Here is a 57,671-nt window from a genome sequence, read left to right as displayed (position 1 = left end):
GTCAGCGTGGTGACCAGAACCCGCTCGTTCTTCTTGGTGCGTTCCCGGATCTCATGTATCAGGTCGTCGATCTGCCCCTTGGTGGGTTTGACAACCACCTGCGGATCGACCAGGCCGGTCGGGCGGATGACCTGCTCGACGAACTCACCGTTCGACTGCCCCAACTCGTATTTCCCGGGCGTTGCCGACAAGTACACCGTCTGACCGATGCGATCGGTGAACTCGCTCCAGGTCAGCGGACGGTTGTCGACGGCCGACGGCAACCGGAACCCGAAATCGACCAGGTTGCGCTTGCGCGACATGTCGCCCTCGTACATGGCGCCGATCTGCGGCACCGTCACATGCGACTCGTCGATGACCATCAAGAAGTCTTCCGGGAAGTAGTCGATCAGCGTGGCGGGCGCAGTACCGGCACCGCGGCCGTCGATATGCCGTGAATAGTTCTCGATTCCGGAGCAGAACCCGACCTGCCGCATCATTTCGACGTCGTAGTTGGTCCGCATCCGCAGCCGCTGGGCCTCGAGCAGTTTGCCCTTGCCCTCCAGCTCGGCGAGCCGCTCTTCCAGTTCGGCCTCGATGGAGACGATGGCCCGCTCCATCCGGTCGGGACCGGCCACATAGTGGGTGGCCGGGAAGATGCGCAGCCCCTTGACCTGCCGGACGACATCTCCGGTCAGCGGATGCAGGTAGTACAGCGCCTCGATCTCATCGCCGAAGAACTCGATGCGGATCGCCAGTTCCTCGTACGAGGGGATGATCTCGACGGTGTCGCCGCGCACCCGGAAACTGCCTCGGGTGAAGCTGACATCGTTGCGGCTGTACTGGACGTCGACGAGCAATCGCAGCAGCGCGTCACGGTCGACCTCCTGTCCGACGTCGAGTTGGACCGAACGATCGAGGTAGGACTGCGGTGTACCGAGACCGTAGATGCACGACACAGATGCCACCACGACCACGTCGCGGCGCGACAGCAAGTTGGACGTCGCCGAATGGCGAAGTCGCTCGACGTCGTCGTTGATCGACGAGTCTTTCTCGATGTAGGTATCTGTCTGCGCGATGTACGCCTCTGGCTGGTAGTAGTCGTAGTACGACACGAAATACTCGACGGCGTTGTTGGGCAACATGTCACGTAGCTCGTTGGCCAACTGGGCGGCGAGGGTCTTGTTCGGCGCCATCACCAGGGTCGGCCGCTGGACCTTCTCGATCAGCCACGCGGTGGTCGCCGATTTACCGGTACCGGTGGCACCGAGCAGCACGATGTCTTTCTCACCCTTGGCCAGGCGCTGCTCCAGCTGCTTGATCGCCGCCGGCTGATCGCCGGCCGGCGAGTGGTCGCTGACCACCTCAAAGGTGGCCGCCGAACGTTCGATCTCCCCGACCGGGCGGAATTCCGAGTGCGCAATGATCGGATGTTCTGCTGCAAAGGCCATGTCATCAGAGTAAACGCGACCTCCGACACGGCGCGTACGCCGACAGTGAACATCGCACTGGGCTAGGTTGACGCGATGGACGCGATTCATCCGCCCAAACACGAGACATTCGACGTACCCGGGCGCACGAACACCGATCCGAAAGGGTTCATCCGCCAGGTAGATGTCTACCGGGCCACTGAATTCGGCCTCTACATGGACCGGCCCGCCGACCATCGAAAGTTCAGCCGACTCCAGTCCTGGCTACTCCCCGACTTCGGACTCCGGGCCACCATCTTCCACTTTCGTCCCGGGTTCGAACGTGACCAACGCCTCTACCTCGACATCGGGGAGTTCACGCGTCCCGACGCACAGGGGTGCTGGCATTCCGAGGATTGGTACCTCGACCTGATCGAGCGCTCGGGACGTATCGAGCTCGAAGACGTCGACGAACTGTTCGACGCCCATGCCGCCGGGCTGCTCCCCCGCGAGCACGCCGAGGCAGCCGTCCACATCGCAGCCCGCACGATGACCGGGGCCGCCACACATGGTGACGACGTCGAGGCCTGGCTCGCGGCGCAGGGCGTAGCACTGGTGTGGGAGTGAGCCCTCAGTCGAGCGTGACCGTCACACCAGTCTGATCGTCACAGCCCGCCCGGGATCGGCGTTGGCGTGCACTCCGGGACTGCTCACCGGGAATCCGCCGTCCGAGAGCGGGTCGATGAGATCTGCTGCCGACGCCCCTGCAGCCAGCGCTACGTCGAAGTCGATGACGTCGACGGCCGCGGATCCGACCTCTGAGGTGGGGCCCACATGCTTGATGTCGACGATCTTGTCGGCGCCGAGCAACCGCAGCCGATCCGCCAGCCGGGTCGCATCGACCTGCCACTGCTCTCGGTAGGCCACCTCCGCCGTCGGTTGTGGCGCACACACACGGGTGCGGACCCCACGCTCGTACGGCACGAGCCGTTCGTCCCAGAGCGTGGCCGCGAGTGCTGCGAGGTCGTCCGGGGTACCGCTGTTGTCGAGCCAGACATCTGCGACCGCACGCCGATCCTCGACGCTCGCCTGCGACCGGATCCGGGCGCGGGCATCCTCTTCCGGCATGCCGCGCTGTCCCGTCAGGCGAGCGAGCCGGACGTCTTCCTCGGCGTGCACGATGACCACGAGATGGAAGAACGGCGCGGTCCGGTTCTCCACCAGCAGCGGGATGTCCTGGAGCACGATCGCATCCGCAGGCGCCGCCTCGAGCAGTTCTGCCGCGCGGGCACCAACCAGCGGATGTGTGATGCCGTTGAGCTTCTTGCGTTGCTCGTCATCGACAAAGGCCTTGGCCGCCAATGCCGCCCGGTCGAGGGCACCGTCGGGGAGCAGGATGTCTGCTCCGAACGCCTCGACAAGCTTCGCGAGACCGTCGGATCCCGGCGCCACGACTTCCCGGGCGATCAGGTCAGCATCGATGAGATACGCACCGCGCTCTGTCAGCGTGCGTGCCACCGTGGATTTTCCGGCGCCGATACCGCCGGTCAGGCCTACTCGAATCACCGACCCAGTGTTGCAGATCGACCCGTTGTCTTCCCGCATCCACCCGCTTTTGCACCAGTCCGCTTTTGCACCAGTCCGCCGAGATGTGGACGGGACGGAACGAAAGCGGGTGGACGATCAAGCCATTGGGTCAACCCGTGACACCGGTCAGCTCGTTCGGAGCCGCGGCGAACTCGTTCTTGGCGGTGATGTCGCCGCTGTCGAGGTCCACCGCGACGATCTTGTTGTTCGCCGGATCGGTGACGTAGGCGGTCGACTCCATGACAAACAGCGTCGGACGCGGAAGCTGCCACTCGATGGGCTCAGCCCAGTCCTCGATGACCTCGATCCGTTTGGTCGTGGTGCCCGAAGCGGGGTCGATCACGTGGATGTCGCCATCGGTGCCCAGGACCAGCGCCTGCCCCTGCGGTCCGCGGGCCAGTGATCGGAAGCTGTAGCTGGTACCCAATTCGACGAGTCGGAGTTCAGCGGTCTGAGTGTTGGTCAGACTGATCCGGGTCGGACGTTCGAGCTCGGCATTCTTGTCCACCTTGTAGTCACCGAGTACCACCGGCGACGCTTCGGTGCCTGCCTGATTGCCGATCCGCCCGTAGACGTCCGGGCTGGCGATCTTCTGGATGTTGTTGCCCTGCACCACCAGGAGACCGTCCTGGCATCCGAATGCGAGCGCTTCGCCGGCGGCGATGGCCTCACCATGGACACCGGGACATTGATCGTTGCCTGCGAGCACCGCGTTGTCGGGTCCGAGAATCTGGATGCCACTGCGGGATTCTTCGGTACCCACTGTTGTCACCAGGGTGCCATCGGCGCGCGCCACGGCGACACCGTGATGCGCCGGTACCTGATGGCGTTCCGTCTGAGCCTTGCCACGCGACAGTTCGGCGGGTGCAACCACATCGATCCCACCGGTGCCGTCAGAGAACAGCGTGACCCGATCATGATGTGCCACAACGTGTCCTGGCTCCCCCCCGCCGAAAGTCAGCTCCGTCATCGCCGGTTGCGCCGTGTAGTGGTGGCCGTGATCACCGTGTTGGCGTGTCCACGTGCCCATGTCGAGGACACCGAATCCTTCGGGCCGGGACACGAATACGTGGCGCCCATCGCCGGCCGGATTCAGCCGGATGAATCCCTCGGTCGCGATGTCTCCGACCGGCTCGAGATCGTCTGCATCGACGATCACGATGCCGTCATCGTGAGTGAATGCCAGCCGCTTGGTGGCCGAGGTCTGTTCAACGGGATCAGAACCGGCAGCTGCGCTCCCCGAGGGTTTCTCGGCAGTGGTTGAGGTGGTGGTGCCGTCGTCGGTTCCACAGGCGACAAGTAGACCCCCGACACAGAGAACGGTGATCAATTGGACGGCGCGAGTATTTTTCACACCCGAATCGTCCGCCTTAATGACAATGATTGTCAAAAAGCAATGTTTGCATAGCTCATTGGCGCAACCGCGTCCTGCAGATGCGATCGGGAGGTACCGTCGCACTACCCCACACGGAGCGTCCCACCTGTCGGGATCGGCGCGTGCTGGATTCCCGAGCGGCCCATGTGGTCCCCCGAAGCTCTACCGAACATCCCTGTCGCCCAGATGGATCCGGTGTCCTCGGCGCGATCGGCACACCGGAATCGAGCACACATGTTGTCACCGAATCTGTTGAACACCAAGGACTATCACCGTCGAACCCGGCGGTCGGGACAATCCGTCGCAGTCACCTTGATGCTCACGACCGCACTGGTTGGCACCGCCTGCTCATCTGATGCAGACACATCATCGACCACGAGCAGTTCAACGTCGAACAGTGCGCTGGTATCCCTCGACACCGCCGCCATGGACGCAGTGGTCGACGAACTCGCCACCGGGTTCCATGAAATCGGGATGCTGGTGCTGATCCGGACGCCCCAGGGTGACTACACGAACGCGTGGGGCACACTCGGAATCGACTCCACCGACGAACCCACCGTCGACACCAGGGTTCGCGTCGGCTCGAACACAAAGACCTGGACCGGTACCGCCATCATGCAGATGGTCCAGGAAGGCAAGATCTCGGTCGACGATCCGGTTTCCGAATACCGGCCAGATGTCCCGAACGGGGAGAACATCACCGTCGGCCAATTACTCGACATGCGAAGCGGGCTCTACAACTACACCGCGACACTCGAACTGAACACGGCCCTCGACGACGACACCCAACGGGTGTGGACGCCTGAGGAGCTGCTGGCTCTCGCCTTCGCCAACCCGCCGTATTCGGCTCCCGGCACCGAGTACCACTACTCCAACACGAACACTGTCCTGCTCGGTCTGATCGCCGAGGAACTCGACGGCAAACCGCTCGCACAGGTCTTCCAGGACCGGTTCTTCTCGGAACTCGGCATGACGGGCACGTCATTTCCCGCCAACACCGACACCTCCATCCCGGCTCCGTATGTCAGCGGATACTCGTACAGCGGGAACCTCGAAACCCTGGGCGAAGGCAAGGAGTCTCTTCCGCCCGAGCGCCTGGCAGCGATCGAGGCGGGCACGGTCCAACCGAGGGTCACCACCAAGGACAATCCCTCGTGGACGTGGGCCGCGGGACAGGGCATCTCGACCGCCAACGACCTGGCGATCTGGGTGGAGGCCCTGGGCAGTGGCCGGTTGCTCGATGCGAAAACCCAGCAGCTGAGGATGGACAGCATCGAACCCTCTGATCCCGACGACCCGGCGAGTTCCGGATACGGCTACGGCATCGCACAGATGGGACCGCTGCTCGGGCACATCGGCGAGATGCCCGGCTACAACTCGTTCATGGGCTACGACCCGGTCAACGACGTGACGATGGTGGTCTGGGGCAACCTGGCCCCCACCGCCGACGGGCTGCCGCCGGCCGCGATGGTCGCAAAGTCACTGGTCCCGTACGTGTACGCCGGGCCTGCCGACGACACCGGCGAGGACATCGACGATGCCGCGGAAGACACCGGCGGCGGCTGAACCAAAACAAACCGCCCCCGACCGAAAGGCCGGGGGCGGTTTGAGTTACAGCTCTATCAGGCGTTGCCCGAAAGCTTTTCGCGCAGAGCAGCGAGCTGCTCGTCGCTGGCCAGCGAGCCACCGCTCTTCGGAGCGGACGACGAGGACGACGATGCCGTTGTGGTCGCAGCGTCGTCACCATCCTTGTCAGCCGAATCCGACGAGTAATCAGTCGGAGCGTTGGCAGCGGCCTCGGCGGCAGCGGCGAACTTCTCCATCTGAGTGGTGTGCATCTTGTGGCGGCGTTCTGCCTCGGCGTAGCGCGACTCCCACACTTCCCGCTGCTTGTCGAATCCGTCGAGCCATTCGTTGGTCTCGGGATCGAAGCCCTCGGGGAAGATGTAGTTGCCCTGCTCGTCGTAGCTGTCGGCCATGCCGTACTTCGAGGGGTCGAACTCTTCGGTGTAGTCCTCGTTGGCCTGCTTGAGGCTCAGCGAGATCCGGCGACGCTCGAGGTCGATATCAATGACCTTGACCATCGCGTCGTCACCAACGGCGACAACCTGATCCGGCACCTCGACGTGGCGCTCGGCCAGCTCCGAGATGTGAACGAGGCCTTCGATGCCCTCTTCGACCCGCACGAATGCACCGAACGGAACCAGCTTGGTGACCTTGCCGGGCACGATCTGGCCGATGGCGTGGGTGCGAGCGAACTGGCGCCACGGATCTTCCTGGGTCGCCTTGAGCGACAGCGATACGCGCTCGCGGTCCAGATCGACGTCGAGAACCTCGACGGTGACCTCGTCGCCGACTGCGACAACCTCGGACGGGTGATCGATGTGCTTCCAAGACAGCTCGGAGACGTGAACCAGGCCGTCGACGCCGCCGAGATCGACGAATGCGCCGAAGTTGACGATCGAGGACACAACGCCCTTGCGGACCTGGCCCTTCTGCAACTGGTGCAGGAACTCGCTGCGCACCTCGGACTGGGTCTGCTCGAGCCATGCACGGCGCGAGAGGACGACGTTGTTCCGGTTCTTGTCGAGCTCGATGATCTTGGCTTCGATCTCCTTGCCGATGTACGGCTGCAGATCGCGCACGCGACGCATCTCCACCAGCGATGCGGGGAGGAATCCACGCAGACCGATGTCCAGGATCAGGCCGCCCTTGACGACCTCGATGACGGTGCCCTTGACGGCCTCGTCCTTTTCCTTGAGCTCTTCAATGGTGCCCCACGCACGCTCGTACTGAGCGCGCTTCTTGGACAGGATCAACCGACCCTCTTTGTCCTCCTTGGTGAGGACCAGTGCTTCCACCACGTCACCGACGCTGACAACCTCGCTGGGGTCGACGTCGTGCTTGATGGACAATTCGCGGGACGGGATCACTCCCTCGGTTTTGTAACCGATGTCGAGCAGCACTTCGTCACGGTCAACCTTGACGATGGTGCCCTCGACGATGTCACCATCATTGAAGTACTTGATAGTTGCATCGATGGCAGCAAGAAAATCCTCAGCCGAGCCAATATCGTTAATGGCTACTTGCGGCGAGGTAATGGTCGTGGACGGCATATGTTAGATGGCTCCGGACAGGTTGGGTTGTAGGGACAGATAATGCAGATATTGCTGGAACGACACGGATCACTGCAAAGTGATCGGCATGTAGAACCACACGAGCTCAGGCACGCGCGTGGTTGAGGATACGCCAGGCCCGGTGGGCTGGGCAAATACCGGCGAGTCGCACCCGTTGTTGCGCGGCTCCGTGGACTCGCAGACGAGCGCCGCGGCGAATCGTCGCTGGTGGGACGCCGACGCCGACGAATATCACGTCAGCCACGGCGAATTCCTTGGAGCGGGCAGCGAGGCCGGCGACTTTGTCTGGTGCCCCGAAGGGCTCCGCGAAGAAGACGTTCACCTACTAGGCGACGTTACCGGAAAAACCGTTCTCGAGATCGGCTGCGGGTCGGCGCCGTGCAGCCGATGGCTCACCGGGCAGGGCGCCCATGCGGTGGGCCTCGACCTGTCGCGGGAAATGCTGCGGCGGGGTCAGATGGCGATGGCGCGCGGCGGTCCACAGCCGCCGCTGGTCCAGGCAGGCGCCGAACAGCTCCCATTCCGCGACGAGGTGTTCGACACGGTGTGCTCGGCATTCGGGGCCGTGCCCTTTGTTGCGGACTCCGCGGGGGTGATGGCCGAGGTGGCGCGGGTGCTCAAGCCCGGTGGGAAGTGGGTCTTCTCGGTGAACCATCCGATGCGGTGGATGTTCCCGGATGATCCGGGGCCTGCCGGACTGACCGTGATGCTCTCCTACTTCGACCGCACTCCGTATGTGGAGACCGAGGACGACGGGACTGTGTCGTACGTCGAACATCACCGCACCGTCGGCGATCGGATCCGGGAGATCCGGGCGGCCGGCTTGATTCTCGACGACCTCATCGAGCCGGAATGGCCGGAGGGCTTCGACCGGGAGTGGGGTCAATGGAGTCCGCTTCGCGGTCAACATTTTCCGGGCACCGCCATCTTCTGTTGCAGAAAGCCCTGACCGAAGTCCGCGGTGTCAGATCGAGCGCAGTACGACCTCGGTGAACTCGGTGGTGGTGGCGGAACCGCCGAGATCACGGGTGGCGACCCCTTGCGACAACGCTGATCCGACTGCTGCCCGAATACGGGTGGCGGCGTCGGCAAGGTTGTTGTCACCGGATCGGGCCGCCTGCCAATCCAGCATCATCGCGGCCGACCCGATGATGCCCACCGGATTCGCGATGCCGCGCCCGGCGATGTCGGGCGCGGCGCCGTGGGCGGCCTGGGCCATCCCCTTGGTCGCCGAGGTGTTGATCGACGCGGCCAGGCCCAGTGAACCTGCGAGTTCGGCGGCGAGGTCCGACAAGATGTCGCCGAAGAGATTTTCGGTGACCACCACGTCGAACTCGTGCCCGCGCCGCACCAGGTGCGCGGCCATGGCGTCGACGTGCTGTTCGGTGATCTGTACCTGCGGGTACCGCTCCCCGACCTGCAGGCAGACGTCGCGGAACAGTCCGGTCGTCATCGTCAGCACGTTGGCCTTGTGCACGATCGTCACCTGTTTGCGCCGCGTCATCGCAAGCTCGAACGCGGACACCGCAATTCGTTCGGTCGCCGCGCGGGTGACCACGCCGACCGAGAGGGCGACGTCGGGTGTCGGCATGAACTCCCCTGTCCCACGCGCCATGTTGCGGTCGGCGTAGAGCCCCTCGCTGTTTTCGCGCACGATGATCAGATCCATCTGTGGACTCACCGCCGGAACCCCCGGATAAGCCACTGCGGGACGAATGTTGGCGTAGAGATCGAAGCGCTTTCGGATCACCGCACCCGGTGTCAGACCGGTGCGATGCTCGGCCGGATAGCCCGCCGAATCGTGGGGTCCGAGGATCCACATGTCCAGGTCATCCAGCGCGGACAGCGTCTGTTCGGGGATTGCCTCACCCGCGGACTCGATCGCCGCGCGGCCGATGTCCAGGGGTACCCATTCGACCGCACGGTCGAGATTTGTCAGTGCGGCTTCGGTGATGCGCGCGGCCGCCGGGACGACTTCGGGACCGATCCCGTCACCATTGATCAGTCCGATCCGGTAGCACTGCATCATGGCGACAATGCTTCCAGATGGCGGAGCTGCAACACTGAGGGACATGCCTGACGAAGCATGGGTGACAAGATCGGCATCGGCCAAAAGTTCGGGAGCGACCAACAGTTCGCACTGGGGTGTCTTCACCGCTTCCGTCGACGGCGACGTTATGCATGTCGAGCCGGACTCCGCCGACCCCGATCCCTCGCCGCTCCTGGGGAACATCCCCGCGTCGCTCGACACCGGCGCCCGGATCCTGCATCCGTATGTTCGCCGCCAATGGCTGAACAACGGACCCGGCGCCGACGGTGCTCGCGGCGACGACGAGTTCGTCGAGGTGACGTGGGATCACGCGCTCGACCTGGCGGCTCGCGAGTTGGAACGCGTGCGCGACACCTTCGGTAACCGCGCAATCTTCGGTGGCTCGTACGGGTGGGCCAGTGCGGGCCGGTTTCACCACGCGCAGAGTCAGATACATCGCTTCCTGAACTGCCTCGGCGGTTACACCCGATCGGTACACAGCTATAGCCACGGTGCATCGAGCGTGCTGCTCCCGCACATCGTCGGGAGCGAGGCGCCGCTGTACAACCCGACCACGTGGCAGGTGATGAGCCGGCACACCGAGCTCTTTGTGTGTTTCGGGGGCATCCCAGCCAAGAACTTCCAGATCAACGGCGGCGGCATCAGCAAACACATCGTGCGCGGCGCCATCGATGCCGCACACGACAACGGTGCGCAGTTCGTGTTGATCGGTCCACTGGCCGACGACCTGGCGCTGACGGAGCACGACGAGTGGATCGCCATCACTCCGGCCGGTGACACCGCACTGATGCTGGCGCTGTGCTGGGTACTGCTCGACGAAAACCTCTGCGACCGGGACTTTCTCGGCCGCTACTGCGTGGGCTTCGAGCGGTTCGCCGACTATCTGCGCGGCGGACCCGACGGTGTTGTCAAGGACACACGGTGGGCGGCAGAGCTCTGCGGCATGGATCCCGAATCGATCGCCGACCTGGCTCGGCGGATGGCATCCAAACGCACGATGGTGACCACATCGTGGTCGTTGCAGCGAGCGACCTACGGCGAGCAACCTTTGTGGGCTTCCATCGCGCTGGCCGCGTTCCTCGGTCAAATCGGTCTTCCCGGAGGCGGTTTCGGACACGGTTACGGTTCGACCGGTGGCATGGGTGCGGCCAAACTCCCCTATTCACTGCCGACGTTCTTCCAGGGCGCCAACCCGGTGAACGAGTTCATCCCGGTGGCGCGCATTGCGGATTTGCTGCTCCACCCCGGCGAGAGCTACGAGTTCAACGGGCAGACCAAGGTCTATCCCGACACCAAATTGGTCTACTGGGCCGGCGGCAATCCGTTCCACCACCACCAGGACCTGGTCCGGCTCCGGCGCGCCTTCCAAAACCCGGAGACCGTCATCGTGCACGAACCCTTCTGGACGGCAACCGCACGCCACGCTGACATCGTGTTCCCCGTGACCACCACGCTCGAGCGCAACGACATCGGCTGCGGACGGTACGACCAGACCATGATCGCCATGCGGCAGGTGACCCAACCTGTTGGCGAGTCGATGAGCGACTTCGACGTCCTTGCCCAGCTCAGCAAACGCCTCGGCGTCTTCGATGCCTTCACCGAGAATCTCGATGAACCCGGTTGGCTCGAGAAGATGTACGAGGATTGGCGCCGCGCCACACCCGAAGAACACACCCCGCAGGAGAACTTCGCCGAATTCTGGGAGAAGGGCAGACTCGAGCTTTCTGGCGCAGACACCGAACACACTCTCTACCAAGAGTTTCGCAGCGATCCCACCGCACATCCGCTGCCAACCCCGAGCGGCCGGATCGAGATCTTCTCTGACACCATCGCGGGATTCGGCTACGACGACTGCCCGCCGCACCCGGCCTGGCTCGCCCCACCAGAGGCCGACGGACTCGGCTCCGGCGCGTACCCGATCTGCCTGATCGCGAACAATCCGAAAACGCGACTGCACAGCCAACTCGATCACGGCGCCTACAGCGCCGCGTCGAAAGTGCAAGGCCGAGAGCCGATCCGCATCCATCCCGACGACGCCGCCTCGCGTTCCATCGCCGATGGCGATCTGGTTCTGGTCCGCAGTCAGACCGCTCAGATGCTGGCAGGCGCGGTCCTCGACGACCGGGTCACACCCAACATCGCGCAACTGTCCACCGGCGCCTGGTTCGACTACAGCGCCCCCGACATCGCCGACTGCGTCCACGGCAATCCGAATGTCCTCACCCGCGACGTCGGCACGTCCCGGTTGTCACAGGGATCGACCGGACAACTCGTCCGAGTCGAGATCGAGGTCTATCGCGGCGATGTTCCGACGGTCACCGCCCATGACCAGAAGCAATGGAGTCGGCGCTGAATGGCGCACTCGATCGAGCTCATCTTCGATGAGGCCACCAACACCGTCATCGGACAGCAGTGGCAGAAGATCACCGATGCCGGACTGCCCAGCCAAGGCAACATCCGGTCGACATCCAATCGACCGCACGTCACCCTGGTCGCGGCCGACTCGATCGACGCCGCCGTGGACGATGAGCTCGGCGCGATACCCGATGTTGTCGGGATGCCCGTCAATGTCGGAGCCCTCCTGCTGTTTTGGGGTCGCCGCGGTACCGCCGCCCGCTTGGCGGTCCCATCCGAAAGCCTCTTGGGTGTACATGCCCGGGTATATGCCACGACCCGACCACATATCGGCGGACGGCTGCTGCCCCATATCCAGCCGGGCGGCTGGACCCCACACATCACGCTCGCCCGCCGGCTGCTGCCAGGTCAGCTCGGACACATCGTGCGGGCCATCAGTGACCACCCGGAGATGTTCACCGCACACGTCGCAGGCCTGCGACGCTGGAACGGCGACACCCGTGAAGAGTTCCGGCTGATCTGACGCACACCGACCACGGGATCTGAGGTCACACGGCGACAAGTCGCTCGATCGCATTCAACGGCAACGGCAACCATGCCGGGCGGTGACGCGCCTCGTACACCGCTTCATAGACGGCCTTGTCGAGTTCGTAGGCCCGGAGCAACGCGGAGTGGGCTCGGGGGTCTTCACCGGTCACGGCGGCGTACCCGTCGCAGAATGCCGCCGAGTTGCGTTCCACCCATTCCCAGGCACGGAACTCGAGTTGCCCGGTGCGCCCCGGGGTGGCCTCGCCCAGGAGATGGTGCCCGGCATAGTCGAACGACCGGAGCATGCCTGCCACATCGCGCAACGGACTGTCGGGCAATCGGCGTTCGGCCACCGATTTGAGCGGTTCGCCTTCAAAATCGATCAGCAACCATGTCAACGGTGTTCGCAGAACCTGACCGAGATGCAGATCGCCGTGGATTCGCTGCACAGGTGTCGGGCCCGCGTCGGCGGCCTGGTCGAATACCGCCGACACCGGCTCGCGCAGGGCTGCCAGTTGAGGAATCGATTCAGCCGCGGCGCTCAATCGTGCCCGCATCTCACTGATCACCGAGCCGTTGCCATTGCGCTCGCTCACGCCGAGGCTCCGGGCCAGATCCGCATGCACGTGTGCCAGTGCCGCGCCGAGTCGCTCGGCATCGGCGGCGAAGTCGCTTCCCAGCTCAGCTGCATGCAGGTCGGCCTCGCTGAACAGATCACGCACACTGATCAGCGCCATGCTCCACCCGTCGGCGGCGTTGTCGACGAACTCCTGCGCCATGGCCAACGTCGTTGGATCACCATCGATGTCTGCTTCGATCCAGCCGCGTAGCTCGGCCACATGCTTGCACCCGACTTCACTCAGGGCGCGATGTAGTTCCACGTCAGGATTGATCCCGACCTCGAGTTGCCGGAATATCTTGAACAGCAGGGACTCACCGAATACGACCGACGTGTTGGACTGCTCGGCATTCATGACCCGACCAGGCGCCTGCGAGTCGACAACACGACCGGGCAAGGCCTCGAATCGCAAAGGCCCGATGCGCTCATCGGTGGCCAGCGCAGTGAGGAGGCGCCCGGTCAGGTCTGGATCCTGCAACCCGTCATAGGCGCTCGCCTCCTCCGGCACCGGATCAGTCACCGCCCACGTCAGCAGCGGTTCCGACAGGTGCGTGCGATATCCGAGCGGGATTTGGTATCGCAGGTCGGGGCCAGAACTGAATTCGACAGAGACCAACACGTATTCGGCCGCGTAGCCGTCGTCGGCAGCCAACGGAACCCGCATGATCACCCGCACCGCCACTATTCGGCGGTCTTTCGCCGAGAACCACCGCTGCTGTGGGAGCCATTGCGTCAATCCGGTGGCCAACTCCTGGTCATCGGGCAAGTTCACCGTCATGTTTGGACCGCCGCCTCTGCTTCGCTGCTGAGTGGATATCCCTGGGCGACACCGGCATCAGCCGGGTCCGGTTGCAACGCAAACCAATAGAAGCCGTGGCCAGGGAGCGTCACCATGTAGGACGCGGAATCGATCTTCGGAAACGGTATCGACCCTGTCAGCTCCACCGGGATCCGGCCGTCGAACATCGACAGGTCCATGATCACGGCCTGCGGGAAGCGGGACAGGTTGTTGACGCAGAGGATGACGTCGCTGGATCGACGCTCTTCGGCTGACGGCGCCAATTCCCGCAGGTAGGTGAGCACCGACGGATTGCTGTTGCCGAGTTCGGTGAAGGTCCCCAGCCCAAAGGCCGGATGTTGCTTGCGCACTTCGATCATGCGCCGTGTCCAGTGCAGCAGCGTGTTGGTCGAATACATCTGCGCTTCGACATTCAGCGCCTGGAATCCATAAGTAGGATCCATGATGACCGGCAGATACATCCTCGCCGGATCGGTCCGCGAGAAGCCGGCATTGCGATCGGGTGTCCACTGCATGGGGGTACGCACCGAGTCCCGGTCGCCGAGCCAGATGTTGTCGCCCATGCCGATCTCGTCCCCGTAGTAGAGCATCGGAGATCCCGGCAGACTCAACAACAATGCGGTGAACAGTTCCAGCTGGTTTCGGTCGTTGTCGAGCAACGGCGCGAGTCTGCGCCGAATCCCGATGTTGGCCTTCATCCGTGGGTCTTTGGCGTACTCGGCGTACATGTAGTCACGCTCTTCGTCGGTGACCATCTCCAGCGTCAACTCATCGTGATTGCGCAGGAAGATCGCCCACTGGGCCGACTTCGGAATCGGCGGTGTCTGTTCGAGGATCTCCGAGATCGGGAATCGGTTCTGCCTGCGAACCGCCATGAAAATTCGTGGCATCAGCGGGAAGTGGAACGCCATATGGCATTCGTCGCCGACTTCCGATTCGCCGAAGTACTCGACCACATCGGCCGGCCACTGATTTGCCTCGGCCAGAAGGACTCGTCCGGGGTATTCGTCATCGACAACCTTGCGGCAGCGTTTGAGGAACTGGTGCGTCTCACTGAGATTTTCGCAGTTGGTCTCGTCCCGCTCGAACAGGTACGGCACCGCGTCGAGCCGAAACCCGTCGATCCCGAGGTCGAGCCAGAACCGCAAAACATCGATCATCGCTTCGGCGACTTCGGGATTGTCGTAATTGAGGTCGGGCTGGTGGGAGAAGAAACGGTGCCAATAGTATTGCCCGCGAACCGGATCCCACGTCCAGTTGGAGATCTCGGTGTCGACGAAGATGACGCGCGCGTCCGGATATCTCGCATCGTCGTCGGCCCAGACGTAGTAGTCGCCGTACGGGCCCTCCGGATCGGAGCGTGATTCCTGGAACCACAGGTGGCTGTCGGACGTATGGTTCATCACCAGGTCGGTGATGATGCGGATCCCGCGACGGTGCGCCTGGTCGAGCAACTCGACAAAGTCGTCGACCGTTCCGAACTCGGGTAGGACGGTCCGGAAATCCCGGATGTCGTAACCGCCATCGCGCAACGGCGAATCGTAGAACGGCGGCAACCACAGGCAATCGACACCCAGCCATGCCAGATAGTCGAGCTTGTCGGTCAAACCGCGTAGATCTCCGACTCCGTCGTTGTTCGAGTCGTTGAAGGCACGAACGAGCACCTCGTAGAACACGGCCTTCTTGAACCACTCATTGTCTACACGCAGCGGCTTCGCGTGATCGAAGTCATCTGACTGCGCCTCGACCAGATGTCCGTCGGCTGTGTGCTCAGCCTCGGACAGGTCCAGTGGCGGTCGCGATGAGTCCGGCTGATTCTCCAGGGGCATACACACCTCGGTTGTCTCACTCGGCGATGTTCCGTTTCCAACCCTACGGGCTGCTGCCGGAGTTGGCCCGGTCTGCGGCCATCGCGGATCGCGTTCATCCACACAAGCGATCGTCATCCGCAGTGCGCGGGTGGAACCAATGGCTGCCGGCTACCTGCGAAAGAGCTTGTTCCCCAACCACACCAGCGGATCGTATTGGCGGTCGACGACACGTTCTTTCATAGGGATCAGCGCATTGTCAGTGATCTTGATGTGTTCGGGACACACATCGGTGCAACATTTGGTGATGTTGCACAGTCCCAAACCGTGTTCGGACTGGGCTGAATCTCGCCGCTCGGCCACATCGAGTGGATGCATGTCGAGTTCGGCGATACGCATCAGATAGCGCGGACCGGCGAAGTTCTCCTTGTTCTCCTCATGGTCGCGGACAACGTGGCAGACGTCCTGGCAGAGGAAACACTCGATGCACTTGCGGAACTCCTGCGACCGTTGCACATCGACCTGTTTCATCCGGTACTCCCCCGCCTCGAGGCCTTCGGGCGGCGTGAATGACTGGATCTCACGGGCTTTCGCGTAGTTGAACGAGACATCTGTGACCAGGTCGCGGATCACCGGAAAAGTGCGCAGCGGCGTGACCGTGATGACCTCGTCTTCGGTGAATGTCGACATCCTGGTCATACACAACAGTTTCGGACGGCCGTTGACCTCCGCCGAACACGAACCACACTTACCGGCCTTACAGTTCCAGCGCACAGCCAGGTCCGGGGTCTGGGTGGCCTGAAGCCGGTGGATGATGTCGAGCACCACCTCACCTTCGTTGGCGAGCACGGTGTAGTCCTGCAGGTCGCCGTCCGCAGTGTCACCACGCCACACCCGGAACTTCGCGTCATAGCCCATGTCAGTTCTCCTAGTTGCCGCCGGCGTCAGGGTGACCGGCGATTTCGCCGGCGGTGTAGTACTTCTCGATCTCGGGGAAATCGAAGAGTTCCAACAGCTCCGGACGCATCGGGGTCTGCTCCTCCTTGACCACCGCCACCTCCGGGACCGGCGAATCGTCACTGAGGTCGGCGGTGCAGACCAGCAGTGTGTTGCGCCAGTTCGGGTCCATCGCGGGATGATCGTCGCGGGTGTGGCCACCACGGCTTTCGGTGCGCAGGAGTGCCGCCTTGGCGACACATTCACAGACCAGCAGCATGTTTCGCAGGTCGACCGCCAGATGCCAGCCCGGATTGAACTGGCGGTGCCCTTCCACCTGCATGCCGGACAGTCGGCCCCGGATGTTGTCGAGGACCTCGATCGCCTCTTGCACCTCCGCCTCTTTCCGGATGATGCCGACGAGGTCGTTCATGGACTGCTGCAGGTCGGTGTGCAATGTGTAGGGATTCTCTGGCTTGCCCTCGGCAGGCGGATCGAAAGGCGCCAATGCAAACGCCGCCGCCCGGTCGATATCCGCGGCCGCGACCGTGGGTCGCGTCTGCAGCGATTCGATATACGACGCCGCACCGAGCCCGGCACGCCGTCCGAACACCAACAGATCGGATAAGGAATTGCCACCCAAACGATTTGAGCCGTGCATGCCGCCCGAACACTCACCGGCCGCAAACAGGCCCGGTACGCGTGCGGCCCCGGTATCCGGATCGACTTCGATCCCACCCATCACGTAGTGACAGGTCGGACCCACCTCCATGGGTTCGGCCGTGATGTCGACATCGGCGAGTTCTTTGAACTGGTGGTGCATCGACGGCAGCCGGCGGATGATCTCGTCTGCCGGCATCCGGGAAGCGATGTCGAGGTAGACGCCGCCGTGTTCGGTGCCGCGGCCTGCCTTGACCTCTTCGTTGATCGCGCGGGCGACCTCGTCACGCGGCAGCAGGTCGGGTGTCCGGCGTGCACTGTCGTTGTCGGCGAGCCACTTGTCGGCCTCTTCTTCCGTTTCGGCGTACTGCCCCTTGAACACCGGCGGGATGTAGTCGAACATGAACCGTTTGCCGTCGGCGTTCTTCAGGACGCCACCGTCGCCGCGGACTCCTTCCGTCACGAGGATGCCCTTGACGCTGGGTGGCCAGACCATGCCGGTCGGATGGAACTGGATGAACTCCATGTTGATCAGGCTGGCCCCGGCCCGCAGCGCGAGTGCATGTCCGTCGCCGGTGTACTCCCACGAATTGGACGTCACCTTGAAGGACTTACCGATACCGCCGGTCGCCAGCACCACTGCCGGAGCTTCGAACAGCACAAAGCGGCCGGATTCACGCCAGTATCCGAACGCTCCCGCAATGGCATCGCCGTCCTTGAGCAGTTCGGTGATGGTGCACTCTGCGAACACCTTGATACGCGCCTCGTAGTCGCCGGTGGCCGCGTAGTCCTCTTGTTGCAGCGAGACGATCTTCTGTTGCATCGTCCGGATCAGTTCGAGGCCGGTCCGGTCGCCGACGTGCGCCAGTCTCGGATAGGTGTGACCACCGAAGTTGCGCTGGGCAATTCGGCCATCAGCGGTCCTATCGAACAGCGCGCCATAGGTTTCCAGCTCCCAGACCCGATCCGGCGCCTCTCTGGCGTGCAGTTCCGCCATGCGCCAGTTGTTCAGGAACTTGCCGCCGCGCATGGTGTCTTTGAAGTGGGTCTGCCAGTTGTCCTTCGAGTTGGCGTTGCCCATCGATGCGGCACAACCACCTTCGGCCATGACGGTGTGGGCCTTGCCGAACAACGACTTGCACACCACCGCGACGGAGTAACCCTTCTCCCGGGCCTCGATGACTGCCCGCAGGCCGGCACCACCGGCCCCGATCACAACAACGTCGTATTGGTGGCGTTCGGTTTCGGTCATCTAGCAATGGCTCCCAGCGTGAAATCGATTGCGCAACAGTCGTTGCGCACACGGCAACGGATCAGTTCACAAAGCGCAGGTCGGAGATGGTGTCACTGGCCACGAGCATGATGTAGAAATCGGTGAGCACGAGCGTGCCGAGCGTGATCCAGGCGTACTGCATGTGGCGGGTGTTGAGCTTCGACACCTGGGTCCAGATCCAGTATCGGATCGGATGTGCCGAGAAGTGCTTGAGACGCCCGCCGGTGACGTGCCGACACGAATGACACGACACCGTGTACGTCCACAGCAGGATCACGTTGCCCACCAGGATGATGTTGCCCAGACCGAAGCCGAAACCACCACCCTTGCCGTGGAACGCGGTGACCGCGTCGTAGGTGTTGATCACCGAAACGATCAGTGCCACATAGAAAAAGTAGCGATGGGCGTTCTGGACGATCAGCGGAAAGCGGGTCTCCCCGGTGTACCGACCGTGCGGCTCCGCCACCGCACACGCCGGTGGAGAGGCCCAGAACGACCGGTAGTAGGCCTTGCGGTAGTAGTAACAGGTCACCCGGAAGCCGAGCAGAAACGGCAGGACCACAAAACCGAGTGGAATCCACATCGGGAGTTCCGGAAACGGGGTTCCGAAATGACTTGATCCCGGGACACACGATTCGCTCAGACATGGCGAATAGAACGGTGAGAGGTAGTGGTAGTCCGCGACCCAGTAGGCGCTGCGGACAAATGAACGCACGGTCGCGTAGATGATGAACGCCGATAGACCGATCACGGTCAGCAGTGGCGACAGCCACCATCGATCCACTCGAAGAGTTCGCGCCAGGATGCGCGCCCGTCCGGGAGAAAGAATCCCGGTTGCTTCCCGCTCAGTCGCGGGGGCGCTCACTTCGTTCGCTCACGCGAGTGGAAGCCCAGCCCTTCGTCTTGCGCTCCGAGCCACGCGGACTCGTCTGATTTGCTGTCCGGCACGTAGACCACGTCGTCCTTGCCCACCGGTGATCTACGCACCGGCGGTGGAGACTGTTCGAAGTCGTGCAGGTCGATCTCGAGGCGGTCGAGATCATTGGTCATCCGGCGGACTGCATCAACATCCCCGTAGTGCAGTTTCAGTGTGACGATGTGATGCCGCAGCGCGCCGATGCTGCGATGGAGTTCGTTCATTTCGGCGGTTGCCATGGCATTCCCTCCAAGACCCTTGTGATACGCACCACAGTACTGGCAGGACCGATTCAGTCAACGGTTTTGACCGAACGTGTCGGACATCGAATCCGCCTTGGCTCGCAGAACTTCGCTCTCCCTTCGGTTTCCGGCCATCCCTGCCGCCTTCCTCAACTCCCCCTCAGCTTCGGAGTACCGTTCCAAACGCGACAAGAGTTCACCGCGGACCGCGGGCAGTAAATGCGACCGGGCCAGAGCACCGTCCGCCACCAGATCGTCGATGATCTCCAGCGCCGGACCGGGCCCGGATGCCATCGATACCGCAACCGCCCGATTGAGGTCCACCACCGGCGACGGCGCCAACCTCCCCAGCGCCTCGTACAGAATCACGATGCGGTGCCAGTCGGTGTCCTGCGCGGTCGCCGCGGTGGCATGACATTGCGCCAGCGCAGCCTGCAGGCCGTAGGGTCCGCGGCCACGTCCGCAGGCGTCGGCACGCGCGAGTGCCGCAGTGCCGCGGCCTATCTGGGCTCGATCCCACGTATTGCGGTCCTGGTCCGACAGCAGGATCGGCGTCCCGTCGGCGGCGATGCGCGCACCGAATCGTGAGGCCTGGAACTCCATCAGGGCCACCAGCGAATGCACCTCCGGTTCGCCGGGTACCAGTTCCGCCAGGATGCGGCCGAGTCGCAGCGCTTCCGTGCAGAGCTCGCTGCGGATCCAGCGATCACCGGAGGAGGCCGAATAGCCCTCGTTGAACACGAGGTAGATCACGCTGAGCACCGCGGACAGTCGCTTCGGATAGTCCTCGCGGGGCGGCACCTCGAACGGCACGTTCGCGGCCTTGAGCGTTTTCTTCGCGCGCACGATGCGCTGCTGGATCGTGGCGGTCGAGGTCAGGAACGCCTGAGCGATCTCGGTCGGGGTGAGACCACCGACGACGCGCAGCGTGAGCGCGATCTGGCCTTCCCTGGCCAGGACCGGGTGGGACGAGACGAATATCAACCGCAAGACGTCATCGTCGATGTTGTCCGGATCCCAGCCGAGTTCGGTGTCGGGTCGGGTGTCCAAGTCGCGGGCGATCGCGACATATTTCGCGTCCAACCGCTCTTGGCGCCGCCAGCCGTCGACGGCACGGCGTTTCGCGACGGTCGTGAGCCAGGCGCCCGGATTGCGCGGGACACCTGACTCCGGCCACTTCGATAGCGCTTCTACCAGTGCTTCTTGCGCCAGGTCTTCTGCCAGACCGACGTCACCGACCATGCGGCTGAGGGTCGCGACGATCTTCGCGGCCTCCATCCGCCACACCGCATCAACGGTGCGGCCGATCGCGTCGGGATGGCTCACCGGCGGCTCAGCTCGACTTCTGATCCAGTTCTTCGCGCCATTGCTCTTCCTTCTGGATCCATTCGTTGTCCGCCGGGAAGTCCTCGGGTCCGTGGACGCGCCGCACCTCGAGCTTGCTGCCCTTACCCAGCGGGCACTGTGCGGCCCACTGTGCGGCCTCTTCCTTGCTGGAGACCTCGATGATCCAGAAACCGCTGAACAGCTCCTTTGCCTCGGCGTATGGTCCGTCGGTCACCACGGGCGGATCGGAGTTGAAGTCGACAACAATGCCTTCGGATGCGTCCGCGAGGCCTTCGCCGGACAGCAGCACACCGGCCTTGACCAGCTTCTCGTTGTACGCGCCCATCGCCGCGATGATCTCCTCGAAGGGGACCTCTTTGCTCGCGTCGATCGCTTCCTGCGTGTCGCGCATGATCATCATGTATCGCATTGTCTTCTCCTCATTCAGTGGATGTTCTGAGGTTCGTTGCCCTCACCCATGCGTCGAACAAGCATCGACCCGATCGACACACTCACCGAAAGACTTTTTGACTCAGTGCGCGGCCTCGTCCCATGAGCGGCCATAACCGATCGACACATCCAACGGCACGGACAACTCGATCGCGCCACCCATCTTCGCCCGGACCAGTTCTTCGAGCTTGTCCTGCTCACCGGCCGCAACCTCGAAGACGAGTTCGTCGTGGACCTGCAGGAGCATCCGCGAGGTGAGGTTCTGCTCGGCGAGCGCCTTCTGCACATCGATCATCGCGACCTTGATGATGTCGGCAGCGGTGCCCTGGATTGGTGCGTTCAGCGCAGCGCGCTCGGCCACGTCGCGGCGTTGCCGGTTGTCGCTGTTGAGGTCGGGCAGGTACCGCCGCCGGCCGAACAGGGTGGACGTGTACTCGTTGCGGCGGGCCTCTTCGACGGTCTCGTGCAGGTAGTCCCGCACGCCACCGAAGCGCGTGAAGTACGCCTCCATCTGGTCTTTGGCCTCGCCGGTGCTGATCTTGAGCTGTTGCGACAGACCGAACGCACTCAGTCCGTATGCCAGGCCGTAACTCATCGCCTTGACCCGCCGCCGCATGTCGGGGGTGACCTCCTCGATCGGCACACCGAACGCCCGGGACCCGACAAAGCTGTGCAGGTCCTCCCCGGTGTTGAAGGCCTCGATCAGGCCCTCGTCACCGGACAGGTGCGCCATGATCCGCATCTCGATCTGGCTGTAGTCGGCAGTCATCAGACTCTCGTAACCGTTGCCCACCACAAAGCCCTGGCGGATCTGACGGCCGGCGTCGGTGCGCACCGGGATGTTCTGCAGGTTCGGATCGGTCGACGACAACCGACCCGTCGCGGCCACGGTTTGATTGAAGGTGGTGTGGATCCGTCCGTCATCGGCGACCGTCTTGAGCAGTCCGTCGACGGTGACCTTGAGCCTGGTGGCGTCGCGATGAGCCAACAGGTGCTCGAGGAACGGGTGGCCCGTCTTCTCGAACAGCCCGGCCAGTGCGTCGGCGTCCGTGGTGTAACCGGTTTTGGTCTTCTTGGTCTTGGGCATCTCCAGCTCGTCGAACAGCACCACCTGTAGCTGCTTCGGCGATCCCAGGTTGATCTGCTTACCGATCACCTCATAGGCCAGATCGGCCGATTGCCGCACGCGCGCAGCAAAACCCGACTCCAGCTCTTCCAGGTGCGCGGTGTCGATGGCGATGCCGGCAGCCTCGAGTTCGGCCAGCACGAACAGCAGCGGCAGCTCCATGTCGGTGAGCAACGACGCCGAGTCGATCTTCGCCAGTTCTTCGTCGAACCGGTCGGCCAGCTCTGCGACCGCCTGCGCCTGCAGCATCGCTTGATCGGCAGCCGCCTGCGCACCGGAGTCCTCGTCGAGCAAAGACATCTGACCGTTGTCGGCCACGGCCTCGGCGACGAGTTCGCGCTTCAGATAACGCAGCGCGAGGTCGTCGAGGTTGAACGAGCGTTGTCCCGGACGCACCAGATAAGCGGCCAGCGAAGTGTCACTGGTGACACCACCGAGCTGCCATCCACGGCCGCGCAGTGCATGAAACGCCCACTTCGCCTCGTGAATTGCCTTGGGTACGTTGGCATCTGCCAGCCACTCGGCGACAATCTTCTCGTCGTCGGGTCCGATCTCTGCGGGGTCGAAGTAGGCCGATTCACCGTCCGCGGCGGCAATCGCGATACCGGTGACATCCGACCCGAACACCTGACGGGGCCCGAGCACCGTCAACCCGGTGCGCGCGCCACCGGGAGCAGCGTGCGCGGCAAGCCAGGCAGCGACCTCGCCGGCACCCAACAGGCTGCCGCGCAGGTCGAAGCCGGACTCGGCCTCCGGCTCCGCAGAAGACAGTGTGGTGAAAAGGCGATCACGCAAGACGCGGAACTCGAGGTCGTCGAAGAGCTGATGGATCTTGTCGCGATCCCACGGCGCCAGCATCAGGTCGTCCGGCCCGATGGGCAGGTCCATGTCGCGAACCAGCTCTGTCAGTTGCCGGTTCATCTGGACATTGGCCAGGTGCGTCCGAAACGATTCGCCGACTTTGCCTTTGATCTTGTCCGCGTTGTCGACCAGCGCCGACAGTGAGCCGTATTCACGGATCCATTTGGTGGCCGTCTTCTCCCCGACACCGGGAATTCCGGGCAGGTTGTCGGACGGATCGCCGCGCAGTGCCGCGAAGTCCGGGTACTGGGCGGGGGTGAGTCCGTACTTGGTCTCCACCTCTCCCGGCGTGAAACGCGTCAGCTCGGACACACCCCGCTTGGGGTAGAGCACGGTGACGTTGTCGCTGACGAGCTGGAGCGCGTCGCGGTCTCCGGTGACCACCAGCACGCGGTACCCGAGAGCCTCGGCCCGCGTGGTCAGGGTGGCGATGATGTCGTCGGCTTCGTAGCCCTCCTGGGCGAAGACCGGAATCCCCATGGCGCCCAAGACATCTTTGGTCAGATCGACCTGGCCACGGAACTCGTCGGGCGCGGCACTGCGCTGCGCCTTGTATGCGGGGAACACCTCGGCACGGAATGTCTGCCGGGACACATCGAACGCGGCCGCGATATGCGACGGCGCCTCATCGCGCAACAGGTTGATGAGCATCGAGGTGAATCCGTACACCGCGTTGGTGGTCTGACCCGACGCTGTTTTGAAGTTCTCTGCCGGTAACGCGAAGAAAGCGCGGAACGCCAGTGAATGACCGTCGAGCAACATCAAGGTCGGGCGATCACCCGATTCGGTTGCGGACTTCGCCGTTGCACGGCCGGGCTGACTGATCTGGGCAGGACTCACGGGTCCAAGTGTATGGAGCGGCCCCGACACGCCTTGCCATACGGGCCAGAAACTCATGAATTTGCACTGTTTTTCGAGGTCACGAACTCAGTTACTCAACGGTAACCGCGAGGAAACTTCTAAAGCCTGCCGAGTGCGATCGCTGGCTATAGAGTCCGCAAAGATGACTTTCCGCCGCCCGGCCAACGGCCGGGTGCCGACCATTTTCGGGAGGACACACGCGTGATGCCCCATCCTGCTCAACGGGTAAGGGTCTTTGGAGCCAGATGGGGTGCAGGAGCTTTGCTTGCCCTGCTGATCTCACTCATGTTCGCCGGGCTGATGGGCTCCGGCCTGGCCTCGGCTGCTCCAGAGGCCCCCGCCGACGACGACACCGTGCGAGTGTTCGGAACCCTGCGCAACGGCTCTGAACCCGTTGCCGGTGTCCAAGTCGATGCGAAGGACCAGGCCGGCGCGACGGTCGAGTCCACCATCTCCGCCGCAACCGGTGTGTGGGAGGTGTTCGTGCCGCCGGGCAATTACACCGTCGTCATCGAGAAGACGACGATCCCGAGCGGGGTCGAGGTCCAGCGGGACACCGTGCCGGTCACGGTCACCCCGGGCTCGCCGCGACCGGTGATCTTCCTGTTCGGTGAGAAGCGGACGAGCACCGAGATCTCCGCGGCCGAGGAACTCACCCGACTCACCATCGACGGTCTGCGATTCGGTCTGATCATCGCCATCTGTGGCGTGGGGTTGAGCTTGATCTTCGGCACCACCGGCCTGACCAACTTCGCCCATGGCGAACTCGTCACCCTCGGCGCGGTGGTGGCCTGGTTCTTCAACGTGAAGTTGCACATCCAGCTCATCCCGGCGACCATCCTCGCGATCATCGTCGGCATCGGGATCGGCATGCTGAACGAGCTGGCCATCTGGAGACCACTGCGTCGACGGCGCTCGGGTTTGATCGCGATGCTGGTGGTCTCCATCGGTCTGGCATTGATCATGCGATACCTCATCCTGATCTTCTTCTCCGACCGCGCCGAACCTCTCGACGACTATCAGGTCCAGAAACAGATCGGGTCGGGCGCTTTCGCGATCACCCCGGTCAACCTGTGGTGCATCATCATCAGCCTGGTTGTCCTCCTGCTGGTGGCGGTCATGCTGCAGAAGACCCGGATCGGCAAGGCAATGCGAGCCGTCGCGGACAACAAGGATCTGGCCGCGTCCTCGGGTATCAACGTCGACCGCGTGATCCTGTTCGTGTGGTCGTTGGCCGGCGCCCTGGCCACGCTCGGTGGTGTCCTGTTCGCGATGTCCGAACTCGGTGGACGTGTCCAATGGGAGATGGGATTCAAGCTGTTGCTGCTCATGTTTGCGGGCATCACCCTCGGTGGCCTCGGCACGGCCTACGGCGCGCTCCTGGGCTGTGTGATCGTCGGTCTGCTGGTGCAGCTCTCGACGTACTGGATCGACCCCGACCTCAAATACATCGGAGGCCTTTTGGTCCTCATCGTCATTCTCACCATCAGACCCCAGGGCATTCTCGGGTCCAAAGCGAGGATCGGCTGAGACATGGATATCATTTCGGCACTTCAGATCTCGGTTGCCCAATTGGTCGGCCCGTCGGCGATTTTCTACGCGCTCCTGGCCATCGGCCTCAACCTGCACTTCGGTTATGCCGGACTGCTCAACTTCGGTCAGATCGGCTTTGCCCTGCTCGGCGCCTACGGCGTCGGCATCATGGCCGAGAACTACGACCAGCCCCTGTGGATCGGTGCGCTCGTGGGCATCATCGCCTCCGGCGTCCTGGCCCTGGTCCTCGGCTTCCCCACCCTGCGCCTGCGGGCGGACTATCTGGCGATCGTCACCATCGCGGCATCGGAGATCTTGCGATTGATCTTCCGCTCCACCGCGTCCAATGACCTGACCCACTCCACCAACGGCATCTTCGGCTATGCCGGGGGGTTCTTCGAGTACAGCCCGTTCGAGAACGGCAAGCAGTACTCGTTCTTCGGGGTGAAGTTCCAGGGCACCGACCTGTGGGCGATGGTGGTCGGCTGGTCAATCGTGTTGCTGCTCTGCCTGCTGGTGTGGCTTCTGGTCCGCAGTCCGTGGGGCCGCGTGCTCAAAGCGGTTCGCGAGGACGAGGACGCCGCACGTTCGCTCGGCAAGAACGCCTACCTTTACAAGATGCAGGCACTCATCCTCGGTGGCTGCATCGGCGGCATCGCCGGCGTCTACAACGCGATACAGACGCAATCGATCAACCCGGACTTCTACTCCACCGCGCAGACGTTCTTCGCCTACGGCGCCCTCATACTCGGCGGTGCCGCAACGGTATTCGGCCCGGTGGTCGGTGCGATGCTGTTCTGGTTCCTGCTCGCGATCCCCGATGCCCTGCTCCGGCAGGTCACCACCGGCCCTGACGCCTGGTTCGATCTGACCCAGCAGCAGGTCGGTGCCATCCGCTACGTCTTGTTGGGATTGGCCATAGCGCTGATGATGGTCTTCAGACCGCAAGGAATCCTGGGTAACAAGCGGGAGGTGCAACTCGATGCCTGATGGACGCCATCTGAAATCCGACCCGCCCGGCGATGAGCCGACAGGCGAGGCGACCACCCTGACAGCGGACGCCGCTCCGGCCACGCTCGCCGAACTCAAGACGTTCTCGGCAGCCGAACGCGCGGCGATCTTCGAGTCGGTTTCACCTGAGCCGGGCTCAGCCAAACCCGATCCGATCATCACGGTCGACGGGATCACCCGCACGTTCGGTGGTCTCAAGGCCGTGGACGTCGAACATCTGGAGATCCAACGCGGGTGCATCACCGGCCTGATCGGCCCCAACGGTGCCGGTAAGACCACGTTCTTCAACCTGATCACCGGATTCGACAAACCCGATACGGGCACGTGGGCACTCAACGGTCGGGAAATGGGAACGGTTGTGCCGCACCGGGTTGCCCGCAACGGCATGGTCCGCACCTTCCAGCTGACCAAGGCGCTGTCGAAGTTGTCGGTGCTCGACAACGTCCGGCTCGGTGCCCGCCATCAAAAAGGTGAGCACATGTTCGCCGCGCTGGCACCGTGGTTGTGGCGTAAGCAGGAAGCCGAAACCACCGAGCGTGCATACGAATTGCTCAAACGGTTCAAACTGGATACGAAGGCCGACGACTACGCTGGCTCATTGTCCGGTGGCCAGCGCAAGCTGCTGGAGATGGCCCGTGCGCTGATGACCAACCCTGAAGTGATCATGCTCGACGAGCCGATGGCCGGCGTCAATCCGGCTCTCACCCAGAGCCTGCTGGAACACATCAAGTCACTGCGCGACGAGGGCATGAGTGTGGTCTTCGTCGAACACGACATGGACGTCATCCGCAACATCAGCGACTGGGTGGTGGTGATGGCGCAGGGCAAGGTCATCGCGGAGTCACTCCCCGGTCGACTCGGCGACAATTCGGCGGTGGTGGACGCCTACCTCGGCGGCCATCACGATCAGGCCCTGGAGTTCGACGACGAGGGCAACCCCGTCGGCGAGACCGCGGTTCTGGCCGAAGAGGTGCAGGCGGCGATCGAGGAAACCTTGCAGGCCGGCGGCGATCTTTCCGAACCGGTCATCGCCGAACCCGAGAAGAAGTCCGATGACTCGGACCGAAAGGACACACCATGAGCGGGCCGGACATGTCGAAATCCGGTGGGACACCGCCGGATCGCGCGCTGACCCAGGCCGAGCTCGCCGCGACCCCCGAGGTACATCGCAAGGACGCGGAGAACGCATTGCTCCGGGCCGACGACATCACCGCGGGCTATCTGCCGGGCATCAACATCCTGGAAGGCTGCAACTTCTATCTCGACGACGGTGAGATCGTCGGCATTATCGGCCCCAACGGTGCGGGCAAATCCACCCTCCTCAAGTCGCTGTTCGGTCTCATTCCGGTGCGGGTCGGCTCGGTGACCCTGCGCGGCGACGACATCACGTCCGCCAAAGCGCATGTGCTGGTGACCAAGGGCGTCGGCTACGTACCGCAAACTTTGAACGTGTTCTCGGCGCTGACCATCGAAGAGAACCTCGAGATGGGAATCTATCTGCGTCCCAAGAAGTTCAACGAGCGGTTCGACTTCGTCTCGGAGTTGTTCCCACTACTCGCCGAACGGCGCAAGGTGAAGGCCGGCGCGTTGTCCGGTGGCGAACGTCAGATGGTGGCCATGGGCCGTGCACTGATGATGGAGCCGTCGGTGCTGCTGCTGGACGAACCGTCGGCGGGGTTGTCGCCGATGTTCCAGGACGAGGTGTTCATCCGGATCAAGAAGATCAACGCCACCGGGGTGTCGGTGGTTCTGGTGGAACAGAATGCCCGTCGCTGCCTGCAGATCTGCGACCGCGGATACGTGCTCGATCAGGGCCGCAACGCCTACACCGATACGGGCACCAACCTCGCCAACGATCCGAAGATCATCGAGCTGTACCTGGGAACACTGGCAGGCAGCTCCGAGAAGAAGTAGTTCTCCCAAGAACGACAAAGAAAGGGGCCCAGGTCTTTCGACCTGGGCCCCTTTCCTATTGGGTTGTGTGACTGTCGCTACTGGCGATCAGTCGTCGGAGACGACCTTGAAGTCGGCAACCGGAGTGATCAGCTTGTTGTCGGCGTCGAACTCGAGAACACCGTACGAACCGATCGACGGTTCACCGGCGGTCACGAATGCCAATTCTCCTGTGACACCGTCATAGTCGATGTCGGTACCGGCCTGGACCAGCGCCAGGCACTGTTCGTAGGTCGTGCACTTGGTGCCGTCCTTGGTCACGTTGTTGATCTCCGAAGCGATCGACTGACCGTTGGTCGACTTCGCGATCTCTGCCGCCAGGGCCGAGATCACCACTGCGTCATAGCTTTCACCGGCGTAGTTGAAGTCGATCAGACCGGGATCGACGGCCAGGAGTCGGCCTTCGAAGTCCGGGCCGACCTCGGTCAGCGGTGTGGTGCCCTTCATCCCCGCGAGGATGCCGGCGCCTACCGACTCACCCAGCGCGTTGCCCATGTTGCCGTCGACACCGAAGACCAGCTTGTCCTTCGGTCCGATTCCAACCTCGTTCATACGGGTGAGGATCTTGGCGCTCTCCTCGAATCCGATGACGGCGATGCCGTCGGGATTGAAGTTCTTCACCTGGTCGACCTCAGCGTTGAACGACTGGGCGTTCGGGTCGTAAATGATCTTCTGGATCTGGTCGGACGGAATGCCGGCAGCTTCCAGGTCAGCGACAGTGTTGGAGGCGAGGCCGGTTCCGTACGGGTCGTTCATCGCCAGGATCGAGACGCGCTGCACGCCACCTTCGGCGATGACCTGGGACAGGGCCTGGGCCTGCAGTGTGTCGGCCGGGGCCGTACGGAAGTACATGCCCTTGTCGGCGTAGCAGGTGAACTCGTCCGATGTGTTGGCCGGCGAGAACAAGACGGCGCCTGCGCTGGCGACCTTGTCAATAACCTTCAGCGACACCGACGATGACGCCGCACCGACGATCACCTGGGTGCCTGCCGCGAGCTGACGGTCGACGGTGGCGCTTGCGGTGTCGGTGGTGGTGTCACCGGAGTCGCCGTTGACCTCTTCGACGGGCTTGTCGAGGACGCCGCCTGCAGCGTTGACGTCTTGGATGGCAAGTGCGACGCCCGCGAACTCAGGCGGTCCCAGGAATGCCAGGGAGCCGGTCGCAGGAAGCAGTGTGCCGATCTTCAAGGGGGCTGTGCTCACCGGTCCAGGCGAGGCCTGGGGGACGTTGTCGCCACAATCAGTGGTTGTGGTGGTCTCCGATCCGCTCGACGACGCCGCATCTGACGAGTCATCATCGCTACTACATCCGGCCAACGCCATGGCTGTTACAGCCAGCGCCACCGTTCCCCTCAAGAGATATCTATGAGCCATCAATATTCTCCTCGCGGTGCATCCACAAAGCGCGGCGCGCCATTGACGACGCATACGACCGACGCTTGCTGGGGTAAAGCTAGCGCCAACGTGTTGCCCGCGAGTAACGTTCGTGAAACTACAGCCTCTGGGAGCGCGCCGTGATCATTTCGAGACCTCGGCCAGTTTGCTTTGGCTTCAGCCACGCGAAAGACGTTCTCTACGAGATCAGCTCGGCTTGGTCCCCAGCGTTTCGATGACCACTTCGGCAACCGCCTTCATGGTTGTCCGGCGATCCATTGCCGCGCGCTGAATCCATTTGAAGGCTTCGGGCTCGCTGAAGGCGTGCGACTGCATCAAGATGCCCTTCGCCTTCTCCACCAGCTTGCGGATCTCGAGCCGCTCGGTCAGATCAGCGACGTCGCGCTCCAGGACATGGAGCTCGTTGTAGCGGCTGACCGCCACCTCGATCGTCGGCACCAGGTCAGCTTTCGTGAACGGCTTGACCAGGTATGCCATCGCCCCGGCATCGCGCGCCTTCTCGACGAACTCACGCTGACTGAACGCCGTCAGCATCACTACCGCCGCCAACCGCTTGCTGGCGATCTCCGCGGCGGCGTCGATGCCGTCGCGCACGGGCATCTTCACATCCATGATCACCAGATCCGGACGGAGCTCCTCGGTGAGGTCGACGGCCACCTGACCGTTCGGGGCCTCCCCCACGACGTCGTAACCCTCTTCCCGGAGCATCTCGATCAGATCCATCCGGATCAGAGAGTCATCTTCGGCAACCAGAACCCGGCACGTCGAGGTAACCGGCTCCCCGCCCTTGGCTGCAATCGCGTCCGTTGTCGCCATCAGTCCACCTCCACATTGAAAAATTGCCTGGTCACCACGCGCGGACCAGCAGCAATACACGCTACTTCCCCCACCACGATGTGACGCAACAGTACCGGTTTGGTTGGCGTGAGGCCTGTCCTCTAAAGTGACTTCTGCGACGAGCCCCCGTAGCCCAATTGGCAGAGGCAACGGATTCAAAACCCGTCCAGTGTCAGTTCGAGTCTGACCGGGGGCACCATATTCGCGCAGGTCAGAGGTAGTTTCACTCCTCTTCACGGTCGCTCGATTCAATCCCGGTACGCAGACGGTACGCAGCAGATTCAGCTGCAGCGTCCATTGCCTTAGAAATTTCATCCAGATCATCCGGCATCAGGTGTCCGTAACGATCTAGTGTCATGGTCGCTGTCTTGTGCCCGAGCAGCGTCTGAAGCACCTTCACGTTCGCCCCGGCACTGATCGCCAGCGAGGCGCAAGTGTGCCGAAGCTGGTGCGGGGTGATCGTCGGGAACCCAGGCGAGGCTTTCACACACCGCTTCACCGCGGGGTCGAAGACCCACCTCAATGCGCCGATGGTCAACCATTTGGTCGAGCTGGTCGGGGGCCATACCAACCTGTCGGCCGATCGATTGCCGATCTGCTCACGCAACGGCTCGAGTGCCACCGTCGGCACCGGGACGGTGCGAGACGAATGATTCTTGGTCGTACCCTCCACGTAGCCCTGTCCGCTTACGTGCGTCGCCGACCGTCGGACTCGGATTCTCCCCTTATCGAGGTCGACGTCACCAACACGAAGCGCTATCGCCTCCCCGAACCGCAGACCGCAGTAACCGAGAACCAACACCAGCGACTTGAACTGCCGGCACTCCTCCGCCAGCTGAAGGAGCTGCACGTGGTTGAGATAGACATGCTCCGCTTCCCCTCTGCGCGGGAGTTCAACGTCATCGGCCGGGTTCCTCATCAGCAGGCCACTCTTGACCGCATATTTCAGCACGGCCGAGAGTGTGTGGTACGCCTGGATCACCCTCGACGGGGACAATCCCCTGTCAACGAATCTAGAGCTTCCACCAACGCCACTCAGGCTACTGACCCAGGTCTGGATGGACGCGAAATCGATGTCAACCAGTCGCTCATCCTCCCACCGAGGTAGCACCACGGTGTCGAGCAAGCTTCGGTAGCCAGCAAACGTTTTCGGCTTCAGCCCAGCCTTACTCAGCATCCAACGTTCCGCTACGGTCTCGAACCGTTCCTTGCTCTTGCCGGGTTCAACCCACGTCCCGGCGACCATGGCGGCCGTATTGCTATCAAGCCAGCCCTGAGCGTCAGCCTTCGTTCGAAAGGCCCTTGTGTACTCGGCGCCGGATGGGTCGACATACACAGCGCGCCAACGCATACCGCGGCCATACCTCGACGTACGGGTCTTCTTGTCCTTCGTGAGCCAAAGGTCCGCTACACCTGCTCGACGGCCTCGACGTTGTCCTGAACGTGGGCGCCTAACGCCTTGATCGCTGGGCGCTAACCTCTCCGGCGGCGTTCCATCGCTCACTGGCATTCCTCACGCTCACAACGTCTTCACTCGCCGCCGCTGTCGCCAAGATCCTTGGCCGAGCCGGATTCCGGCGCCAGGCCACGCAGGAGGTTGGCCAGATACGGGACGCTCCAGTCCCAGTCGAGCTCTGTGAAGTCAACCGGCTTCGCGTCGTAGGTCTTCTCAGATCCTGGCAACGTAGCAGTGTGGGCAAGGAACTCGCCGTCATCATCGGACGACGGATCACGTATTTCCCACAGCTTGTATTGAGTGGCAACATTTTTCGCCGCATACAGGTAGTCCGCAACTGCGGAGCGCGCGTCAAAGTACCGCTGGGTCGCTTGCTGCATCGCACCGTAGTAGCTGACGTTCGGCTGGTCGATCTCGACCTGCAAGATGTCGAACTGCAGATACTCCGCGATCACTACAGCTTCCGACAGCCGCGGCTCACGCTGACCGCTCTCCATACGCGTGATGCCAGCCTGGTCGATCGAGACGCCCAGTTCCGTCAACTTTTGCGACAGTGCCCGCTGACTAAGACCCAGCGCCTGTCGTCCCTGGCGCATCGACGCGGCAAAACTTCGCCCACCGGCACCAGCCTCATCATGATTCATATTTGCCACCGTAATGCTTGACAGCATCACCAACAAGTGCCACGCTCGAATTGATTCACTACAGACTCGTCATGCACCGTCGAATCGAGCAGCAACGAAAGCCAGGAGGGCGCGATGTCGGAGGAATTCCTTACAACCAACCAAGTCAGCGAACAGTGGCCATTCCTGCCGGCCGCGACACTGCGGTATTGGCGCCACGCCAATCAAGGTCCTGCTTCGTTCCGAGCCGGATCACGAGTCCTTTACCGGCGCAGCGAAATTGAGCGCTGGCTAGACGCACAGGAACAGTCAACGAGACGCGGCGGCGGCGCTGCCTGACCCGATCAATCTTGATTCGTCAAATCGACCGCAGGTGAACTGCGATGGATTTCGTCCGCATAATCAGCACCTACTGCCAACACAAACGGCAACGGATCCGGGCAATCAGCGCCGCGGCGACCTCACGGGCCCAGCGGCGTCGCAGCCAAGATCTCTCTGGACAGCATCAGTTCCAAGCTTGGCTACTGACGCTTGCTCGTCCCGGGTAAACCTCCGCTCACAATCTGCAGAGGTCCAACAGCCTTTTTCGCCCGTCGACTTGCGACCTTGTTGAAGGTCCTCCGCTTCAGAGTCCCTTTGCGACACTTCTTGCACGTGTCACCGCTCGACTTGGAACGAACCACGCCGCAGAATTTGCAGATCACGCCAGTCACGCGGCAAGGATAACCTTGTCTCCACCGACCCGCGGGATGAATGAATCGCGGAATGCGAAGGACGTGCACGGCGGCGTGATGTTGTGCACAACCGCCATGTTCTCTAGACGACTCCCAAGGAGTTGGAGGACGACCGGAGCATGAAAAGAGATTTGTCGACATCGCGTGGCGTCCAAGAGCAGTAGGTACTGACGGAGAGCTGCGACTGCAAGTCCTCAACGATCGCCATGTACCGCGAATAGGACGAACCGGGACTCTTGAAACCGAGGCCTACAACGGAACTGACGGCACGCCTGTCGTAAACGGCCATTCGATTAGGCGCGCCTGCTGTCAGGATGGTAGATGCCACTGCTGCCCCCGTCTGACAACCCGGAAGAGCGAGCAAAATCGTCCGGGCCTGTCTTGCTGCGTCGGGAATCGACAGGCTCTCGTCGCGGGCGACTGCGATAGCATCCCGGGTCACTGCACGGACCTCGGTATCAGCGAGGTCGTTGAGTAACCCGACCCACGGTGTGCTCAGGTTCAGGCGCTTCCAGAACATCAGAGCCCCGATCTCCAGCTTGCCGACCGAGTTGGTTTGCCGCACTCGCTCGACCACCTCGTCGAGCACTTCATCGTAGAAACTGCCGGCTTCCACATTCGGATACCCAATGTGCGCCGTTCGAAGGCGGTTGAGCGCTTCATCGTCGAGTTCCATATTCGAGAATCGACCGTGCCGCCAATATCGTTACGGGCTAACCAATTTTCAAAGCCGGATACTTCATCTCCAGTTCACAGCGACGCCTCATGGACGACTGTGCAAGCTACGATGAGCGGTAGGCGATGACCGGCGAACTAGTGAAAGCTAGCCCAGGCGGGTTGGGATCGCACCAAAACGGCCACACGCGTAGACCCCCGTGCGCCGCTAGTTGCCGAGGCGACCACCAAATCGATCCAACAAGATGCGCCGCCGCGACGTGACGGCTCCACCATTCGCACATTCGGACGACCCAATACCGGAGCACCTAGAAGATCGAGCCGTCTGCTCGCGCATCGAAGATGTGTGAAACCGAAGGGGTTACGTTCGAAACGCATCCTCAGCCGGAGCTAAGTCGGCGTTGAAGCGGCAGGAAAACCTGTCCGTTAGATCCGCGCGCTGGGCGGCTACAGTGATTAGCTGGCAGAATTGTCTTGCGGATCATGCGTGCCGACGATTGACGCTTCCTTATCGCTCTTGGAGAGCACCTTCGCCACTTCCGAGACGACTTCGTCTCCGCTCAGCTCGTCACGAACGAGACGGTCGACCAGTCGGGGACGGGTCGGGATTGATAGCGCGTCGATCTCTACTGTGATCGACTACACGCATGAAGAAGATCCGAGCGGGCACTCCCCGCGGTGCGGCAGACGGGTGCCGCCGGTATATGCCTGTCGGGTATACGTTCGACACGCGAGCGATGATCCTAAGCATGGAAATCGACCCCGCTTGGGAGGCCGCGATCCAAGAGCAACACCGCGGGAACAAGCGAGCCGTTCGCGAGGGTCTCGTTACTCAATTCGGCGTCACCGATTACGAACGCAAGATTTTCGATTTCGCCGAGATCGGTTCGGCCCCTTGGAGTGTTATCGGCCAGCATAATGATTTTCTGCAGCAGATTCGATTTTCCTTCGCCTCAGGCGCGTACTATCCAGCTTTGGTTGGAAGCGGGGCTCTCGGCGAGCGAATTCTGAACCTTCTCGTCCTCAGGCTCCGTGATGATTTCGGCAGTGACCCCGCAACTACCGAGGAGATAGCCCTCCACAAGTCGTTCGATAACTGGAAGCTGTGTATTCGCGTCCTTCACGCTTGGGGCGTCTTTGACGACACGCTAAGAGATCAGTACCGGCGGCTCAGCAGGTTACGACACCGGGCCGTCCACTACAACGAGCAGCTGAACGACTCGGACGCTCGCCAGGACGCGCTCGAGGCGATTCAGCTACTTCAGGAGATTATTCAGAGCCTATTTGCGCCTATCGGAGGTCCTCCCAATTTCATCGACGGAACTCCCGGAAATACATTCATCGCACTTGAAAGCGAGAACAACCCGCTAATTCGACGCTTTTATGTTCCAGTATGCGCCCTAGTCAGCCCTCATTTTGAAATGTCTTTGGCGCGTTCGCACGGCACGCGAACCGAATTTGAGATCTTCGACGACGAAACTTACCAGGACCGATACCCCGCGCTCACCGACGACGAGTTTGCGAAGCACCGGACGGGCGCACTTGAACCTTAGCCGGGGTTGAGCGGCCGGCGCCGGACGGCCTAACCAGGCTTGGCAGGGCCGCGGTGGAGCGCGCCATCCAGGGCGCAGATTGACCGCCGGTACCGACGATCGGTCCGCGCCCGGTGTCACGCCGCATGCGGGGAGGCCCTTCTACCGTGCGGCCGGTATAGTGCCGGGCACATGACTAGCGTTGGGGGGCGCGAACATGAGTCAGTTCGAAGTAGGCAACATCGCTGCTACCGCAGTCTTGACTGCGAAGATGCGGGCGCTCGAGTCCGAACGCGCCAGGCCCCTGATCAACGATCCGTTCGCAGCATTGCTGGTCGACAGTTCCGGGTTAGACTTTCGATCGCTCGAGCTCGAACAAGTCACTGGGCAAAGACTATTCGAGTCCAACGTCGTTCGAACGCAGTTCCTCGACCAAGCGCTTCTCCAGGCGACCACCAACGGTGTCCGACAGGTTGTCATCCTCGGATCCGGCCTGGACACGCGCGCCGCACGACTCGACCTGCCGGCAGACTGCATCGTATTTGAGATCGACCAGCTCCCGGTGATCAACTACAAGAAGCAGGTACTCGCCGAGCATGGAGTCTCGATCGACCTCGAGTGGCGCCCACGAGGTGGCGACCTCGAAGGCGACTGGCTCAGTGAGCTGACCACCGCCGGCTTCGACCCTGGCACTCCGACGGCCTGGATTATCGAAGGCGTCCTGTTCTACTTCTCGGACGAGACTGTGGCCCAGCTGATTCAGATCGTGACCGACCAGAGCGCGCCAGGCAGCGAGTTGCTCGCGGTGCACTTCGGTGCCGGTGCGCTCATCGAAGCGCAGAGTCGCGAGATGGCAGCTGCCGCCGAGAATGCGGGGTACGGATTCAAGTCGACGGTCGCTAACCCCGTTGAGTGGCTCGATGGGTATGGGTGGGACACCGAAGCGGAAACCTTCACTGCCGCCGCGCAACGTTTGGGACGCACGATCCCCTACGACATCGAGGAAGGTCCTGGCCGCGAGATCGCGTGGTTGATCAGGGCCGTCAAGAGATGATTCGGTCGGGCGGCTGACTCGACGCAGCATTTGCGGCGTCCGCGATCTCGACCTGCAAGTTGTACGCGGAAACCGGATCTTTCGCCGCCTTCCAACACTGCCACTGGTTCGTAGGCACAGCACCTGAGCCAGGTAAGACGAACGCCGGGAACTGCGTCCGCGCCTCACCCCACGCGTCGGCAGACCGCTGAAGGACCTGGAAGCGACGCCATCGATGAGGCAGCCGAACAACTGGATAGATCAGCACGGTCGCCGTGGCAGCGAGCACGATCAGCAGCGTGAGCACAAGCGACACGGATCTGACGTGTGCCGAGTACCAACCACCATCGACGTTCACGTCGGTGAGCGCAAGATCGACGATCTTGTTCACCGTGTACATGCAGGCCAGTGCCGCGGTGCAGGCCCAGCCGAGCAACGTCAGCGCAAAGGGTCCACGCCGCACGACTCGATACGCGCGAACAGCGATCACCGCGTTCACGGCACCCGCAATGCCGATGGAACCCAAGAACACTGCCCAGTACGCGTAAACCATTGGCGTAAAGGGAATATCGGCAGTGATGTAGGAACTTGGGATGTCGGCGATGGGCGAACTGATATAGGTCAGGGACATCGCTGACACAATCGCGACCTGCGCAAGAATCCACGGACGGAACCGAACCTCATGCCCGGTGAAGGCCCACATCAGCGCGACGGCCGGCACCGCGGCACAAGCTGCGAGCGTCATGCCCACCAGGGTCATCACGTTCGCCAGACCTGTCACTCGCTGGATAGACGGGTTGATGACGCCGTCGGTGAAATGTGGCGTACGGGCCAGTTTTCCGGCACCCAACAGCAGACAGACCTGCGTGTAGGCCCAGAACGTCGGTGTTGGATCGCTGGGCGGACGCGAGAGGCGCAGTACAGCAACAACTATCAGGAGGACGCACACGCCCGCGGTCAGCGCGGACGTCATGGCCAACCAAACGTTGAGGCGGCCTTTTGGAGCAACCGACGTTCCGACTCGGTTGCTCGGTCCGGAATGATCACGTCCCGATACTGGTCTGCCTTGGCCACCATCAGTCGGGCGAACCACTCAGCCTGCATCTCGAATGGATGCTCGTAGTTCGACCTGGCCATCGTGCAGGGCAGGGCGAAAACATGGCCGACTACCACTTGGGGCACCGAGGGAAACAGCGAAGCCAGGTAGTCGACGCGCTCACCGTCAGACAGTGTGTGCTGCAAGAGTATGTGCCCGAGTTCGTGAGCGATGGCTACTTCGCGTTGCACGTCAGTCAGATCTTGCCTGATATAGATCTGGTCGGTGTTCAATCGTGGAATCCATAGACCCGAGCAGGCTTCAGCGAGACTGACAGGGAGCTCGTGCACTGTGATCGGACGTTGGCGATCGAGCGATAGGGCGGCGATTGCAGCCTCGATTGTCCACGGGCGACGGAAGGAGACTTCGGCCAGCGCCGCGGACGCTATTTTTTGCGGATCACTGTTGCTCGTCATGTGCGTGGTTCGCGAGGTCAGCGAGGTCTTGCCGCGCGCGGTCGGACAACGGCTTCTCAGAGGCACGCAGGGCGATCAATCCGGTCGTGTTGTGCGCGAGTTCCAACAGATTGCCGATCTGCTGGTGTATCGGCACGTACTTGTTCGGGTCGTCGCTTGCGATGTAGGCCGTCGAGTCGCCGGCGAACCCGCAGACCTCGGCGATCGCTTTGCGCTCTGCTTCGGTCGGGACCTGCTCACCTGCGAACCATTGGTCGACGGTCTCTGGCGATACGGGTCGGCCAAGTGTCTTCGTGACGTGTTCGGATACGTCGTGAGAAGTGGCTGGTTGCTTCACACACTTCGCGAGTTGCAGCAGTCTTTCGATACGTACTTCCAAAGGCAACGAATCGGTCAACTGAACCCCCCTCAGTTGGTCTCCTCTCGAAGGATAATGGATCTCCGCCGAGCCTTCCAGCGAGTCATAAAAGCATCAGAAAGATCTTTTTCATCCTCGGGGAGCATGCCGGCGAGCCAGCGCCGGTAGAGCTGCTCGGTGCGCACGGGGTCTCCCGGTGGAGCCAATGGCGTGTCCAGCAGCTCGCGGAACGTGAGGTCGATGAGAGGAATTCGCGCTGTACCAGGGCCTCCGACGCGTTCGAGCACCTCGGTGGCATAGATGGCGGTCAGACGCTGAACACAGGCTTTCAGGTCCTCGGCGCCACCATCTGGGAGCGCACTGACCACCTTGGACGCGGCCTGAACGATGTCTTGGATGATCGATACGGGTATTTCCATCGTTGTGAACGAAAGTGCATCGGTGAGGTCCTGGGCCTCGGGGGCCTCAACCGCTTGCGCCGAACCGTGCAAAATCTTCGCGGCATGGCCCTCGGGCCACGATAAACCCAGGTCTAACCGTCTCAATGTCGTTGGGCGCGGAGGGGATGTCTCCGGGCTGGGGTTCTCAATGCGCGCCATCGTCGTATCGGCGGGACCACCCTTTTCGTGCACCTCGGTCCTCGTCAACGCGAGTTCGCGTCGCCGCTCATGGACTGCGTTCGCGAGTCTTCGAAGGTTGCCGGGCACAGCGGACATAGCAAAACCGTATCCCAAACTCCGTAGTCAATGCTGCACCGTAGTTGATGTTTTGCCGGATCGAGACCTCACAAGAACACCACAAGACTCAAAACAACCAAAACTCCGAATGGTTTTGATGCTTGTAAATGCCTTATGACTGTCTTATGTTGGCTCTACGTCGTTTATTTGATGGTCGGACTCACAGCAACAGGGGCTTGCCATCCGAACCTCGGGGGTCCGAGATGTTCTCAAGTCAGAGACATTGGCCGCGATGGGCTAGCCCCGCGATCGCGGCAACAGCGGTGGTGGCAATTGCACCTATCGCGGTTACTCCGGTCAGCGCCCTGCCAAATCAGTCCCCCGTGTGTCCAGTGCTCCATGTCCTGGCGGTGTCCGGAACAAGTGAGTCAACCTCCGACATCGATCCGAACCTCGACACCGGACTTCTCTCACGCGTGACCATCGGCGCAGGCACGGGCGCTGATCCGGGCACCTACTCCCGCCAGTACGTGCCGTACCCGGCATCCTTCGGCGGCGCGACACCTGGAGAAGACGCTACCTACGAAGAGTCCGTTCGGACTGGCGAGTCGAACGCGACCGAGATGTTGAAGTCCTTCGCGGACCGATGCCCTGATACCGATTTCGGGCTCACCGGGTACAGCCAAGGCGCTCAGATTGCGCGGCTGGTCGCCCAGGCGATCGGTTCCGGATCCGGGCCCGTTCCGGCCGACCGAGTGGTCGGAGTAGCACTGTTCTCTGATCCCGGCCGAGCGTCCGGATCACCGAATTTCCCGGGCCGCTCCCCGAATCAGGCGACGCCAGATCCGGCTCCCGGCACCACCGGTACGAATGTTGCTCAAATGCAGGTCAATCCGACCCCACCTGCTGAGGGCGGAGGAATTGCGCCGTCGGATGGCAAGACATTCGGCGAACTCGATGGTCGGGTCTACTCCCCCTGCGCCACAGGCGATATGGCGTGTTCCACACCAGCAGATGCGCCGATCGCGCGCCTGGTGACCAACATTGCGGGTCAGATGCATCTCGACGCCGAGGACCCGCAAACGGTCCTGGCAGACGCCGCGGTGGCGCTTGGTGGGACGGTGATTCGCTCCTCGTCGAACTTCATCAACGACGGCGGTGTGGAGAAGTTCTTGGCCGGCGAACCGGTCAACAGCGACAAGTCTCTGCTGAGTTACGCCGCCCAGGGTTCTGATCCCACTGCGCCCGCCGATCCCTTCTCCGCACTGGTGCGCTTGGGGACGATCGGCTTCGGTGCCGCGGTAACCGTGGCAAGAAAAGTGATCACACCCCAGAACGTCGTCTCCCTCGCGACTGTAGGTTTGGCAAACCCGGCCGCAGCACTTGCACTTTTCGGTGGTCAGCTCGTTGGCGCGATCGCCGATACGTACCCACCGGATCGCATCCTGAACGGCGTGCAGCAATCGATTTTCAATGAAGTCAAGGCTGGCGTCACCGACAACGCGGGTCTGGTCAAGATGGCCACAGATCTCCGCTATTGGGACACCGTGCGTTTGCACGGCATCTACTCCTCGAACATCGCTACTCCGGCCGGGGCCCCATCAACGGCATTCGTAGCGCAGTGGTTCAACGCCGTCCTTCAGGATCTACTCGACAAAAGGGCCGGCGCTGACGAGACGTCGACCCGCGCCGCAAGCCCCGAGTCAACGACGCCGGAGTTACCGGGACTGTTCGAACCGACCTATGCCCCAGCAACCGCGTCGACCCCGGAATCGTCCCAAATGCCTACCTCTTCGGCGCCACCATCGACCACGGCCTCTACAACACCTCTGACCTCAACCTCGGTTCCTTCGGCTTCGACGTCCGCCCCAACCCGAACAACGACAGAAACGGAGACGGTGCGATGACGCAGCAGCAGCACGACTGGTGGGATTCCGCGCACATTCCCAACAGCCCCGCCGACCACGCGTCCGACGCAACCATCTCGACGCCAGCGGTCGCCGACCACGCTCAAGCAAAGGAACCGGAACTACCCGATGCGCCTAATCCGTTGCGTCCGTTAGTAACCGTCCCCGGGCAACCGCACCAGCAGCCGAGCAAACATGCCGACACTCCGCCAGCTAAGACACAACAGTTCGTGCATGAGCCACTCCAGTCACCACAGTCGCAACCTTTGACCGGGACGTTGAGCACCGACCTCTTGAGAGTGCGCGTGCGACCCACCCCGGCGTCGGGCTGGAGGCGAGCGGTTCATCGCGCAACTTTGGGAGCCATCAATCCCGGCGAATCGCCCGCCGACATTGAGTGGCGCATCACGAACGACCGGATCCGCCAGACCATCCGGGGCGACTACAAGCTGGCCGTGCTGTCCCTCAAGGGCGGGTCGGGCAAGACAACCACCACGGCCGGACTCGGCTCGGTGTTCTCTGCGGTACGCCCGGACCGGGTGATCGGGATTGATGCCAACCCTGACCTCGGCACGCTCTGTAGCCGGATCCGATCAGAGCACTCGTATACCGTCCGCGATTTGCTCGCGGACGAGAACATCACCCGCGCAGCAGATGTCCGCATCTACACCAACCAGGCACCCTCACGGTTCGAGATCTTGGCGTCACCGCGCGATCCGCGAATCTCCGAAGCATTTTCAGAAGACCACTATCGACGCACCGTTCGCATCCTCGAGGAGTACTACCAACTCATTTTGACCGATTGTGGGACGGGCATCCGGCACAGTTCGATGACCGGAGTGCTCGACGAAGCCGATGCACTGGTTCTGGTCACGCCGCCCGCGCTCGATGGAGCCCAATCAGCAGAAGCCACGCTCGAATGGCTCGAGCAGAACGGGCACGCAGACCTGGTCGCACGGGCAGTAACCGTGATCTGCATCAACCGGCCAGGCAAGTCGAGTGTGGACGTTCATGAACTCGAGGAACACTTCTCCCGCCGGTGCCGTGCCGTGCTGACAGTCCCCTTCGATCCGCACTTGGCCGAGGGCCAAGAGGTTCTCCTCGACCGGCTGGCACCCTCCACCATCAAAGCCCTGCGGTCTTTGGCCGCAACCATCGCCGACGATTTCCCGGCAGCCGCTCAGCGGCGGTACGGCAGGGCCGAACGATGACAGCCGCCCGCCAGGAACCAGCCGATCTGCATCAAGCGGAGCCCTCAAACTTCCAGGACCACGAACGGCTGGCCATCCCACGAGCTGGGGCGCAACTACCTTCGCCCGAGAATCGGATCGCAGTGTGGCAGAGTCCGATCCCTTCCATCCCACGAGCAGGACCCGCGTCGCCATTGTGGTGGTGGCTCGGTGTCCACGGCGGCGCGGGCGTGTCGACGTTGACCACGGTTCTGACCCCTTCGGGCGATGCTCGGAGAATGTGGCCCAGCGGCATATCGGGTCAGAGCCCAGTCGTTGTGCTTGTCGCGCGGACGCACTTGTCGGGGCTGCGTGCGGCGCACAACGCGGTCGTCCAGGCGGCTGCCGGCGGGATACCAGCAAAGCTGGTCATCGCCGGGCTGGTCACGATCCCGGATGCCCCCGGCAAGCTGCCTGCGGATCTTCGTAAGTACCGAGATGTGGTGGTGCGAGCAGTGGATCAGCACTGGGCGTTGCCCTGGGTACCGGACTGGCGCGAGACACCCCGTAACGAACTGCCGAACTGGCAACCCGGCGACGTCGCACGGGTGGGTCGAGCCCGGCGGAAAACGGTTGGTGTTCAGGCACAACCGCCGAGTGAATACATGCGCTGTGGTGACGACATCGCCGCAGTTGCTCGTGAATCAGCCCGAAGGGAACGCTCATCATGATCGTTCAAAACTTTCTCACCGCTCATGACCTACTGTCGATGAACTCGCAGATCGCTCATCACGCTAGCGACGCGGTCCTTGCTGCTGATCCGGGAGGGGGCGGCAACATCGGGCCGGCCAACCCGGAAGCGCCGCCCGGGTCAAGCAAGTTCCAGACCCTGATGAACTGGTTCTTCTGGGGTGTTGTTGCCATGGCCGGATGTGCCGGCCTGTATGCCGCTGTCACCCTCGGATGGGAAAAGCGTCAGGGCGGCGGGGGCGACGCGCAACCCCACCTGGTGAAGGTGTTGGTGTCCTCGGTCCTGATCGGCGTCGTGGTGACGATCGTCAATACCTTGGCGTTGAGTTAGGCCGGCACAATGCCTCCCGAGACCATAGAGATGTTCGCCAAGTTCCTTCGCTGGGGAATCTGGTGCGTCCTCGCAGTTTTCGCGTCCTCCGCGATGGCCGCAGTAGGACTCTTGGCATGGGAGCATCGGCGCAGCGAACCACTCAGCGACAACACGCGATGGCTGTTTCGAATCTGCCTGTGTTGCTGCCTACTGTCAGGTCTTCCGACCTTTCTCTATCTGATCTTCTACAACAGGTGATCGAAAGATGGTTCATAGCACCGGAATCAACCCCTCCTTCCGAAGCCAGCCGGGCATCGTCCTCGCGGCGTTCGTCCTGCTGCTCGCCACTCTGGTGGCGTGCGGCAACATCGATAGTCCCGCACCTGAATCGTCCATACCAGCTGCGCCAAACCTTGAACGAGTGCCTACCGTCTCCTGGCGGACATACCAATCGGTGATGCTGCCGTTCTCCCAGGACGACGGTCCCGCAATTGCCTACGACACGGCACCGCACGGATACGCCCACTCCCCGCAGGGAGCACTCATCGCCGGCCTGCAGGCCGAAGCTCGGCTGTCCCTGGCACCTGATCAAACGTGGCCAGCTGTAGTGAACGCTCTCATCGCGCCGGGAGCCGGCCGAGATCGATTTGCCGCGGCCCGAGCAGCTGTCAGCATCACCACAGCTCCCGATCCAATGCAGGTCCCGGCCTACGTCGGATATCGTTGGGACAGCTACACCGACGCTGAAGCAAAGGTCCACGTCGCAGTCCAGCAGAACGGACAGCTCACCAGCAAACAGTTGATCTTGCGGTGGGTTCAGGGTTTCGACGACAAACCCGACGATTGGATGTTGCTTCTCCCCGTCGACGGGGTTGGTGACTCCCCCATCCCCATGCCGTCCCTCGACGGGTTCATCAAGTTTGGAAGTCAGCCATGAGCGCTGGGCAGGACAATGGCCGCGGCCGCTCCGACGACGCCGCACACCGCGGCATCGTTCACTGGTTTTACGCCTCCCCGATGACCTTGGCATTGTCAGTGATCTTGCTGGTCGTGGTGGTCGGCGCGACCATCCTGGTCGTCTTGAGCTCCAGTGACGACGACACCACCAACACGCTGAACCCGCTGGGTCCCAGCTACTCCGCCCCAATCTCCCTGCCACCGCCCGGTACAGATCACGGGTTCGATGCGCCTCTCGCCGACATGTGGGGACGCAAGGTGCTTGTCCCGAAAGACGCCAACGGCCAACTTCTAGAACAGATCTCGGCACCTCCCCGAACAGACATACTGCCACCGGTAACACCGCAGGGCATGATGTGGCAGTCGGTCTACGGCTTCGCTCTACCCTTCTCCACCAGTGATGGACCGACCAGGTGGGACGGCGACGTAGCGACCGGATTCAGTCGTCGGCCCGAGGGAGCCGCACTGGCTGGATGGCAGCTCATGTTCCGGCAACTAGGACCGAAGAGTGTGCAACAACAAATCGCACACAAGTTCCTGTCCCTCACCGAAGCGGAACAAACACAGTTCGACCAACAGCTTGCCCGCCGCCCAGATCGGCCGATGACTGAAGTCGGTCCGACGGTGAGCGCACCCGACGCCTTCTGCTTGACCACCTACGACTCTGAGTTCGCAGTCGTCGAGTATGCCGTCCGCGATCGCAGCGTAGTTCCCAACACTCAATGGGCCATCACCAGAGCCGAACTGGTGTGGGACAACGCAATTGACAGCTGGAAGCTCAAGGGTTACAGCCCTCAGATGCTGGACGAACGTACCGCATCCATCGAAGGGTGGACCCCGTGGTGATTGCCAGCACGTCCCTTCGCATGCGAACTGCAAGCATCTCCCTGCTGTTGGCAGTTATCGCGCTGCTCCTGCCAACAACCGCCGCCCATGCTGACGATGATGACAGCAACCTCAACAAGGCCTGCCAAGCCGTCACCAGCGCACCGATCGACATGATTCCGGGCGTAGGAGACCTCACCGGCGGCATCAAAGATCTGGCCTGCACCGCCGGCACCGAAGGTACTGACGCTGCCATGGAGAAGCTCTACGACTCCGCATTCGGAAAAGTCGTCGAGGACATGCTCGCGGGAGCCGCTGAGATCGTCAAAGTTGTCCTGACCTGGTGGATGAAGATCCCACTCCCCGATCTCTACGGTGAGGGTGGAGGTCCCAGCGATGGACTGATCACGAAAATCAACGAATACACCGTGCAGACTCAGGTATTCCTGGCTGCACTGTCCTTCCTCGTGGTGATTGCCAAGGTGGGGATGGCACGCGCTCACGCCGCCGGCGAGGAAGTCCGGGAGGCAAACAAGTCACTGATCCGGGTCATCTTCACCGTCGCCACACTCCCGACAGTGATCGTGCTGGCATCCAAAGGTGGTGATGCGTGGGCACTCTGGATAGTCAACAAAGCCGCCGGCGACGGCGGTCTTGAAAAGGCCCTCACCAAACTGCTCATGGCAGCAGCGTTCGGGCCCGGGATCATGTTCTTCATCGCAGCCGCGATCTGCCTGACCGGGCTGCTGCAAGCAGCCATGTTCGTCGTCCGAACGGCATTCCTGATCCTCGTCTGCGCTGCACTTCCGGTGGCGGCCTCAGCATCAGGTAGCAGCACCGGGAAACAAACCTACGACAGGCTCATCTCTTGGACGATCGCATTCCTCCTGTTCAAACCAGTAGCGGGCATGTGCATGGCGATAGCGATCTGGGCAGGGGCTGATGAGTCCGATCCCATGAGCCAACTCGCCGGGATGTTCCTGCTCATCATGAGCTTTCTGACCTTGCCCGCCTTGATGCGCCTCATTGCACCAGCGGTGTCATCAGTGGGCAACGGGCCATCGACCGTCGGAGCCATCGGAGGCGCCGTCGCAGGCGGGGCGGCGATCGGGTCGCTCAAAGGGTCCATGACCAGTAGCGGAAAAGGCGGGGCCGGAGGATCTTCCGGTGCCACAAATGTGACGTCCGGTCCACCGTCGGGAGCAACAAACACACGCAGTGACGTCTCCACTGGCAGCAAAACAACCAAGGTCGACAAAGAGTCCTCGACTACACCGACCAACGGTGGACCTAAAGGCTCAATTCCGGCAGCAGCCGGCAAAGGAGCATCAGGCGCCAACCCCGCCGCAGCAGCTGCCACCGTCGCGGCGAGCGCAGTTGCCGCGGGAGCTCAAGCTATCGAGCGCGCCGCCGAACAGGGTTCCTCCACAGAGCATCCGCCCTCCGGTGGCGGAGACGGTCCGTCCGGCTCAGCGGGAGGTTCGCGGAAATGACGACGGTGACAGCGTCCGCCCGACCCCGGTACGGGAACTGGATCCGACCACGATCCGCCGGTTTCTTCGGAATGACCTGGGGCGCAAGCATGGTCATGATCGGCGTGTTGATGGCATCGATGTTCCTGTTGTTCATCAACATCCTCGCCGGCCTGATCTGTGCCGTGATCGGAACGATCCTGCTCCTGCCCCTGGTGACGTCATTCGGCGGTCGCACCGGATACGAAAGGGTGTACATCCGCATGAAGTGGACTCAGCGCAAAGTGACTGGTGCGCATCAGTATCGCTCCGGACCGTTCTCCAAGGTGCCGGGTGGACGACACCGCCTACCAGGAATTCTTGCCCACACCGACATGTACGAGGCGCTCGATGCTCTGGGCAACCGCTACGGCATCATTCACATGCCTCGGACTGCGCAGTACACCGTCGTCTTCGCGTGTTCACCACAAGGCGACGACGCCATAGATCCCAACGACATCGACACCTTCGTCGCCAACTGGGGGCAATACATCTCGATACTCGGCGAAGACGCTGACGTTGATCTGGTTGCAGCAGTGGTCGAGACCATCCCGGAAACGGGTCAGCGATTGCGCAGCGAGCAAGCCCGACTGACGAACAGCGGTGCTCCGACGCTGGCCAAACAGATCATGCGAGAAGGAGCTGAACAGTCCACTGGCCTATGGCAACTGCATGCGCGGCTGGCAGTGACACTTCGGGCCACAACACCTGAACGCAAGCGCGATCCATCGGAGATGGCGGTCGAACTCGGCGGGCGACTGCCTGAGATGTACGGAGGTCTGTCCATGTGCGGGGTCGGCGCATCACCGATGTCACCGGTCGAGATCGCCGGATTTGTGCGCCGGTCCTACGATCCGGATTGCGCGGACACCGTAGAAGAGATTCTGTCTACGGACGACTCAGTAGAAGCACTCACCTGGGATGACTGCGGACCGAGCACAGCGCAGGAGTCCTGGGATAGCTACGCCCACGACAGCGGCATCTCTGCTGTCCTCGCGATGGAAGAACCACCACGTGGCAACGCCACAACCGAGACGATTCTTCGGCGGTTGCTCTCCGGGCATCACGAACTCCCGCGCAAGCGACTGGCGATGCTCTACCGGCCGCACTCCCCCGGCGATGCGGCAACCATCACCGAGCGCGACTACAACAACGCCGTCACTGCGGTCAACAACGGCACCAAGGCCGTTCCCTCGGCCGCCACCGTCCTGCGGTCTCGTGCCGCCGCCAAAGCCCGTGACGACGAGGCAGAGGGCCACGGGCTGGTGCGTTTCGGCAGCATCATCACCATCACCGCCCAGTCGGGCGACGAACTCCCGCGCCAGCGGTCAGTCCTGAAGTCGCTCACCGCCAACGCGCGCATCAAGACCCGACCTGCCTACGGTTATCAAGCGCCGGCGTTTGCGGCGGGCCTCGGCATCGGTGTGGTGCTGCCCGATCACTACTCCATCCCTCAGTCCTTCACGATGAGCGGGGACAAGTGATGAAGTTGCATCCAGTGCCGCCGAACACTCCAGACGACACCGACCTCGCAGCGGTCGTCGATGGGACGGTCGTCGCAGGTCGACGTCGGTTTGCCCGGATCGGCGGGACCAGAGTGCACACTGGCGAAAGTCGACCAAAGCGCGATCCCAGCTCTGCACGGAAAGCCATTCGCACCTTCGGCTTTCGTGGACTTCCAGGCCGCGGAGGTGGGCGCTGGACACTGGTGGACAAGCCCGCCGAGTACCGAGGGACGAGCAATCAGGTCTGCGGCATCTGGCCATGGCTGGTCAGTGCCGGCACACCAACTATCGGCACCTACCTCGGTGAGAACCTCGACACCGGCCAAGCCCTGTGCTTCGACCCGCTCAACTGGTTCCACCGCGCGAACCTGATCTCGAATCCAAGCGTCTTCATCCTGGGACTACCAGGACTCGGAAAGTCCACGCTATGCCGAAAGATGGTCACCGGGGCCATCGCCAGCGGCGTGACACCGATGATCCTGGGCGACCTCAAAGGCGAGTACGTCGACCAAATCCACAAAATGGACGGGCAAGTCGTCAAGGTCGGCCCTGGTGAAGGAACGATCAACCCGCTCGCTGTCGGAGCCCTGGGATCAATCCTCCCAGTTCTCAAAGAGTACGGATTCGACGACGACTACAAGCGCGTGCAGGCCGAGGTGCACTCCCGCCAGGTCGAAATGACCGGCGCGCTGATTGCCATGGTGCGCAAAGACAGGCCAGTGTCCGACACCGAGGAAGCTGTCCTGAGCCGCGCGCTCGAGCTGATCACCAGTGACGTTCGCTTCGGGCCAGACAGCCCGCCGCTGTTGACGGATCTGCGAGGGTTTCTGGCTGATGGGCATCCCGATCTGTTCGCCACCTGCGAAGCCGAAACCCACGAGCAATACCTCGAAGTCACTCGCCCACTGCGAATGTCACTGCGCGCCTTGATCGACACACCAGTTGGGCGAGTCTTCTCGGCACAGACCTCCACACCCCTGGACCTCGACGCTCCCGCGGTCTGCGTTGACGTCTCCGCACTGGCCCGAGGAGACTCCCGCCTGCGTGCGGCGGTGCTCCTCGCGTGCTGGAACGACGGCTTCGGCGCCATCGAAGCCGCCCACACACTCTCCGACCTCGGACTGCGACCGCAACGCCAGTTCCAAGCAGTCCTCGACGAACTGTGGCAGGTCCTCGGTGCCGGCCCGGGCATGGTCGAGCGTGTCGACGCGCTCACCCGCATCAACCGCACGCTTGGCCTGTCACTGATGATGATCACACACACGCCGAAAGACCTGCGCACGTTGAAGAGTGAACAAGAACGCCAACGTGCGATGGGCTTCATCGAACGCGCCGGCGCTGTCATCTGCGGCGGCCTGACGCCGGCCGACATCGACGCGTTGGAAACGGTGATCGCATTCACCGCGAAGGAACGGGCTCGAGTCTCGGGTTGGAGTTCGCCTCCCACCATGGACGTGCAACGCAACCTCGAGAAGCCACCGCCCGGCCGCGGAATGTTTCTGCTCAAGATCGGGCGCCGCCCCGGCGCCGCCTTCATCACCAAACTCACCTCCACCGAAATCGCTTCGGGGATTCACAACACGAACAAACGCTTCGACGGACTCGATCGCGTAACCAGGTAGGGGCGGCACATGAGATGGGCAGTACCACCAGCAAACTCGCTATCGCGCTCCTGGCGCTGGTCACAGGTGTGACCCTCATGCTCGCCGTCATCACAGCCTCGGATCCCGGAGCGAACTGTGACACCTCGGTCTCCGATCAGACCGTTGTCAATGCCGCAGGGGTCGCACCGGCACCGTCGGGGCGATCGGCTGACCCCACCGTGGTCTCCGCGGACGACTGGAATGCGCTGTCCCAGTGCGAGGCTGGTGGGAACTGGAGCACGAACACGGGGAACGGGTTCTTCGGTGGTCTGCAGTTCACCCAACAGACCTGGGAAGGTCATGGAGGTTCGCGTTACGCGGCGCGCGCCGACCTTGCGAGCCCTGCGCAACAGATGGAAGTTGCAAATGCCGTCCTCGCGAGCCAGGGATGGGGCGCGTGGCCGTCGTGCTCAGAAGCCAAGGACTTGATGGGCAAGAAGCCCGCACCCGCGGGTAGCTTCGATCGCGCCGGTACTGGACCGGCGAGTGCGCCCGCAGCACCCCTCGCCCAACCTCAGACCGCAGGCTCTCCCGCACCCGTCGCGGCAGTCACGCCCAGCAAGCGCACAGTCCCTCTGGCACCGGGCTACACGGTGTCCAGCCCCTTCGGCGACCGCGATGGCGAGGCTCATCGCGGTACCGACTTCGCTGCACCTTTGGGCCATCCGATCGTCGCTGCCGTCGATGGACAGGTCGCCGACGCCGGGCCCGCCCAAGGGTTCGGCAACTGGATCGTCATCGATTCACTCGACAACGGGCAGAAGGTCTCGACTGTCTATGGCCATATGTACGACGACGGCGTTCGAGTGCGGACCGGTGACAAGGTCACAGCAGGACAACGTATCGGTGACGTGGGAAGCAACGGCCAATCCAGCGGCGCTCACCTACATTTCGAAGTCTGGCCTGGCGGACGCCTGCCTGAAGGCAACGGCCATCCGATCGATCCAATGACCTGGTTGCAGGGTGCCGCCACCGCCGACGGAACGGCAACCCAAGGTGGCGACCCGCCGGCCCCGTGCCCGACCGACACCTTCGGCACCGCCGGCGGATCCCTCAAAGCCGGCTCCGTGCCACCTGAGTTCGAACCGTGGATCCGCAAAGCCGGTTCTCTGTGCCCCGGCGTCAGCGCGCCGATGATCGCCAGCCAGCTCTACCACGAGAACAAGTTCCGCTACGGCCCCAACGCACCGGTCTCACCGGACGCGGCCGCCGGCCCCGCACAGTTCGTCCCCGGCACCTGGGCTCGATGGGGCAAAGACTACGACAGCAACGGCGTCGTCGACGTCAACTCGATCGGTGACGCTGTCATGGCCGAAGGCCACTACCTCTGCTACATCCGAGAACAGGTCGACAACGGACTGCAAGATGGCAGCTATCGCGGCGATCCGAACGAACTGACCCTCGCCGGTTACAACGCAGGCGAAGGCTCACTCGTCCGCAATCCGCCCTTGGGTCGCGACTCGCTGCCAAGTTACCCACGCGCAATCACCGAAACCATCCCGTACGTGCGCTCGATTATCAACGACATGCCGAAATACACCGACCGCAACGCCTCTGGCCGGTTCACCTATAGCGCCACCTCGCCACACGGCAAACAGATCGCCGACGCTGCCAAGCAATACCTCGGCACGCCGTACGTGTGGGGCGGCGGCGGCATCCACGGACCCACCAATGGCGGTCTGGACTGCAGCGGCCTGACCAGTGCCGCGGTATTCCAAGGGACGGGCAACAAGACGACACTGCCACGCACCACCTATGACCAATGGAGTCTCGGCACCGAGATCCCGCTCGACAAAGCACAAGCCGGCGACCTCGTCTTCTCCGAGTTCGGGAGCACCGGTCCCGAACACGTGGGCGTCGTTGTCGCACCCGGCCAGATGATTCACGCGCCGCAGGCCGGCGAGAACGTCAAATACAGCAGCTTCCAGAGCGGCTCACGAGTGAAGCGGGTCGCATGAACACACCCCGATCCGTACAACTCCTTGCAGCTTTAGCGCTGGCGCTGCTGCTGGCGAGCTGCGGCTCCGACACCGCCGATCAACCATCCACGTCGATGTCACCCGCGCCGCACCCGACGAGCAACGCCGAACTCGTCATCACCACCGCACTCACCCGGCTGTTCACGTGGTTCCCAGCGCGAGAGGCTGACACCGCACCGGCTTTCGACCGAGCCCGGCCGCTACTCGGACCACCGCTGACCGACGCGAGCGGTTCCGGGGCACCGTTCACGCGGACCGTCGAATGGGGTCAATGGGCCGCGGAGGGTGTAGCAATCGTCGCGACGGCTCAGATAGTCAGCGACGAGCACCCGCCTGACACCCCCACCTCGGTGTCCAGGGTTGTGAAGATCACCCAGCGGCCGACCACGGTCGACGGACACTCCCAACCACCAAAAGTATTGACCGCGTGGGTCACCGCGACCAGCCACGCGCCTGGCCAGTGGCGTGTCACGGCCATCCGCTTCTAGGTCTCCATCCGAAGGGAACAGTCATGACTCATCCGGGACGGTCCAGACAACCCAATAGGACCGCTGGCCACGCTCTGATCGTGGGTGTTCTCGTTCTCGGGTTTGTCATCGCGAGCTTGATGACTGCGGCGCTGATGCTGGGGACCGACCAAGAAGTCTCACTGTTCCCGCCGACCACCGTCCTCGAGTTGGCCCAGCACCGGCTCTACTGGAATGGTGGGGCCACCCTGGTCCTGGTCCTTTTGTCGGTGTCGGCCGTGGCTGCAGGCACCGTTTGTGTAGCACTTGCGCTGCGACACAGAGCAAGACGCACGCGCATCGACGGCGCTGCCCAACTCCTGGGACGCGGCAAACACATTGCGTCCCTGACCGCCCGTGAAGCAAACCGAGCTGCGCGACGAATGGGCGTCGACGCCGCTGCCGGCCCTGGCCTCCCGCTCGGTATCGCGCTGCAGAGCAACCGACGCTTGTACTCGTCCTGGGAGGACACACAGATCCACATCTGGGGTCCACGGACAGGCAAATCAACGTGCCTGGTCATTCCGGCCATCCTCGAGGCCCCCGGGACCGTGATCGCGACCAGCAACAAACGCGATCTTGTCGATGCAACCCGCCACGTCAAGGCCAGGACCGCACCGGTCTGGGTCTTTGACCCCCAGGAGCTCGTCGGCGAACCTGCGAGCTGGTGGTGGAACCCACTGTCCTATGTCACAGACGACGTGACCGCGATCAACCTCGCGGAGTTGTTTGCGGCCGGCTCCGCTGCACCGGACGCCAAGACGGACGCGTTCTTCGATCCAGAGGGCAAAGATGTTCTGGCGCAGCTCCTTCTGGCGGCCGCACTCGAACAGCGTCCGGTCACCGCTGTGTATGACTGGATCACGCGTCCCTCCGAGGATGCCGTGGTCACGTTACGTCGAGCTGGCTACGAGTTGATGGCCGATGGCCTCGCCTCCCAGATCGCGGCCCCTGACCGTCAACGTGCCGGAGTCTTCGGCACGGCCAAGAAGATGGCTGGCTGTCTACGTCTGCGAGCTTTTCAGGAGTGGGTCACCGACGACGGACGCCGCCGACGTCACCACCTCGACGTCGCTGAACTCGTCGGCGATCACCACACCCTCCATCTGCTGTCGAAGGAAGGCGCCGGCACTGGTGGCCCACTGGTGGCGGCTCTGACCGTCGCGGTGATCGAAGAAGCCGAACGCCAAGCCATACGTTCCCCCGGAGGACGGCTCTCGACACCGCTGGTTGCCGCCCTCGATGAAGCCGCCAATATCGTCCGCTGGCCTCAGCTACCAAACCTGTACTCGCACTACGGATCGAGAGGGATCGTCCTCGAGACGATCCTGCAGTCCTGGTCTCAGGGCGTGGAGTGCTGGGGACTCGGCGGGATGAAGAAGCTGTGGTCGGCGGCGAACATCAAGACCTACGGCGGCGGTGTATCCGAGACCGAGTTCCTGCGGGAGTTGTCCGAGCTTGTCGGCGATCACGAGTACACAACGTCATCGATCTCGTCCGGCCGCGGAGGCGGTTCGGTGAGTTGGCAGATCAGTTCCAAACGCATCCTCACCACCGCGAACCTCACCGAGTGGCCGCGCGGCCGAGCCCTGGTGTCATCCTCTGGAAACCGCGCCACCATCGTGCGCACCGAACCCTGGATGTCCAAGCCCTACGCGGCTGACGTCGAGGGATCGATCGACATCAGCACATCAGCTGCCGTCCCGTCGAAAATTCTTGTGCCTCAGCCTGCCTCATCACGGGCACTCATGTACGGCTCTGTCGACCTGGCCAAGTCCAAACCGAAAAAGGACCGACGCTACCTACCCGGTCCGCGATAGCCCCCAACCATCTGACCACTCAAAGGAGAACACCATGGATGGAATCGAAATCGACGTCGGCGCCGAAGCCGGCGAACTCGTGCGAGAAGCAGTCCGCAAAAGGATCCGCGCGCACGTCGACGCAGCCGTCGAACGAGCCTTTCAATCGGAAATCACCAAGAACATCCAAGACCAGATCAGCACTCTGGCTGATGATCTGGTGATCGAGCAACTCGCCCTGACGGTCGCGCCGCCTGAACCTGAGCAAACCGCCCCTGCCGCCGCCTCGCAGTCGGCACCACCGCAGTTGGTCTTCGACTCGCTATCTGAGTTCGTTACCGACAAGCTCGCCCCGACGTACCGGCGAGAGGTCACCGAAGGCCTGAGCAGGCGGTGGTGCCCGGAGTGGTGGCGGCATGCCGAAGCCACCTCGAGGCTCGAATCGTTGTGGCGCTCCTGGGAGCACCTGCGTCTCAGCCCGTCGACGGGGATGAGCGTGTGGTGGCGCGATCACGCCGATCACCACATGGAAAAGCTCTTCGATCCAGACGGCCCGTTCAAAGCCTGCTCAGTGCGTGATGGCCACAAGACGCCCGGTCAACCCGGGCACATCGAACCGCTACCGGTGACCGCTGAGCCTAACGGGATGTTTGTGGCCCTGCCTCAAACCGTGGGCGTCAGGTAGCGGGGGTGTCGAGTCATGAAGGTCACCGTTTACACCAAACCCGGCTGCGTGCAGTGCAAGGCCACATTCCGGGCACTCGAGAAGTCCCAGATCGGTTACGAGGCTGTCGATATCACCACCGATGCGGAAGCACGCGACTACGTCATGAGCCTGGGATACCTGCAGGCCCCAGTCGTTGTCACCGGTACCGCGCACTGGTCCGGATTCCGGCCGGAGAGGATCAAGGACCTCGCATCGTCAGAGTCCGCAGTCGCGCCGCAGGATCCCGCTCACGATGGGCACCGAGTAGTCGCCGGCGTTCCCATCCCCGAGTACCATCCGCCTGATCTCGAAGCAGTGCGGACGTGGATGAGACCGGTCATCGCCGCGGCAGCCGAAACCGGAGGCCACACTCCCCCATTCGGCAGTACTGAATGGACCGAACTCGACGACGCAGACCCGAGAAAACTCGCCGCTGCTCTCCAAGCCGGTTTGAGTGAAGCCCTGACCGAAGCACGGATCCCAGCCGAGATGCAGCGAGAGATCGAGATCGAACGCGATGAATATCAGCGTGCTGTCGCCCAGGCGAACGAGTCCGCGCACGAGTACATGCGGGAACACCCCCTGAGCAATCGCCCCAACCACGAACAGCTGCAACGTATTCGCTACGGAGCCTCCGCCGACGCCGTAGCAGCGCGACAGTACCTCGAGCGCAGCGACTTTCCGCTCCACTCCAGCCCATCACCTGAACCACAGGACAGCGTCCCGAACGACCCGCCACAAAGTTCGGTCGTCACCCGCATCCCCCAGCCGAGAACAATCGAAGGCAGGTCACCCGCATGACATCCTCCGAAGTAGACGAAGCACTGCAGCACTTCACAACCTCATTACGAATCGGGCTGGCCGCGGCCAGTCAGATCGCCGAACGCCAGGCACGATCGCGCGAACAACGAAGTCGAAACGCCGCCGCCGAAAGCGAGCAAACACGCCGAGAACTCAACTCCCGCGTCGTGGCTCAACAGAAGAGCGCGGAAGCCTCGTTCACGCGGATCTACCGACGTGAATGGTGGCAGGACGCCGATCCCGTGAAGATTGCCACTGCCTACCGAGCGGTCAGCGAGTGGCAGCAACTGTCGCCGGCCGCAGCCATGGCCCGGCAACACATGGACGAGCAAATCCATCGCCGGTACGGGATAACCCCCGCCGAAGTACACGCCGCCCGCACCGACATCCAAGGCCTGCTCCGCGGAGCGGAAACCACACACAACGAAGCTGGCACAGAATCCGGCCGTTCCAACGCCGACGAGGAGGTAGCCGTCGCGGTCATGCGCCAGTCAGGCGCCGAAGATAAAGCGACACAGGCAGCTGACCTCGACGCAGACAACCACGAGGCAACCACGACTTACGCCGAGCAGGAGGGCCGCACAGATCCTGCTGTCACTCAGTGCGGTTACGACTCAGCCGAACGCCGCGATCAACTCCGCGGCCATCTAGAGAGTCAAGGCGTCGACGACGAAGCCACCGCTGCACGACTCTCCGCTGACCTCGACCAAGCGACTGCACCGGAGGCCGCCGTATCGAGTGGTGGTCCCAGACGTGCACCCGCAGGACGCAAGAACAAACTCGGCCGCATCCGTAGTCGCCAGCACAGCCGCGGCCGGTAACAGAGAGGTAGAACTCAATGTCACAGTCCCCGTTCGCTCTCGGTGACTACTACGAACTCCCCGACCGATCCGCGGTTGTGGACGTTACTGCCCGCATTACCAAAGACGGCTATGCGATCACGGCGACCTTCGTCCGTCTGGACGTTGCCGAGCGTACCGACGAACGCACCTGGAGCGTCCGCACCAGCACGCCGGTGAAGGATCTAGCCAGAGACGGTTGGGCCGTCGATCCAGAATCCATCGCGAATGGGCCGACCCGGCTAGAAGGCGGCCCCCGCGCTGAGTTGAACCAGCTCCTTGCACGGTCAGCGACAAAAGCCCGTCACGCCGCCAATCTTGAGGAACGTCAAGCCCGTCAAGAGATCATGGAGCTGCGTGCCGAGGTGTCAGCACTTCGGGCATCGCACCCCACCGTCGCTTCACTCGACCTGCTCGCAATGGATCTCGCGCGCCAAGGTCAGCAAGCCCTCTCGGAAATGGAATACCTCCAGGAAGAGGCGGAGGTGGGCGTACCTACCTCGATCAGGGGTTCCGAATACTTACATGGGCTTGGCGACGCATTTACCAACGCCGCCAGAAATATTCAACGGCAGATCATTTCGGTCGAGGCGACCGGAGGGCCACCCGAACCCCGATACGACAACACTCTCGACACTGACCACGAAATGGGTCACGAGGTGCTCTGGAGCGCCCGTGAACGGCGCCGGGAGTACCGCATCGTCAACGCGGTCACATCAGATTTTCCGGATCCCGCGGCCGCGGGGCTGGTGGACCATCATCTCCCTCCGGCCGGTTCCACGCGTCGTCGTCGGAGCCAGACTGGCCAGACGGTGGAGCGTGAATGATTCGCCAA

51 protein-coding genes, 1 tRNA gene and 1 pseudogene (1 of these 53 cut by a window edge) are annotated in these 57,671 nt (G+C 62.5%); 30 read left to right on the top strand and 23 right to left on the bottom strand.

What is annotated here, in order from left to right:
- Positions 1-1,430, bottom strand: the 5' portion of a protein-coding gene (gene uvrB / locus AC1TQG_RS26510; RefSeq protein WP_482141895.1) for an excinuclease ABC subunit UvrB. It extends 727 nt beyond the left edge of the window; 1,430 of the gene's 2,157 nt are visible here — the first part of the coding sequence; it begins with the start codon at positions 1,428-1,430; its stop codon lies off the left edge, out of view.
- Between the two features lie 75 nt (positions 1,431-1,505).
- Here uvrB and AC1TQG_RS26505 point away from each other — a divergent pair, with 75 nt between their 5' ends.
- Positions 1,506-2,015, top strand: a complete 510-nt coding sequence (locus tag AC1TQG_RS26505) for a ribonuclease FAU-1 family protein (RefSeq protein ID WP_482141894.1) — start codon at positions 1,506-1,508, stop codon at positions 2,013-2,015.
- A gap of 21 nt (positions 2,016-2,036) precedes the next feature.
- On the opposite strand, the gene coaE is transcribed toward AC1TQG_RS26505, so the two are convergent.
- Together coaE and aztD are read right to left on the bottom strand one after the other, a co-directional pair.
- Positions 2,037-2,954 carry a dephospho-CoA kinase gene (gene coaE, locus AC1TQG_RS26500; RefSeq protein WP_482141893.1) on the bottom strand — a complete coding sequence of 306 codons (918 nt, stop codon included), beginning with the start codon at positions 2,952-2,954 and terminating at the stop codon, positions 2,037-2,039.
- 130 nt (positions 2,955-3,084) lie between these two features.
- Entirely contained in the window at positions 3,085-4,329 is a 1,245-nt protein-coding gene (gene aztD / locus AC1TQG_RS26495; protein ID WP_482141892.1) for a zinc metallochaperone AztD, read from the bottom strand.
- Between the two features lie 255 nt (positions 4,330-4,584).
- Here aztD and AC1TQG_RS26490 point away from each other — a divergent pair, with 255 nt between their 5' ends.
- Positions 4,585-5,916 (top strand): serine hydrolase domain-containing protein, encoded by a 1,332-nt coding sequence (locus tag AC1TQG_RS26490; protein WP_482141891.1) that lies wholly within the window; start codon positions 4,585-4,587, stop codon positions 5,914-5,916.
- A 56-nt stretch (positions 5,917-5,972) separates the two neighbouring features.
- On the opposite strand, the gene rpsA is transcribed toward AC1TQG_RS26490, so the two are convergent.
- The gene (gene rpsA / locus AC1TQG_RS26485) at positions 5,973-7,466 is read right to left on the bottom strand and encodes a 30S ribosomal protein S1 (protein ID WP_482141890.1); all 1,494 of its coding nucleotides are present in this window, start codon (positions 7,464-7,466) and stop codon (positions 5,973-5,975) included.
- Positions 7,467-7,608: 142 nt separating this feature from the next.
- Here rpsA and AC1TQG_RS26480 point away from each other — a divergent pair, with 142 nt between their 5' ends.
- Positions 7,609-8,436: a class I SAM-dependent methyltransferase gene (locus tag AC1TQG_RS26480; protein WP_482141889.1), complete on the top strand. Its 828-nt coding sequence runs from the start codon at positions 7,609-7,611 to the stop codon at positions 8,434-8,436.
- Positions 8,437-8,451: 15 nt separating this feature from the next.
- Here AC1TQG_RS26480 and AC1TQG_RS26475 read toward each other — a convergent pair whose 3' ends face one another.
- A complete protein-coding gene (locus AC1TQG_RS26475; RefSeq protein WP_482141888.1) occupies positions 8,452-9,516 on the bottom strand; it encodes an isocitrate/isopropylmalate dehydrogenase family protein in 1,065 nt (354 codons plus the stop codon).
- 43 nt (positions 9,517-9,559) lie between these two features.
- Here AC1TQG_RS26475 and AC1TQG_RS26470 point away from each other — a divergent pair, with 43 nt between their 5' ends.
- Positions 9,560-11,890, top strand: coding sequence for a molybdopterin-dependent oxidoreductase (locus AC1TQG_RS26470; RefSeq protein WP_482141887.1), 2,331 nt, complete (start codon positions 9,560-9,562; stop codon positions 11,888-11,890).
- Positions 11,891-12,415: a 2'-5' RNA ligase family protein gene (locus tag AC1TQG_RS26465; protein WP_482141886.1), complete on the top strand. Its 525-nt coding sequence runs from the start codon at positions 11,891-11,893 to the stop codon at positions 12,413-12,415.
- Between the two features lie 25 nt (positions 12,416-12,440).
- On the opposite strand, the gene AC1TQG_RS26460 is transcribed toward AC1TQG_RS26465, so the two are convergent.
- From AC1TQG_RS26460 to polA, 9 genes are all read right to left on the bottom strand, one after another.
- A complete protein-coding gene (locus AC1TQG_RS26460; RefSeq protein ID WP_482141885.1) occupies positions 12,441-13,817 on the bottom strand; it encodes a maltokinase N-terminal cap-like domain-containing protein in 1,377 nt (458 codons plus the stop codon).
- The gene (gene treS, locus AC1TQG_RS26455; RefSeq protein ID WP_482141884.1) at positions 13,814-15,667 is read right to left on the bottom strand and encodes a maltose alpha-D-glucosyltransferase; all 1,854 of its coding nucleotides are present in this window, start codon (positions 15,665-15,667) and stop codon (positions 13,814-13,816) included. Before treS ends, AC1TQG_RS26460 begins: the two co-directional genes overlap by 4 nt.
- Before the next feature lie 150 nt (positions 15,668-15,817).
- Positions 15,818-16,564 (bottom strand): succinate dehydrogenase/fumarate reductase iron-sulfur subunit, encoded by a 747-nt coding sequence (locus AC1TQG_RS26450; RefSeq protein ID WP_482141883.1) that lies wholly within the window; start codon positions 16,562-16,564, stop codon positions 15,818-15,820.
- Positions 16,565-16,574: 10 nt separating this feature from the next.
- A complete protein-coding gene (locus tag AC1TQG_RS26445) occupies positions 16,575-18,494 on the bottom strand; it encodes a fumarate reductase/succinate dehydrogenase flavoprotein subunit (protein ID WP_482141882.1) in 1,920 nt (639 codons plus the stop codon).
- Positions 18,495-18,555: 61 nt separating this feature from the next.
- Positions 18,556-19,380: a hypothetical protein gene (locus AC1TQG_RS26440; protein ID WP_482141881.1), complete on the bottom strand. Its 825-nt coding sequence runs from the start codon at positions 19,378-19,380 to the stop codon at positions 18,556-18,558.
- Complete coding sequence (locus AC1TQG_RS26435) at positions 19,377-19,670, bottom strand: hypothetical protein (protein WP_482141880.1); 294 nt, start codon at positions 19,668-19,670, stop codon at positions 19,377-19,379. The genes AC1TQG_RS26440 and AC1TQG_RS26435 overlap by 4 nt, the downstream gene beginning before the upstream one ends.
- A 57-nt stretch (positions 19,671-19,727) precedes the next feature.
- Positions 19,728-20,951: an RNA polymerase sigma factor gene (locus tag AC1TQG_RS26430; RefSeq protein WP_482141943.1), complete on the bottom strand. Its 1,224-nt coding sequence runs from the start codon at positions 20,949-20,951 to the stop codon at positions 19,728-19,730.
- 55 nt (positions 20,952-21,006) lie between these two features.
- Positions 21,007-21,429, bottom strand: coding sequence for a YciI family protein (locus AC1TQG_RS26425; protein WP_482141879.1), 423 nt, complete (start codon positions 21,427-21,429; stop codon positions 21,007-21,009).
- A 102-nt stretch (positions 21,430-21,531) separates the two neighbouring features.
- Positions 21,532-24,276, bottom strand: coding sequence for a DNA polymerase I (gene polA, locus AC1TQG_RS26420; RefSeq protein ID WP_482141878.1), 2,745 nt, complete (start codon positions 24,274-24,276; stop codon positions 21,532-21,534).
- 306 nt (positions 24,277-24,582) lie between these two features.
- On the opposite strand from polA, the gene AC1TQG_RS26415 reads away from it, so the two are divergent.
- From AC1TQG_RS26415 to AC1TQG_RS26400, 4 genes are read left to right on the top strand one after another with little or no spacing between them, the layout of a single operon-like run.
- A complete protein-coding gene (locus AC1TQG_RS26415; RefSeq protein ID WP_482141942.1) occupies positions 24,583-25,827 on the top strand; it encodes a branched-chain amino acid ABC transporter permease in 1,245 nt (414 codons plus the stop codon).
- 3 nt (positions 25,828-25,830) lie between these two features.
- Positions 25,831-26,820: a branched-chain amino acid ABC transporter permease gene (locus tag AC1TQG_RS26410; protein WP_482141877.1), complete on the top strand. Its 990-nt coding sequence runs from the start codon at positions 25,831-25,833 to the stop codon at positions 26,818-26,820.
- Positions 26,813-27,922, top strand: coding sequence for an ABC transporter ATP-binding protein (locus AC1TQG_RS26405; RefSeq protein ID WP_482141876.1), 1,110 nt, complete (start codon positions 26,813-26,815; stop codon positions 27,920-27,922). Before AC1TQG_RS26410 ends, AC1TQG_RS26405 begins: the two co-directional genes overlap by 8 nt.
- The gene (locus AC1TQG_RS26400; RefSeq protein WP_482141875.1) at positions 27,919-28,755 is read left to right on the top strand and encodes an ABC transporter ATP-binding protein; all 837 of its coding nucleotides are present in this window, start codon (positions 27,919-27,921) and stop codon (positions 28,753-28,755) included. Before AC1TQG_RS26405 ends, AC1TQG_RS26400 begins: the two co-directional genes overlap by 4 nt.
- Before the next feature lie 87 nt (positions 28,756-28,842).
- Here the strand turns inward: AC1TQG_RS26400 and AC1TQG_RS26395 are convergent, their stop codons facing one another.
- Positions 28,843-29,997, bottom strand: a complete 1,155-nt coding sequence (locus tag AC1TQG_RS26395) for an ABC transporter substrate-binding protein (protein ID WP_482141874.1) — start codon at positions 29,995-29,997, stop codon at positions 28,843-28,845.
- Here AC1TQG_RS26395 and AC1TQG_RS26390 point away from each other — a divergent pair.
- Complete coding sequence (locus AC1TQG_RS26390; protein ID WP_482141873.1) at positions 29,969-30,163, top strand: hypothetical protein; 195 nt, start codon at positions 29,969-29,971, stop codon at positions 30,161-30,163. The two genes, AC1TQG_RS26395 and AC1TQG_RS26390, sit on opposite strands and share 29 nt — an antisense overlap.
- A gap of 212 nt (positions 30,164-30,375) precedes the next feature.
- Here the strand turns inward: AC1TQG_RS26390 and AC1TQG_RS26385 are convergent, their stop codons facing one another.
- Positions 30,376-31,005, bottom strand: a complete 630-nt coding sequence (locus tag AC1TQG_RS26385) for an ANTAR domain-containing response regulator (protein WP_482141872.1) — start codon at positions 31,003-31,005, stop codon at positions 30,376-30,378.
- A 143-nt stretch (positions 31,006-31,148) separates the two neighbouring features.
- Here AC1TQG_RS26385 and AC1TQG_RS26380 point away from each other — a divergent pair.
- Positions 31,149-31,225: transfer RNA gene (locus AC1TQG_RS26380), tRNA-Leu, on the top strand.
- Between the two features lie 24 nt (positions 31,226-31,249).
- Here the strand turns inward: AC1TQG_RS26380 and AC1TQG_RS26375 are convergent.
- From AC1TQG_RS26375 to AC1TQG_RS26365, 3 genes are all read right to left on the bottom strand, one after another.
- Positions 31,250-32,377, bottom strand: a complete 1,128-nt coding sequence (locus AC1TQG_RS26375) for a tyrosine-type recombinase/integrase (RefSeq protein WP_482141871.1) — start codon at positions 32,375-32,377, stop codon at positions 31,250-31,252.
- Between the two features lie 179 nt (positions 32,378-32,556).
- On the bottom strand, positions 32,557-33,126 hold the full coding sequence (locus AC1TQG_RS26370; protein WP_482141870.1) for a helix-turn-helix domain-containing protein: 570 nt from the start codon (positions 33,124-33,126) through the stop codon (positions 32,557-32,559).
- 795 nt (positions 33,127-33,921) lie between these two features.
- Positions 33,922-34,515, bottom strand: coding sequence for a hypothetical protein (locus AC1TQG_RS26365; RefSeq protein WP_482141869.1), 594 nt, complete (start codon positions 34,513-34,515; stop codon positions 33,922-33,924).
- Between the two features lie 748 nt (positions 34,516-35,263).
- On the opposite strand from AC1TQG_RS26365, the gene AC1TQG_RS26360 reads away from it, so the two are divergent.
- On the top strand, positions 35,264-36,067 hold the full coding sequence (locus tag AC1TQG_RS26360; RefSeq protein ID WP_482141868.1) for a hypothetical protein: 804 nt from the start codon (positions 35,264-35,266) through the stop codon (positions 36,065-36,067).
- Positions 36,068-36,263: 196 nt separating this feature from the next.
- Positions 36,264-37,100 (top strand): class I SAM-dependent methyltransferase, encoded by an 837-nt coding sequence (locus AC1TQG_RS26355; RefSeq protein ID WP_482141867.1) that lies wholly within the window; start codon positions 36,264-36,266, stop codon positions 37,098-37,100.
- Here AC1TQG_RS26355 and AC1TQG_RS26350 read toward each other — a convergent pair.
- The 4 genes from AC1TQG_RS26350 to AC1TQG_RS26335 form a co-directional block, all read right to left on the bottom strand.
- A complete protein-coding gene (locus AC1TQG_RS26350; RefSeq protein ID WP_482141866.1) occupies positions 37,090-38,052 on the bottom strand; it encodes a hypothetical protein in 963 nt (320 codons plus the stop codon). The genes AC1TQG_RS26355 and AC1TQG_RS26350 overlap by 11 nt on opposite strands.
- The gene (locus AC1TQG_RS26345; protein ID WP_482141865.1) at positions 38,049-38,408 is read right to left on the bottom strand and encodes an ImmA/IrrE family metallo-endopeptidase; all 360 of its coding nucleotides are present in this window, start codon (positions 38,406-38,408) and stop codon (positions 38,049-38,051) included. Before AC1TQG_RS26345 ends, AC1TQG_RS26350 begins: the two co-directional genes overlap by 4 nt.
- A gap of 166 nt (positions 38,409-38,574) precedes the next feature.
- Positions 38,575-38,988, bottom strand: a complete 414-nt coding sequence (locus tag AC1TQG_RS26340; protein ID WP_482141864.1) for a hypothetical protein — start codon at positions 38,986-38,988, stop codon at positions 38,575-38,577.
- Between the two features lie 11 nt (positions 38,989-38,999).
- A complete protein-coding gene (locus tag AC1TQG_RS26335) occupies positions 39,000-39,665 on the bottom strand; it encodes a hypothetical protein (protein ID WP_482141863.1) in 666 nt (221 codons plus the stop codon).
- A 371-nt stretch (positions 39,666-40,036) separates the two neighbouring features.
- Here AC1TQG_RS26335 and AC1TQG_RS26330 point away from each other — a divergent pair, with 371 nt between their 5' ends.
- The 17 genes and pseudogenes from AC1TQG_RS26330 to AC1TQG_RS26250 all read left to right on the top strand — a co-directional run bounded on the left by AC1TQG_RS26330 (position 40,037) and on the right by AC1TQG_RS26250 (position 57,663).
- Positions 40,037-41,533 carry a cutinase family protein gene (locus AC1TQG_RS26330; protein ID WP_482141862.1) on the top strand — a complete coding sequence of 499 codons (1,497 nt, stop codon included), beginning with the start codon at positions 40,037-40,039 and terminating at the stop codon, positions 41,531-41,533.
- Positions 41,530-42,744, top strand: coding sequence for a MinD/ParA family ATP-binding protein (locus tag AC1TQG_RS26325; protein WP_482141861.1), 1,215 nt, complete (start codon positions 41,530-41,532; stop codon positions 42,742-42,744). The genes AC1TQG_RS26330 and AC1TQG_RS26325 overlap by 4 nt, the downstream gene beginning before the upstream one ends.
- Entirely contained in the window at positions 42,741-43,433 is a 693-nt protein-coding gene (locus AC1TQG_RS26320) for a DUF6668 family protein (RefSeq protein WP_482141859.1), read from the top strand. The genes AC1TQG_RS26325 and AC1TQG_RS26320 overlap by 4 nt, the downstream gene beginning before the upstream one ends.
- Entirely contained in the window at positions 43,430-43,783 is a 354-nt protein-coding gene (locus tag AC1TQG_RS26315) for a hypothetical protein (RefSeq protein WP_482141857.1), read from the top strand. The genes AC1TQG_RS26320 and AC1TQG_RS26315 overlap by 4 nt, the downstream gene beginning before the upstream one ends.
- A gap of 247 nt (positions 43,784-44,030) precedes the next feature.
- Complete coding sequence (locus AC1TQG_RS26310) at positions 44,031-44,702, top strand: DUF8175 domain-containg protein (RefSeq protein ID WP_482141855.1); 672 nt, start codon at positions 44,031-44,033, stop codon at positions 44,700-44,702.
- Positions 44,699-45,568, top strand: a complete 870-nt coding sequence (locus tag AC1TQG_RS26305; protein WP_482141853.1) for a DUF8175 domain-containg protein — start codon at positions 44,699-44,701, stop codon at positions 45,566-45,568. The genes AC1TQG_RS26310 and AC1TQG_RS26305 overlap by 4 nt, the downstream gene beginning before the upstream one ends.
- Positions 45,569-45,588: 20 nt before the next feature.
- Positions 45,589-47,040: a TrbL/VirB6 family protein gene (locus AC1TQG_RS26300; protein WP_482141851.1), complete on the top strand. Its 1,452-nt coding sequence runs from the start codon at positions 45,589-45,591 to the stop codon at positions 47,038-47,040.
- Positions 47,037-48,542, top strand: coding sequence for an SCO6880 family protein (locus tag AC1TQG_RS26295; RefSeq protein WP_482141849.1), 1,506 nt, complete (start codon positions 47,037-47,039; stop codon positions 48,540-48,542). The genes AC1TQG_RS26300 and AC1TQG_RS26295 overlap by 4 nt, the downstream gene beginning before the upstream one ends.
- Positions 48,542-50,185, top strand: coding sequence for a hypothetical protein (locus AC1TQG_RS26290; RefSeq protein ID WP_482141847.1), 1,644 nt, complete (start codon positions 48,542-48,544; stop codon positions 50,183-50,185). Before AC1TQG_RS26295 ends, AC1TQG_RS26290 begins: the two co-directional genes overlap by 1 nt.
- Before the next feature lie 14 nt (positions 50,186-50,199).
- Entirely contained in the window at positions 50,200-52,164 is a 1,965-nt protein-coding gene (locus tag AC1TQG_RS26285; RefSeq protein ID WP_482141845.1) for a transglycosylase family protein, read from the top strand.
- Entirely contained in the window at positions 52,161-52,673 is a 513-nt protein-coding gene (locus AC1TQG_RS26280) for a hypothetical protein (protein ID WP_482141843.1), read from the top strand. Before AC1TQG_RS26285 ends, AC1TQG_RS26280 begins: the two co-directional genes overlap by 4 nt.
- A gap of 80 nt (positions 52,674-52,753) precedes the next feature.
- Positions 52,754-54,511 carry a type IV secretory system conjugative DNA transfer family protein gene (locus AC1TQG_RS26275; RefSeq protein WP_482141841.1) on the top strand — a complete coding sequence of 586 codons (1,758 nt, stop codon included), beginning with the start codon at positions 52,754-52,756 and terminating at the stop codon, positions 54,509-54,511.
- A gap of 34 nt (positions 54,512-54,545) precedes the next feature.
- Positions 54,546-55,175: a DUF4913 domain-containing protein gene (locus tag AC1TQG_RS26270; RefSeq protein ID WP_482141839.1), complete on the top strand. Its 630-nt coding sequence runs from the start codon at positions 54,546-54,548 to the stop codon at positions 55,173-55,175.
- Between the two features lie 15 nt (positions 55,176-55,190).
- Positions 55,191-55,418, top strand: a pseudogene (nrdH, locus tag AC1TQG_RS26265) (glutaredoxin-like protein NrdH); the annotation flags it as partial.
- A gap of 105 nt (positions 55,419-55,523) precedes the next feature.
- Positions 55,524-55,997, top strand: coding sequence for a DUF2742 domain-containing protein (locus tag AC1TQG_RS26260; RefSeq protein ID WP_482141941.1), 474 nt, complete (start codon positions 55,524-55,526; stop codon positions 55,995-55,997).
- Entirely contained in the window at positions 55,994-56,818 is an 825-nt protein-coding gene (locus AC1TQG_RS26255; RefSeq protein WP_482141837.1) for a hypothetical protein, read from the top strand. Before AC1TQG_RS26260 ends, AC1TQG_RS26255 begins: the two co-directional genes overlap by 4 nt.
- Positions 56,819-56,895: 77 nt before the next feature.
- A complete protein-coding gene (locus AC1TQG_RS26250) occupies positions 56,896-57,663 on the top strand; it encodes a hypothetical protein (RefSeq protein WP_482141835.1) in 768 nt (255 codons plus the stop codon).
- Positions 57,664-57,671 lie beyond the last annotated feature (8 nt).

The organism is Williamsia sp. Y844, from assembly GCF_056786475.1.
Note: the sequence above shows the minus strand (reverse complement) of the source record. Positions and strands in the feature narration are given on the sequence as shown.

Coding starts and splice junctions, on each gene's coding strand:
- AC1TQG_RS26320 (WP_482141859.1), top strand. CDS start 42,741: ATGACAGCCGCCCGCCAGGAACCAGCCGATCTGCATCAAGCGGAGCCC.
- AC1TQG_RS26355 (WP_482141867.1), top strand. CDS start 36,264: ATGAGTCAGTTCGAAGTAGGCAACATCGCTGCTACCGCAGTCTTGACT.
- AC1TQG_RS26385 (WP_482141872.1), bottom strand. CDS start 31,005: ATGGCGACAACGGACGCGATTGCAGCCAAGGGCGGGGAGCCGGTTACC.
- AC1TQG_RS26300 (WP_482141851.1), top strand. CDS start 45,589: ATGCGAACTGCAAGCATCTCCCTGCTGTTGGCAGTTATCGCGCTGCTC.
- AC1TQG_RS26460 (WP_482141885.1), bottom strand. CDS start 13,817: ATGACGGTGAACTTGCCCGATGACCAGGAGTTGGCCACCGGATTGACG.
- AC1TQG_RS26260 (WP_482141941.1), top strand. CDS start 55,524: ATGAGACCGGTCATCGCCGCGGCAGCCGAAACCGGAGGCCACACTCCC.
- AC1TQG_RS26505 (WP_482141894.1), top strand. CDS start 1,506: ATGGACGCGATTCATCCGCCCAAACACGAGACATTCGACGTACCCGGG.
- AC1TQG_RS26290 (WP_482141847.1), top strand. CDS start 48,542: ATGAAGTTGCATCCAGTGCCGCCGAACACTCCAGACGACACCGACCTC.
- AC1TQG_RS26490 (WP_482141891.1), top strand. CDS start 4,585: ATGTTGTCACCGAATCTGTTGAACACCAAGGACTATCACCGTCGAACC.
- AC1TQG_RS26360 (WP_482141868.1), top strand. CDS start 35,264: ATGGAAATCGACCCCGCTTGGGAGGCCGCGATCCAAGAGCAACACCGC.
- AC1TQG_RS26335 (WP_482141863.1), bottom strand. CDS start 39,665: ATGTCCGCTGTGCCCGGCAACCTTCGAAGACTCGCGAACGCAGTCCAT.
- AC1TQG_RS26430 (WP_482141943.1), bottom strand. CDS start 20,951: ATGGAGGCCGCGAAGATCGTCGCGACCCTCAGCCGCATGGTCGGTGAC.
- AC1TQG_RS26450 (WP_482141883.1), bottom strand. CDS start 16,564: ATGGGCTATGACGCGAAGTTCCGGGTGTGGCGTGGTGACACTGCGGAC.
- AC1TQG_RS26350 (WP_482141866.1), bottom strand. CDS start 38,052: ATGACGTCCGCGCTGACCGCGGGCGTGTGCGTCCTCCTGATAGTTGTT.
- AC1TQG_RS26315 (WP_482141857.1), top strand. CDS start 43,430: ATGATCGTTCAAAACTTTCTCACCGCTCATGACCTACTGTCGATGAAC.
- rpsA (WP_482141890.1), bottom strand. CDS start 7,466: ATGCCGTCCACGACCATTACCTCGCCGCAAGTAGCCATTAACGATATT.
- AC1TQG_RS26305 (WP_482141853.1), top strand. CDS start 44,699: ATGAGCGCTGGGCAGGACAATGGCCGCGGCCGCTCCGACGACGCCGCA.
- AC1TQG_RS26445 (WP_482141882.1), bottom strand. CDS start 18,494: ATGACCGAAACCGAACGCCACCAATACGACGTTGTTGTGATCGGGGCC.
- AC1TQG_RS26475 (WP_482141888.1), bottom strand. CDS start 9,516: ATGATGCAGTGCTACCGGATCGGACTGATCAATGGTGACGGGATCGGT.
- AC1TQG_RS26415 (WP_482141942.1), top strand. CDS start 24,583: ATGTTCGCCGGGCTGATGGGCTCCGGCCTGGCCTCGGCTGCTCCAGAG.
- AC1TQG_RS26325 (WP_482141861.1), top strand. CDS start 41,530: ATGACGCAGCAGCAGCACGACTGGTGGGATTCCGCGCACATTCCCAAC.
- AC1TQG_RS26285 (WP_482141845.1), top strand. CDS start 50,200: ATGGGCAGTACCACCAGCAAACTCGCTATCGCGCTCCTGGCGCTGGTC.
- AC1TQG_RS26255 (WP_482141837.1), top strand. CDS start 55,994: ATGACATCCTCCGAAGTAGACGAAGCACTGCAGCACTTCACAACCTCA.
- AC1TQG_RS26405 (WP_482141876.1), top strand. CDS start 26,813: ATGCCTGATGGACGCCATCTGAAATCCGACCCGCCCGGCGATGAGCCG.
- AC1TQG_RS26295 (WP_482141849.1), top strand. CDS start 47,037: ATGACGACGGTGACAGCGTCCGCCCGACCCCGGTACGGGAACTGGATC.
- AC1TQG_RS26410 (WP_482141877.1), top strand. CDS start 25,831: ATGGATATCATTTCGGCACTTCAGATCTCGGTTGCCCAATTGGTCGGC.
- treS (WP_482141884.1), bottom strand. CDS start 15,667: ATGCCCCTGGAGAATCAGCCGGACTCATCGCGACCGCCACTGGACCTG.
- AC1TQG_RS26425 (WP_482141879.1), bottom strand. CDS start 21,429: ATGCGATACATGATGATCATGCGCGACACGCAGGAAGCGATCGACGCG.
- AC1TQG_RS26310 (WP_482141855.1), top strand. CDS start 44,031: ATGGTTCATAGCACCGGAATCAACCCCTCCTTCCGAAGCCAGCCGGGC.
- AC1TQG_RS26365 (WP_482141869.1), bottom strand. CDS start 34,515: ATGGAACTCGACGATGAAGCGCTCAACCGCCTTCGAACGGCGCACATT.
- AC1TQG_RS26435 (WP_482141880.1), bottom strand. CDS start 19,670: ATGGCAACCGCCGAAATGAACGAACTCCATCGCAGCATCGGCGCGCTG.
- AC1TQG_RS26370 (WP_482141870.1), bottom strand. CDS start 33,126: ATGAATCATGATGAGGCTGGTGCCGGTGGGCGAAGTTTTGCCGCGTCG.
- AC1TQG_RS26465 (WP_482141886.1), top strand. CDS start 11,891: ATGGCGCACTCGATCGAGCTCATCTTCGATGAGGCCACCAACACCGTC.
- AC1TQG_RS26400 (WP_482141875.1), top strand. CDS start 27,919: ATGAGCGGGCCGGACATGTCGAAATCCGGTGGGACACCGCCGGATCGC.
- AC1TQG_RS26270 (WP_482141839.1), top strand. CDS start 54,546: ATGGATGGAATCGAAATCGACGTCGGCGCCGAAGCCGGCGAACTCGTG.
- AC1TQG_RS26375 (WP_482141871.1), bottom strand. CDS start 32,377: ATGCGTTGGCGCGCTGTGTATGTCGACCCATCCGGCGCCGAGTACACA.
- AC1TQG_RS26280 (WP_482141843.1), top strand. CDS start 52,161: ATGAACACACCCCGATCCGTACAACTCCTTGCAGCTTTAGCGCTGGCG.
- AC1TQG_RS26470 (WP_482141887.1), top strand. CDS start 9,560: ATGCCTGACGAAGCATGGGTGACAAGATCGGCATCGGCCAAAAGTTCG.